The following is a 57,671-nucleotide window of genomic DNA, read 5'->3' as shown; positions in this document are numbered from 1 at the left end:
CATATGTCATCGGGTTCATATATGACAACCCTAATGCTTACTATGTCATTGATATGCAAAATGGTATTTTGTCAGCATGTCAGGATAAAGGCTACGAACTACTCATCCACCCTTGTGATGCCAAGTCAGAAGATATTTGTGAAGAACTCACCAAAATGGTTAAACATTCACGTCTATCGGGTCTAGTACTTACCCCTCCGATGTCTGAAGATCCCAAAATTCTTGCTGCGCTAGATGACATTGACGCAAATTACGTAAGAATTATTGCAGGTGAAAGTACTGACTCAGAAAACGGACTAACAGTACTTGTAAATGATAAACACGGTTCACTTGAGATAACTCAACATCTTATTGATATGGGGCATTCTGATATTGGTTTCTTGAGTGGAGATCAACACCATGAGTCAACTAAGGAGCGCCTTACTGGTTTTAAAGATGCATTATCTCTAAACCATTTATCTGTTGTTAATGACTGGGTATTAGATGGGCAATACTCATTTGAATCTGGCGTTGAAGGTGCCAACAAGTTAATTAACTTATCTAAACGACCTACAGCACTTGTAGCGTGTAATGATGAGATTGCAGCAGGAGCCTTATTTGCTGCAAGATTAGCAGGACTAGATATACCAAAAGATCTTTCAATTGTTGGCTTTGAGGATAGTCCATTCTCACGCCAAACTTGGCCAAAACTGACAACAGTGCATCAACCGAATGTCAAAATTGCTAGAGATGCTACGGAATTGCTGATCGCTAACAGTAAGGAAACAGTTGAGAAAAAGTCATTGATATTTACCCCAGAGCCAGTTATCAGGGATTCTTCAACAACTCGATAATTTTATGTTCTAGGGCCTGTTGATCTTTGCTGGTTAAGTTTTGTTCGAAATAAAAGCGTTTTAATCAAGGCGAATGAATTGATGCCTAGCTATCTAAGCACCTTTTATTCACAAAGATGCATTCAACAAAGAGTAAAACGCTTTTAGTCGAACCCTTCGGGCAGCGTTTATTGGTCATTTTTACTGCGTTATCGACTTTTTATGTAGAATAACTACACCACAAAGTCTCTGCCTTGTACAAATGACCAACAATTCGCTGCAAAAACAACCTCGAAAGATCAACAGGCCCTAATTATAAAGACGAAAAAGCCTCTTAACAATTATCTGTAAGAGGCTTTTTATTTATTGATGACAGCAAACAGTAAGAATTAAACCGCTTCTTCGTTTTCTTCACCAGTACGAATTCGAATCACACGTTCAACATCAGTGACAAAAATCTTACCATCACCAATTTTGCCAGTTCGAGCAGTATCTACGATAACTTCAATCGCTTGATCTAATTGCTCATCTTGAATAACAAGTTCAATTTTAACTTTAGGAAGAAAGTCGACCATATATTCCGCACCGCGATAAAGTTCAGTATGTCCTTTTTGACGGCCAAAACCTTTAACTTCTGACACAGTCATGCCAGTGATACCTATTTCCGCAAGTGACTCTCGCACATCATCAAGTTTAAATGGTTTAATAATGGCTTCTACTTTTTTCATCAACTCACTCCTAATCACTTGGGAAAATATAGATTTAAATTTTCATTCTCGAATTTAGATCTATTTATTAATAGTTTGGATACTTGAACTATCTTACTTTAAGCCTGAATAATTTGCTCATTATTTTATAAAGTAGGTATTAATCAGTTTAAAACTAGCAGAGTTAGCAAAAGCTTCTATACTTTTTCGACTACTCAGATAATGAACCTTAAAAATCAAGGATGATTTTTATGAATACCCAGTTAAAGGGATTTAACCTAATTGAAGTTATGGTCGCTGTTTCCATTGCTTCAATTATTTCGACCATGGCAGCTCCATCACTTAATAATCTGATTAACCATGCTCGCAGTAAAAGCAATATCAGATCTATACAACAACTTATCCAGTTGGCCCGTAATCATGCCATTAGCCTAAGTGCTCGGGTAACTGTTTGTCCTATAGAAAATAACCAATGTAATAACAACTGGCAACAAGGCTTCACTATATTCATTGATGGTGGAGAGTCAAATATCATCAATACTGGCGACCACATTTTACATATTGCCCCAGCCTTTAATCCAAACGATATCGTTTACTACAATCGAAAAGCCATAAGATTTCAACCGGATGGGCTTGCATCTGGTACCAATGGAACCTTTAGATATTGCCCAGAAATTTATAATAGCCCTTTTTCAAAAGCTGTCATTGTAAATCAATCTGGCCGAATAAGGTTTTCACGCAAAAATAAAATAGAATGTAAACAAAACTAGTAGATTCGTATGTGTTTCTAGTGAACTTTAGGCTTACAAAAACACTGATTTCAAAGTCATATTGGCTTATACTTAATTAAGTATTGCAGAGGAAAATATGCATGAATCAAATGAAAAACGGATTTAATAACGGATTCACTTTAGTTGAACTAATGGTCACACTCGTAGTTGCAGGAGTTTTAGTAGGTGTTGCTGTACCTACATTATCCAGTCTTTATGAAAGTAGCAGAAGCAGCTCAGCCACAAGCTCTATCGAGTCAGCCTTAGTGTTTGCAAGAAATCAAGCGGTAAGCTTTGGCAGAAGAGTGACTGTTTGCCCGGGAGATGGCAGTGGTTGCTCAACAGATTGGATTGGTGGTATTGCCATCTTTATTGATGATGATCAAAATGGTGTTAAAGATAATAACACTGATGTATTGCGCTATATCGATGGCTTTAATAGCGATGACTTTATAAAAACATCATCATCAGCAATGATAACTTTTAATTCCGATGGTTTAGTTAGCGGCTCTAACGCTCAAACAATTACCTATTGTCCCGGAACAACCGACAGTGCCTACTCAAAACAAGTCTCTTTAAGCGCCTCTGGCAGAGTTCAGATTATTTCTGACAATGTAAACTGTACTTAAACTCTTCTGAGTTAATCAACAGTACATTACTTATCGTTATCAAAGGACATAAGTAACACAAAAAACACATAATAAAAAAGAGTTTATGGTTAACCATAAACTCTTTTTTATTTAATGAAGAATTTACTTAATTCCCCCAGCACTCCGTAGGAGTCTTAACACCGTCTGAAGTTATTTGGATAACAGGGCAAGCAGTATCACGTGTAGCTTGAGTGCCTATCGCTGTCGCCTTTAATGTATATTTACTACCGTCACCAATTGAAAAAGCATCAACCTCATAAAAACCATTATCGACAATATATGGATCATCATCCATTCCTAGTTGTTTCATATTCTTAGTAAATGTCTTGTGATCTAAATAAAATTGCTCTTGTCTATTCGCCAAATTCATTAAGCCGGAAAGTGCATCGGCGCGAGCGCCTTTTGCAGCAAATTGTGTATAACTTGGATAGGCAATAGCTGCTAGTATTCCAACCACAGTGATGGTTATCATCAATTCAATTAGTGTAAATCCATTGTTTCTATTGATACTATTCATTTATATCTCGTTTTAGTTTTCATTTTGATGATAGTAAATTCTGTTAACACCTAAGCCACCACCAATACACTTATCATCACCTTCAGCGCAGCCGTCATCACCAAGTACATCATTTTTAATCATATCATTTGCTGCATCACCAATGCCTATTAAGTACATGTAACTATCTGAGTCACCATTGTGTGGAACAACAAGCGTCGGTGTATCAGGAACCTGCTCACCCATTACAAAGTAGTCTTCAGAATAGCTGTAAGTTCTCGCACCTTTGTGGAGGTCAAATCCATAAAGCCTCCCCTGCCCTGGCACTAAACAAGCATTCTCACTAGCACCAGTTTCAGGCACATAAGAAGTAAAAAATACTCTCCCTGATACTATGGTCGCTGCTGACAGTGACTTCTCCCCTTCATCACTAAAATTGTAATACCAACCACGTTTAGTACCAAAAGTAATTAACTCAGTATCTGATGCCGGTGATTCAGATGTGACATTATACAAATCAGTTATATCAAGAGCATCCGGTGTCGTATTACCCGCAGCTGAACTATATGATTTAGTAACGATATTTCTATCTTGAAGAGTAAAAAACTTATCAGCTCTTTGTTTATCTAATGGATGTGGTCTATGGCCACTTCCAATTACAACAGCATCGTAAGGTATGCTCTGATATGTCATTGTCGTTGTTGTTGTACCACCTTCTGTATGGGTGTGCTCAGCAACATTACTGAATGTAGTTTGTGCAACGACAGGTTCAGAGAAAAAGCGAATATCAGTTGTTGTTGTTCCGCCACCGAGACTTGCAAACTTGAAAGCACTCCAAGGCTTTGAGGAGTCTGTCGATAGACCGGGTAAATCCAACCGCCAAACATTTGCACCTGTATCAGTTGCATAAATGCGATCTGTGAGTTGATCATTATTCGAATCTAATATAGCGACCTTATTTGGTATGCTATCCGAAAGCCCAGGCATAGATGTATCGCTACCAGCTAAACCAAAGCTATGAACTTTAGTGCCTTTATCAGCATCAATGATATAGACACCTACCCCCGTTGTATCAGAACTACCGACACTAGAACCATCTTTTGTTGTTGGGTTATAACCTGCACCTATAATTAATACTGGATTAGCATCTGCAGATGTCGTTGCCCCTGCTGGCCAATCAGGTACTTTTGTGATGACAGGCTCAGACCATGACTCTCCTTGTATTGAAAAATCACTGGTTTGCGAAATCCATTTCAGAGAAGGCGCATCAGGGTCAGTAATATCCAGCGCATAATAAGATGTGCCACCACGCCTCATACCCACGTATAACCAAGCTTTTGATACTTTATCGCTTGAATCTCTTTCAATATAAGCAACAGGCGAGCCATCCATGCCATAAATGGAGTGAACCCCGGTTTGAGGGTTATCTCTTAATCCTTTAATGTTTTTTAACAATTCAACCGGCATAAATGCCCAAGACTCTGAAACACTACTTGTTTCACCAGATACTTCATCTTTGAACATGTGCAGAAAACCATGATTGGTGCCCATGATGATTCGATTATCAGGGGAGGACTCATTGCCATAATTAATAACCAATGGTCTTGAGTGCAGTGGGTCACCCATTATATCTTGACGTAAATATAACGGTGCAGTCGAACTATTATCATCATTGTCTTCATTATCAACATTGATGCCTTTAGCCCAATCAAAGCTATCACTGATATCACTTTCATCTACTCCCATATATGAAGCTAATTTGGCATCTGTAGACAAAAAACCGTTAAGTTTGGCATTTGAAGGGGTAAAACTAATCAAATCTCCACTTGAACCATTATTAAGTAAAACGTTACGTGAATTTATAGATGAGCTGTAAGCACTTCTCATAACAGCTGCAACGCCACCATCCGAAACATGATAGCCCTTATAACTGGTAGAATTACATTCGGCAGTAGATGTCCAAAATGAACATGCCTCTTCAGCTATTGCACCATTGCTATCAAAGGCATCATTACCATCTTTATCTACAACATTACCATCTGCAGTTACTTTAAACTTTTTCAAATTACCAGACCAACGAGGTCCTTTATCAGGTAAAAACATCGCGAAGTAAGCAGCATCACCAGTTTGTGTCTTATCTAATACAACTGAAGGCGAAGTAAAGCTGGAGTCAGTTCCTTGAATGGCTGTTACAGCTTGTAAAAGTGATGCTTTTAATGCTTCTGCTGAATTAGCCTTGTAATACTCACCACCTGCATTTTCAGCGGTTTTCCTCAATAAAGTTTCTGCAGCATCAGCGCCAGAACTGAACCCAATGGTATAAGTAGAAACGGTTTGATCTAATGGCGCATTAGGGTTTACATCATTTTTATACATCCAATTTGCTAAAGGAGCCAATAAGTTAGTTGTAGTATCCCCACTCCATACTACATCGACACCTAGTGTTAAATCGACTCCAGGCAATTGGCCGATAGCAGTATCAGCACTAACATCATTGTTTGGAATACCATCAGTCACGTATATAATTGATGCATTCGATTGACAGTCTTTGCCTTCAAAGGGAGAAATATAATCGGTCCCATCTTCAGACTCAATATTATCATCATAGCTAGGGTTAGAAGTAGAACCATCAGTTTTATGACCAAACTTAACGGGTTTGCCATAAAGGTAACTATATGCTTCAAATAATGTTTCACACAGTGGTGTGTAGTTACCGTTAATGGAGTCAGAATCTTTAATTGAAGTAATTATACTGTTTTTGTTATCAATCGAAGCTTCTTTCATTCCAGAAATGATTCGACCACCATCTCTGGATGTATTGTTGTTCTTATTAAAAATAGCTAGACCAAAATCAATCCCAGGAGTCGAAACAATCAACTCCTCCAAAATTCTTTTGGCAACATCCATACGTGTGTATGAATCGCCATTTGACTTGCCATTTGGTTTGCTAGCATTATGAAACCAAGTCACATATTCTTGAGTATAAATGTGAATAGGATCTCCTAATCCAAACTCTGTTAACTTAGCTTTTTCTATGTCAGAATCATAGGGTGATGCTAGACCATCTACAGGATAACCAGATACTCCACCTGCGTTTGAAGTATCTTGCTCATAAATATCTTCATAACAATCCACTGTAGAAATACTACTTCCGTCGGTCAGAGGGAATTTTGACCAAGTAGATTCTTGATACTCCCTAAAATAACCAGTATAAAGGCCATACTCATTTAAAAATGCTTTAGAACTGGCGCAACCATTCAGACTACTTAAAAAGTATTGATTACTGCTTGCCTCAGGCACCACTGCACCATCATTAGAAAAGTATAGTTTTGTGCTATTGCCTATCGTTGTTTGGTCGTGGAATCTTGGAGCAGTAAATGAGTTATCTCCCATACTGCCAGATGTATCAAGAATCAATAAAACCTGTGGATTATCATTACTTCGAGCAGAAGACTCTAGTACATATAATTCTGTGTCATCGGCGAAACTATTAGCAATTAAACCTAATCCAATAAAAGCTAATGCAATTGTCGTTATTTTAGTAATCATGTTTAACTCCCGGTGAGCACTTCTTGCTCAATGCCAGTTGTAACGGTTAGTTGACCGACACCAGCTCTACCAAATGTAGCAGAACTCGAAACTTCTAAACGTCTGCAGCTAATCAAATTTGCAGCGTTGGCTTTTTCCGTTCGCTGGCAATTCACATCAATCCCTGGATTATCTGCAGGCATCAATTTAATATTTTGTGTTCCATCCATTTCTGCGGCAACTCCATCTGCTGTTCTTGTACTAAAACTATGGGTAACATTATCATTAACAACTAAATTAAGTCCGCCTTGAGCTTTTGAAAGTGCGGATATTCTATCTCCACCAGCACCGGCCATTCTTAAAGATTGGCTTGAATTAACAGCAAGTGCGACACCAATAATCGTCATGACAATGAGAACAATCAAGGAAAAAAATAACACCATTCCATGTTGTTTCTTAATTGGATTAATCATTGAAATACCTAATTTCTAATTTCTAATCAGTACAGGGTTGTCAAGTACTACAGTCGTTGACATCACTTTTCTTCTATATTTATCGTTTGTTGCTGCAATCGTTTTATCACCAAGTTGATAAACTATTTCATTTTCATAACTGTCATCTTCTTGAATAGAGCGTACAAGTACATAGATTTTAATAGCCACTAAACGTTGAAATCCTTGATTGTCCCACATCATGGTAGAAACTTGACCAGCAGGCATAAAAGAGTCAGGGGTAGAGTCACCATCATCATCGAATCCGTATAAAAACCTCATATTTTCAATACCTTCAACAAGTTGATCTTCATTATTCATTCCATTAGAAATATTCAATGTTTTTCTACTTAGAACAGGAATACCGCTATCGTCTTTAATAAAATAAACATGGTGCTGGTACTCCCATACTCGACTATTCAACGTCGATGGAGCCGCACTACTGCCATTAAAAAATTCGAGTTCATTAGATGTTACAGAGGCATAATAGCGATTTGAATCTTGAACTGTAGCTTCTGGCCCTACAAGCCTTTTAATTTGAATAACATCAGTGCCACTATTCGGAGAAATTGCAGAATCGCAGTTTAATGTAATCAAACTGCTGCCCTGTTCATATCCCCATAAACGTCTAAAATGTGCAGGTACATTAATTGGAAAAGTTGCATTATTGAACCCATCACCAACACAATCACTGGTTGCCGCAGTTGCCGAAACGGATGTATTGGTGCCTAGTAATAAATCTGTTCCAGTAATATCACCAAAAAAACCTAATTGACTGATGTCACGCTCCATTATCGCAAGTGCAATACGCCCATTTTCTTGTAATTGAGTGAATTGACTGGTTGTAGTGACATTACTTGAAGACATACTGAACATTGAGAATAAACCAGCAGAAATAAACAAGCTAATGAGCATAGCGATCATTAGTTCTACCAGAGACATACCTTGTTGTTTATATAAAGTGTTCATTAAAAAACCTAAAGAATTGCTGTTTCGATTTCGAAAATTCGTTTTTTATTATTTTTATCGCCACAGTTGATGACATAATCAGAATAACCTGTTTCAGTTCCTGAAGATTTGCGTATCCCAGTCCAACTCATTACTACAACGACTTTACTTGGCTCAACATAAATACATCCGTTTGGAGCTGGTAAACCACCAACATTGTTCCCACCATCATTTTCAGCTTCACCAATAAAAGCTGATTGCCATTCATAAACGTCCCAAAGCTGTAACTCAGCTGGTGTGCAAATTGCTGCACCCGAGCATGCTTTGGAGGGCGCAGTTAAAGAAGCGCCGGTGTAGGTAATACCTGTGGCTGAGCCATATGAATCTAACACCGATGGATTTAATCGCATGCGGTTTATAATATCGTTGGCGTAGTAAGAAGCTTGAGTTTGCTGAAATGATTCAAAGCTACCGCGCTTAGAAACGATATGCAGGTTAAAAATGCCAATTAACCCAACAGTCAAAATGACTAAAGAAACCAAAACTTCAATCAAGGAAAATCCATTCCTTTTTGCTGACATAAGTGTCAAACCTCCATTAACTGTCACTTTTATGACACGATATTTAAAAATATTTGTTTTAAATCCTAAACTTAGATACAAAATACTATAATCACTCGAAATAGTCGAGCAAGATGTAATCAGATAGTTAACCATTGTATACTAAATATTAGATGAAGATTAAATTTGATAATCTTTAAAGTATAGTTCAATAAATAGCCCATTAGTTGCAGACATAAAAAAACCGCAAACCCAGAGGGTTTACGGCTTTAGTAACGATATGAAATTTAGATAAAAAGTTGCAGGATTACCTTAACTCAGCCGGCACGGCGAACACGGTATCTTCTTTACGCCCTTCAACTTCAGTTATCACTGAAGGCTCGAATTTAGCAATAGCATCGACCACCTGTTGCACGAGTACTTCTGGTGCAGATGCTCCAGCAGTTACTGCAACTTTGGCGACACCACTAAACCAAGCTTCATCAACATCAGCTGCTGTGTCAACTAGGTATGCTTTTGTTCCAGTTTTTTCTGCTAACTCTCGCAGTCGATTCGAGTTAGAGCTATTTTTAGAGCCGACAACAATAAACAAGTCTGCGTCCGATGACATAGTTCTTACTGCATCTTGGCGGTTTTGTGTCGCGTAACAAATATCATCTTTACGCGGCCCTTCAATTGACGGGAACTTAGCTTTTAATGCTTCTATAATATCTAATGTGTCATCAACTGATAGTGTTGTTTGAGTAACAAAGCACAAGTTATCAGGATTATTGACCGTTAAGGCTTCAACGCTTTCTGGTGACTCAACAAGATAAACCCCACCATCAGCATTATCATATTGCCCCATGGTTCCTTCTACTTCAGGATGCCCTTCATGACCAATAAGAATACATTCAATACCTTTACGACTTGCTCGAGTCACTTGAAGATGAACCTTAGTGACTAAAGGACAAGTGGCATCAAACACTTTTAAACCGCGAGTCTTTGCTTCTTTGCGAACAGCTTGAGAAACACCGTGAGCACTGAAAATAACAATACAGTTATCAGGTACTTCATCAAGTTCATCGACAAATATTGCACCGCGCTCTTTGAGGTTTTCAACCACGTAACGATTATGAACAACTTCATGTCGAACATAAATTGGGGGCTCAAATAATTCTAAAGCTCGCTCAACAATGCTTATTGCGCGATCAACACCTGCACAAAAACCTCTTGGGTTGGCAAGTAAGATATTCAGCTCAGGAGACGTTGGGTCAACTTTAAACATCTTAAAGTACCTCTACCACATCAAGTTCAAAAGTGACTTTTTGGCCTGCTAATGGATGATTTAAGTCAACAGTTATAGAGTCACCGGCAATTTCTCTGACCATACCTGGAATTTCACTACCGCCAGGTCCGCCAAAACTAACTATCACACCTGGTTCAAGTTCCATATCTGCAGGGAAGCGACTTCTATCCATATGGTGTATAGCATCAGGATTTGATTCACCAAATGCATCTATTGGCTCAAGCGTAAAATTGTGCTTATCGCCAAGTTGTAAAGCGATGATTTCAGCTTCAAAAGCTGGGCTTAAACTACCATCACCGACATTAAACCTTGCAGGTTTGCCTGACGACTTAGTGCTGTCTGCAGTTGAGCCGTCTTCGAGAACGATATTCATATGGCACAGAATTGAACGAGATGGTGCTTGTTGCTCTGACAAAGTAATTCTCCCTAACTCTCTTTTGCAGGTTCTTCTGGTTTAAACGATTCCCAAATAATCAGTACCGCGCCGATAAAAATACCAGCATCAGCGATATTAAATGCTGGGTAATGACTGGTATTCCAATAGAAATCAATAAAGTCGACTACGTAACCATGGATTAATCGATCAACTAAATTACCAATCGCACCACCAATTATCAGAGTATATGCTAAGTTTGAACGCCAAAGAGACGCTGACTGCTTACGAAGCCATACGGTAAGTAAAATACTAAAGCCAACAGCTATAATGGTAAATAACCAACGTTGCCAGCCTCCAGCTTCACTTAAAAAACTAAATGCAGCGCCGTAATTACGCACATAGGTAAAATTAAAGAACGGTAAAAGCTGTATTGATTCATATAGCTCAAAATTTGCTAACACCCATTGCTTAGATAGCTGATCAGCAAAAAATACTAATACAGCTACCCAATACCAACGAATGCCACTTTCTTTCCAAGTCGATGGCATTATCAGTCCTTAAGCAAAGTCACGATGTTCGCCATCGCCTTCAATGTTAGTTACACAACGACCACAAAGTGTTGAATGTGACTCGATGGTGCCAACATCATCACTGTAGTGCCAGCAACGCTCACACTTCTGAGCACTACTTTTAGAGACCATTAACTTAAGCGAGTTAAGTTCAGTTTCAATCGCATCAGCTGGTGCACTATCAAGTGCTTCAACATCAGTTTTAGAGGTTAGCAATACAAAGCGTAACTCATCTGCAACTTTAGCTAACTGTGAAGCTAAGTCTGCATCTGCAAATAATGTCACTTCAGCTTCTAAAGAGCCGCCAATACGCTTATCACGACGAGCTTGCTCAAGAACTTTATTCACTTCATTACGTACAGTCAGTAATTGCTGCCAGTAATCATCACTTAAATCATCTTCTAATGTGACAGACTCAAGACCTTGGTACCATTCTTCAGTGAATACAAACTCAGTGCGTTCACCTGGTAACAATTTCCAGATTTCATCAGCTGTAAAGCTTAAAACTGGCGCAATCCAGCGAACCATAGCTTCAGCAATATGGTATAGCGCAGATTGACAACTACGACGAGCATGACCATCTTGCTTCGCAGTGTATTGACGATCTTTAATGATATCTAAGTAGAAGCTTCCTAACTCAACTGAACAGAACTGCATTAATTTCTGTGTCACTGAATGGAAGTTATATTGTTCGTACGCTTCAATAATTTCACTTTGAAGTGCGGCTGCACGGCGCACAACCCAGCGATCAAGTGACACCATATCTTCAGTGGCAATCATGTCAGTTTCTGGATTAAAGCCATTTAAATTGGCTAATAAGAAACGGGCAGTATTACGAATACGACGATATGAATCAGCGCTACGATTTAAGATTTCGTCTGAAACTGTCATTTCACCACTGTAATCGGTGGCTGCAACCCATAAACGTAAAATGTCAGCACCTAGCTTATTAATCACTTGTAGTGGTGCTATCACATTACCAACAGACTTTGACATCTTGCGGCCTTTACCATCAACGGTAAAACCATGAGTTAATACTTGCTTGTATGGCGCTTTACCATTCATCGCAGTAGAAATCATTAATGATGACATAAACCAACCACGATGCTGATCGCTACCTTCTAGGTATAAATCAATTTCATGACCGTTAAATTCTGGACGTGAAGCAACTACAGAAGAGAAAGTAGAACCTGAGTCATACCAAACGTCTAACGTATCTGTCACTTTGCGATATTGATCTGCTTCATCACCAATCAACTCACTGATTTCAAGATCCCACCAAGCTTGGATGCCTTCTTGTTCAATGCGATGTGCAACACGTTCCATAATAGCCACGCTATCTGGATGCAACTCATCCGTTTCACGATTAACTAATAATGTGATAGGTACGCCCCAAGTACGTTGGCGTGAAATACACCAATCAGGACGGTTCTCAACCATTTTCTCAATACGGCTTTGACCCCAATCTGGGATCCATTGAGTTTGCTCAATTTCGCCTAATGCTTGCTGACGTAAGCCATGGTTATCCATTGAGATAAACCATTGCGGCGTCGCACGGAAAATAATTGGTGTTTTATGGCGCCAGCAATGTGGGTAACTATGACGGTAAGCTACGTGGTGCAATAGCTGACCTTTTTCTTCTAACAGTTCAACCACACTCTTGTTAGCTTTAAATACGTGCTGACCTGCAAAAAATTCAGTATCAGCTTTGTATACGCCGTTATCACCAACAGGGTTAGCCACTTCTAAACCATACTTTTGACCGACAATGTAATCGTCTTGACCATGGCCAGGAGCAGTATGAACAACACCAGTACCTGCTTCAGTTGTTACGTGGTCACCTAAAATAGCTGGCACATCAAATGCCGATAAAGGATGGTTAAAACGAAACAGCTCAAGTTCAGCACCTTTTGCAGTGCCGATAACGTTATGACTTTCAGCCTCAAATCGAGTCATACATGACTCAACTAACACTTCTGCTAAAATCAGCGTTTTAGTTTCGCCATTTTTAACAAATTCAACCAAGCTATAGTCAAGCTCAGGGCTTAGACATAGTGCGCGGTTAGCAGGAATTGTCCATGGGGTTGTAGTCCAAATAACAGCTGCAACTGTAGAGCTATAACCATCAACACCAAACTTAGATGCAACAGCTGCTGAATCAACCGCATTGAAAGCAACATCGATAGCCGGAGAAGTTTTATCTTCATACTCCACTTCTGCTTCAGCTAGTGCTGAACCACAGTCAGTACACCAATGCACAGGCTTAACACCTTTGTGTAAATGGCCGCTATCAATCACTTTAGATAATGAACGAACGATATTCGCTTCAGTGCTGTAATCCATCGTTAAATATGGATTATGCCAATCACCTAGAACACCTAAACGGATAAAGTCATCACGCTGGCCGTCTACTTGCTTGGCCGCATATTTACGACATTCAGCACGAAACTCAGCAGCTGATATTTTTTGACCTGGTTTGCCAACTTTCTTCTCAACCATTAATTCAATAGGTAAGCCGTGACAATCCCAGCCTGGAACGTATGGCGCATCAAAGCCTGCCATCGTTTTAGACTTGATAATAATGTCTTTAAGAATTTTATTTACTGAGTGACCGATATGGATATTGCCATTCGCATAAGGAGGGCCATCATGCAAAATGAAAGGTTTGCGTCCAATACGACTATCACGAATTTTTTGATAAAGTTCGTTTTGAGTCCAACGGTTTAACATTTCTGGCTCACGATTAGCCAGATTACCGCGCATCGGAAAATCTGTTTCCGGCAAATTCAACGTAGATTTATAGTCGGTCATTGATCCTATACCATTAATTGGGTTGATTTATTTCAACCTGCATCATTGCCAAACAAAGCTTTTGCTTCATTTGCATCATTCAAAATTTGTTTTTTTAGTGCTTCCAATGATTCGAACGGATGTTCGTCACGGATTTTTGCTACTAGCTCGACTTCAACACGCTTACTATATAAGTCGCCATCGAAATCAAATAAGTGCACTTCTAACTGACAGACTTGCCCATCCACTGTTGGTCTAAAGCCAACGTTGGCAACGCCTTCATATATATCACTATCATCCCAATACATTTTCACGGCGAAAACACCACGAACTGGTGAAACCTTACGTTTCAAGGCGATATTAGCAGTCGGAAACCCTATGGTCCTACCAAGCTTTTGCCCATGTGCAACACGACCAGTTAATACAAAAGGATGACCTAATAATCTTCTTGCTTGCTCCAAGTGACCTAAAGCAAGTTGCTCTCTTACAGCTGTAGAGCTTACTCTCGTAGAACCTAAAATAAAGCTTTGGGTACTGACAACAGTAAAGCCAAATTTTTTACCCGCTTCTACAAGCATCTCAAAAGTGCCGGTTCTGTTTTTGCCGAAGCAAAAATCGTCCCCAACGACTAAATATTTAACACCGAGCTTTTTAACCAGCAAATCCTCAATAAACTGCTCTGCAGGTTGATTAGCAAAATGACTGTTAAAATTAACACAAAGTAGCCTGTCAATATTGAGTTCATCGAGTAAACTGATTTTATCTCGTAATAAACTGATTCTTGCTGGCGCATCCTGTTGACGAAATAACTCTTGAGGTTGAGGTTCAAACGTCATTACCACAGCTGGTAGCTGAAAATGCTTTGCTTTATTAACTAAGTTATTAAGCACTTGCGCATGACCACGGTGCACGCCATCAAAGTTACCAATAGTGAGCACGCACCCATGATGCGAAGGTAAAATATTGTGTATACCGCGGATTAGTTCCATTACGCCAATTAACTGCTACTGTAAATCGGCTGATTATATACTAGATAGATTTGATAATCAGCATTCATGATTGACGTTTCATCTTCCAAGGCCTGAGTCCCATGATCACTAAGCTTAATAAATAGACACCTGCACCTGAAGCTATCAATTTAAGCAGGGTTAACACTTTTAGCATCATCGACATTTCTAACCATAATGATTGCACAGGTAAGGTCGTAATAAGTAGCGCAGCCATAAGTGCTGTTGCAATAACAACCTTCAAGAAAAAGACTAAAGTCCCGCGACTAAATCGATATACACCAGCGATATGTAAGCCTCGATACAACAAAGCCGCGTTAAGTAAAGCTGACATTGAAGTTGCTATAGCGAGTCCTACATAGCCAAAAGGAATAGCGAAAATAATATTGAATATCATATTACTTACCATCGCTATGATGCCGTATTTAACTGGAGTTTTAGTATCTTGACGAGAAAAATAACCCGGAGCTAATACTTTTATCATCATAAAACTCAATAAACCGCAGCCATAAGCAACCAAGCTATAAGATGCCATTTCTACATCAGTGACTGAAAAAGCGCCCCGCATAAATAGCACCATTAACATCGGCTGGGCTAAAATGATTAATCCGAGCATCGCAGGTACACCCAGTAATAAAATTGCGCGAACGCCCCAATCCATAGTGTCACTAAAACCAGTACCTTTATCATCCACATGCTTTTTCGATAAAGCAGGTAATATGACCGTTGCGATTGCGATACCAAATAAACCTAATGGAAATTCAAGTAACCGATCAGAGTAATACAACCAACTGATGGAACCTGTCATTAAAAATGAAGCGATAAAAGTATCAAACAACAAATTAATTTGAGACACCGACACCCCAAATAACGCAGGGATCATTAAGGTTCTTATTTTGACTACACCAGGGTGATTCCACCCCCAAGATGGCTTTACTAAAGAATTTTCACGAAGTAGGAATGGGAGTTGAAATAAAAACTGCACTAACCCACCAGTAAATACGCCCCAAGCTAACGCAAGCTCAGGTTGCTCCATGGTAGGAGCAAAATAAAGTGCGGCAACAATAATAGTGATATTTAAAAAAACAGGCGTAAAAGCAGAAACGGCAAACTTACCACGGGTATTAAGTATCGAACCTGCAAGCGCAGTAAACGTGATAAACCACAAGTATGGGAAAGTGATTTTGAGCATTAAAGATGCAAGTTCAAATTTTTCAGCGTTAGGACCATCATTTAACCAATCATAAAACCAACCACCAGCAAACAATGCGGCTAATATTGGCGAAGCAACCACACCTAGTAACGTCACAACACTAACGATCCCACCCAATGTTCCTGCTACTTTTGCTAGAAGTTCTCGTGTTTCTTCAGGGGTGTTTTTTTGTTGGTATTCAGTCAGAACTGGCACAAATGCCTGTGCAAAAGCTCCTTCAGCAAAAAGGCGACGCAAAAAGTTGGGGATTTTGTTGGCAAAAATAAACACATCGGCACTACTACCGGCACCCATCAGGTTGGCTATAACCACATCTCTTATCAGGCCTAATACTCTTGATACCAATGTCATCACACTGACAATTGCACCTGATTTTAATAACTTTTTACTCAAACACCCCTCCATAGCAGTTTGCTAACGAATGATTAAACGTGGATATATCTCAATTTTTCAATTCTAATGCTGTTTATGCGATACAAGAACTGGTAGAATGCGCCACATCTTACACGAGTTGGGTTGAAGATAACCGAGCAAGGTAGTTTTATTTGTCTTTTTGACGATATTTCTGCCATATTCATTGACAAAATGAATAAAAGCAGGCATATTCCTCGCCCTCAAAGTATTAATCCCAGTTTTAGGAGTTGCACCTTGGCTAATAGCAAGTCTGCAAAGAAGCGCGCGCTTCAATCTGAAAAACGTCGTCAGCATAATGCTAGTCGTCGTTCAATGTTACGTACATACGTTAAACGTGTTATCGCTGCTATCCAAAGCGGTGACCACAAAGCGGCTACAGAAGCATTCGCAGAAGCACAACCAATTGTTGACCGTATGGCGACTAAAGGCCTTATTCACAAGAATAAAGCTGCTCGTCAAAAGGCACGTCTAAACACAAGAATCAAAGCAATCGCTGCTTAATTTTGTGATTTAGTCTTTAAAAAACCGACTTAGGTCGGTTTTTTTATATCTGAAATTCACCATCCCTACCCATAAAACACCACTCTGCAAGCTTATCGGTAAAATTTGGCCATAAAAAAACGCCTTAACTAAACTTTACCTCAAGTAAAGATAGTTAAGACGCCTTTAGTTTGAGCAACTTTGCCACTAATGGCAGTATAAGTTGTCCAATACTTTAATTAACTCACGTACTTCTTCACTTTTCAGTGAATAGAAAACAGTTTGGGCTTCTTTACGTGTACAAACGAGATTGTCTTTTCTTAGCCAAGCTAAATGCTGCGATAATGCAGATTGGCTTAGACCTAGTTTTTTGTTCATCTCACCAACGCACATTTCACCTTCATTAAGCAAATGACACAAAATAAACAGACGACGTTCATTTGCTAGTGCTTTCAGCATTACTACAGCATGATCTGCACGCTGTTGCATTAATTCAATATTCATCACGCGCTTGGTTCTCCTCAATCATCTCCATGGCTAATATAGCCTTCCCTAAAAAATAGGGCAGCGACATGAAGCACACTTTTTGGTAGATTGTTTTTAAAAATGAGACTTAGCTAATAAAAATGAAGGAAACTCATGAAAAACTACAATAAGACTCTCTGCGCGGCGATGATTTTGACAGCATTATCAGGCTGCCAAAGTAACCAAAGTGATACAAAAGTAACAAACACCACCAATATTGAAGACACAAAAAACAACCGAATTAGTCAGCAATTAGCCACAAAAGCTTTAGCTTCTTCATTAGGTTATGACATCGTTGAGTCGTTAACAGTTGAAGTGGGCCCAAGACTAGCTGGCTCAGAAAAAGATATCATTGCAGTTAACTGGGCTATGGATAAATTGAAATCATTAAATTTCGATAAAGTCTATAAAGAGTCAGTACAAGTACCTGCCTGGTCCCGTGGTCATGCGAAAGCGTCTATTATCGCTCCTTTTGAACAACCTTTGGTTATCTCAGCACTTGGTGGCAGCGTTGCTACACCAACTGATGGCCTGCAAGCTCAAATTGTCCGCTTTGATACTCTAGCCGACTTACAAGCTGCAGATCCGGCTACAGTAAAAGGCAAAATTGCTTTTATTGACCATAAAACAGAGAGACATATTAGCGGTAAAGGTTACGGAAAGTCCGTAGGTGGACGCTCAAGAGGTGCTGTAGCTGCTGCTGAAAAGGGCGCTGTGGCTGTGGTTATACGCTCAATTGGCACTGATCACGACCGCATGGCACACACAGGAATGATGCGTTATAAAGATGGGGTTGCTAAAATTCCCGCTGCAGCACTTTCTGCACCTGATGCTGACATGATCAACTCCATGTTAAAGCGTGATGACAATATCACCTTATCACTTAATCTAAGCTCAAAAAACTTAGGTGTCGCGACTTCTTACAATGTTATTGCAGAGGTAACAGGAAGTAGTAAACCTGAAGAAGTGGTATTAATTGGTGCACACCTTGATTCATGGGATGAAGGAACAGGTGCGATTGATGATGGCGCTGGAGTCGCTATTGTTACCGCAGCAGCAAAACTTATTCAAGATTTGCCAGAAAAGCCTGCAAGAACAATTAGGGTGGTTTTATATGCAGCTGAAGAAGTTGGCCTTGTTGGCGGAAAAGCCTACGTGAAGCAACATGCTGATGAGTTAACTAATCACTATATTGCTGCTGAGTCAGATTTCGGCGCTGGTGAGATTTATCAAATCGACTTTAACGTTAACCCTGCGGTATTCGAACAAGTTCAGCTTGAGCACAGCGCAATGACAATTAATGGGGTTAAGCTTGGCAACAACAAAGCCACTGGTGGCCCTGATGTGTCTATGATGCCTTCTCTAGGCGTCCCTGTTGCATCATTGAGACAAGACGGAACTGATTATTTCGATTATCACCACACGCCAAATGACACACTTGATAAGATTGACCCTAAGTCACTAGCGCAAAATGTCGCAGCCTATGCGCAATTTGCATATATCATGGCGCAATCTGAATTAGATTTGCGACCGCTGGCGAAAAAAGAACAAAAGAAATAATTAGCGACTTTTTAAAACAAAAATTAAAAACAAAAAGCAGCTAATTAGCTGCTTTTTTTATGGTTAACTATACTAAGAAATAACTGTATTAAGTTCTTTCTTCACGCAAAAATACTGGAGCTGCTGGAGTCGATAATGCTTCATTAAAGTAATAACCATCAGCATCAAACTTTTGAACTCCAGCTAAAGTTTTAATATCTTTATCAATCAGATACCTTGCCATTAAACCGCGTGCTTTTTTGGCATAAAAACTAATAACTTTATATTGACCGTTCTTACAGTCTTTAAACACAGGGGTAATTAAGCTAGCTTGTAATAACTTTGGCTTAACTGCTTTAAAGTATTCATTCGATGCTAAATTAACAATGAGGTCATCTGTTTGCTCTTTAACAGCAGCATTGATTTCATTAGTGATGACCTCCCCCCAAAATGCATATAAATTTTTACCTTTAGGGTTTTCTAAACTGGTTCCCATCTCCAATCGATAAGCCTGCATCAAATCTAGCGGCTTCAGTAAACCATATAAACCAGAAAGGATTCGAAGGTGTTGTTGCGCTTTAATAATCTGCGCCTCGCTCATAGAATCTGCATCAAGACCAGTATAAACGTCACCTCTAAAAGCAAACATTGCCTGTTTCGCATTTTCAAGGGTAAAGTCAGGCTGCCATTCACTAAACCTAGCCGCATTTAAACCTGCTATTTTATCACTCACTTTCATTAATGAAGCGATATCAACAGGCGTTAACTCACGGCAAACTTCAATCAATTGCTGACTGTGATCTAATAAAGTTGGCTGAGTAAATGACGTGGTTTTAGCCGTGTTTTCGAAATCTAATGTTTTTGCAGGAGAAACTAATACTAACATCGTTAACTATCCTATTAAGCCATACAGTATTTAACTTTAATGCTCTCTATGATACTGGGCTGAATAAAAAAAACCATGCAATAAATGCATGGTTTTTTAGATTGTCCTAATGGAGTTTAGTATTCACTCAATCAGTAGACGCTAAATGATAGAGTTTACTACTTATCAGATTCAACTGGTTTATTTTTCCAGATACCATCTTCAAGTTGATCAGCAAGTTCAGGGAATTTATCAGTATCAAAAACAGGCTCTTCACCAGCATTAACCTGTTGACGGTAATCATTAATTACTCGTACAGCTAAGCCAGATAATAATAGTAAAGCAATCATGTTTACTAAGGCCATTAAGCCCATTGATACATCTGCAAGATTCCAAACGATGTTAATTTTTGCAATCGCACCAAACATCACCATACCAAGTACAGCTAGGCGGAATAACGGTAGAGCGCCTTTCTTATTGCCAGAAAGGAACATTACGTTGGTTTCTGCATAAGAGTAGTTAGCAATAATAGAGGTAAAACAGAATAATAAAATTGCAAAAGCAATGAATGCTCCGCCCCAATCACCAACATGAGATGACAACGCATTGATTGTCATTTCAATACCATCACCACTTCCAGCAGCATCACCTGATAATAAGATAATTGCAGCGGTAGCCGTACAAATAACGATAGTGTCAAAGAACACACCCATCATTTGCATATAACCTTGAGATGCTGGGTGGTTAGGGTTTGGAGAGGCACTCGCAGCAATGTTTGCTGCACTACCCATACCCGCTTCATTCGAGAATAAGCCACGCGCAATACCTGCCTGCATAGCTTGAGCAATACTGTATGCAACAGCGCCACCAGCGGCTTCTTGCCAACCGAATGCACTCTTAATTACAAGCATAAACACTGCAGGTAATTGCTCAACATTCATTAAGACAACTACGAATGCAATTGCAATGTATGCCAGTGCCATAATCGGTACGATAACTTCAGATACTTTAGCAACCTTCTTAAGGCCACCAACAATAACAACACCGCTTAATATTGCGATAGCAATACCAACATAAACAGGGTCAAAACCAAATACTGCGGTCATTGCACCGGTAATCGTATTCGCTTGAACTGCGTTGAAAACAAGACCGAAACAGATAATCAGTAAGATTGAGAATAAAATTCCCATCCAGCGCTGACCTAAGCCTTTTTCCATATAGTAAGAAGGGCCACCACGATACTGTCCGTCAGAATCTTTAACTTTATAAACTTGCGCTAAAGTCGATTCAATCATGGCAGTTGCCATACCAAGTACAGCAATTGCCCACATCCAGAAAACAGCGCCAGGTCCAGCCATACCAATAGCAACAGCAACACCTGCCATGTTACCCGCACCTACACGGGCTGCCATACTGGTACAAAACACTTGGAAAGAAGATAGACCATGACGGCCAGGACGACGGCTAATCGCAAGGATTTTAATGCCGTGTGTAAAGTGAGCTATTTGAATGAAGCCTAGACGGACAGTGAAAAATAAACCTGCACCAACTAGCCCGTAAACTAACAATTTACCCCAGAGTAAATCGTTCATGAAATTCACAATCGTTTCTAACATTGCCATTGCTTTAATTATTCCTTGGAATAACTTTATTTTGCAGAAAGTCAGCCTGTATTGAATTACCCCAATGGCTTATAGCTTCAGACAAAATAAAATTATCGTATTATTTTAATAAAAACACTCAAGCTCAAAATCTGCAGTCCTTTAAAGACTGTCATTTTAGATTGAGTTTCAGTGAGCGAAAATATTAGTTATTTATTATTTAGGATTTGATCGAGTTAACTTTACTTTTTTTAAGCACGAATGCCTAGCAAACTTTCTCAATTCATCATCTCTGATTTTTTCGGAGCAAAAAACTAGCATAGATGATCTGTAGCGTCAGGTGATTTTTATCACACTTTTCTAATTAGCAGGCTTTAGCCTCATCTCAAATAACAAACTTACGCTTTGTATCGCAAAAGAATTAACACTAATTCAACCTTCGCCCATTTTTTTAATAAAACAAATTAATAAAAAGTTAGACAAAGACCACATTATTGCAACGATTTTGAGAATACAGTGTTCACATTAAAGGTTAAATGAATTTTTACTTTGAACATTGAGGTCAATATGACACACGCAAATGAAATCACGTCGCTAAAGAAATTTGTTAGAGCGACAAACTTTCTCGCCACTTCTCAAATCTACTTAAAACAGAACGTATTATTTAAAAGGAATTTAAAACACGAAGACATTAAGCCTAGATTGCTTGGACATTGGGGAACATGCCCGGGAATTAACTTTGTTTATGCCAACGTCAACCGTCTTATCGTTAAACATCAAAGAGATTTCATTTACCTAGTTGGTCCAGGCCATGGTTTCCCCGCAGTGCAAGCAAACCTATTTGTTGAAGGGTCATTAAGCCACTTCTATCCAGAAACAATTCCTTATAATGAAGCCGGTATCGAAGATATCTGTAAAAAGTTCTCAGCTGCATACGGTTACCCTTCCCACGCGAACCCTGAAGCACCTGGCCAAATTCTTGAAGGTGGTGAATTAGGTTACTCATTATCTGTTGCCTGGGGCGCAGTTCTAGATAACCCTAATTTGATTGCAGCTTGTTTAGTGGGAGACGGCGAATCAGAAACTGGACCACTCGCTGCTTCTTGGTATGCAAACCGCCTTGTTGACCCAGCTACCAATGGCGCTGTATTACCTATTGTCCACATTAATGGATATAAGATTTCAGGCCCGACTCGCATGGGACGTATGGATCATGAAGAACTTGACTTAGAGTTCCGTGGGCTAGGCTACCACCCGATTATTGTCGATGATGAGCTCGAAGAAGACGTATTCATCCAAATGTCGAATGCTATGGACTTGTCCTATGAGATGATCAACGACATTCAAACCCGTGCTCGTAACGGTGAAGATGTCTGTAAGCCACGCTGGCCGGTTATTTTAATGCGCACAGCGAAAGGTTGGACAGGTACTGCAGAGCATGGCGGTAAAAAATTAGAAGGTAACTGCGAATCACACCAAGTAATCGTTAATAAATGTGCAACTGACCCTAGCCATTTAAGCGCATTAAACGACTGGTTAGACAGTTATAAGTTTAACGAGTTGTGTGAAATCAACGCTGAAGGTCAAATTACTTTCGATAAAGATATCCAATCACTGATCCCTCCTAAACATTTGTGTTGTGGTCGTCAGCATTTAAGTTACGGTGGTGAGGTCGTTCGTGCCCTTGCCCAACCGGATCTAAAAAAACTTAGCTATGGCCCTGAAACTCCTCGTGGTACTCGTGGCGTTTCAATGTATAAGATGGGCGAATGGATGCGCGATGCGTTTAAGTTAAACCGCGACCAACGTAATTTACGTATTTTCAGCCCAGATGAAACATACTCTAACCAGTTACAAGCCGTCTTTGAAGAAACTGACCGCGCTTGGCAATGGCCAATTAAAAGTTGGGATCAAGACATGGCGCGAGATGGCCGGGTGATTGAGTTACTCTCTGAAAACTTACTCTTTGGTATGATGCATGGTTATACAGTAACCGGACGTCATGCAATGTTCCCAACCTATGAAGCCTTCTCTCAAGTTGTTTCTTCAATGGCTGACCAATACTGTAAATATGTATACGCAAGCCAAGGAGTACATTTCCGTAAACCTGTCCCTTCTTGTAATGTGGTGTTGTCTTCTTTATTAGAGCGCCAAGATCATAATGGTTACTCTCATCAAAACCCATCTTTCTTAGGGGCGATGCTCGAGAAGCATCCAGATATCATTTCTGCTTATTTACCAGCAGACGGAAACACCACCCTAACCTACACCGAACGTGCTTATGAAGACCGCGATAAATTAAATATTCTTGTTGCAGGTAAAAAAGATTTGCCTCAATGGTTGTCACTTGATGAATCACGTAAGCAAACTGAAGATGGTGTTATGGTGTGGGATTTCGCTTCTGATGAGAACCCTGATGTCGTGCTTGCAGGTTGTGGTGATTATGTCACCCAAGAATGTATGGCTTCATTGGTACTTATCCGCGAGTTACTTCCAAGAGTCCGCATTCGCTTCGTCAGCGTGACTGAGTTAAATAGTAATGGTTTAGGTAGTAGAGACTTCCAAGCGAAACCTTGGATGATGGACGAAATCTTTACCGAAGATAAAGGCGTAGTATTTAACTACCATGGTTACCCTAATACCATTAAGAAGTTGGTATTTGACTATAAAGGTAGCCGCCGATTCAGAATCAAAGGTTATGAAGAGGAAGGCTCTACCACAACACCATTTGATATGGGCGTACGTAATGGTACTTCTCGCTACCATTTAGTTATCGACATGGCTTACAAGTTATTCCAACAAGGAGTCATCGATGAAACCCAACATGTGGCTATCACGACAGATATGCTGCAACGATTAGTTGAGCATCGTAATTACATCAAGGCAAATGGCGTAGACCCTCAAGAAATCGAAAACTGGGTATGGACTCGTTAATTAAGTTAAACATTCCAAATAGTTAGTGTTACAAAAAGCGCCTCTTGGCGCTTTTTTTTTAAATTTATCATTACGATTAAAAACGACTAAAACTAAAGCCCGGGTAACACATTACCATTGTCGATTTATTCGGACTGGCCATTCAAAAAACCTGCATCAAAACAACACCCGGAAACGTTATCGCAATATATAATTAAATAAAATCCAACATTAATCTTTCTTACTATGGAAAACCCTTGAATTTACGACGATAATTAGCTCGCTGGCAAAAGCATAATAGGAACACCACATAAGCGTCAGCGACACTTGTAATAAACAATCTATTTACATGTGTTTTGGTGGAGTAAAATAACAATGGACTTATACATGATGAAGAACACATTAAAAGTAGTATTACTCACCTCAATGTTACCTTTTGCGGCTGTAGCTGAACAAGAGTTAACACCGTGGTACGTAGGTGGTGGCTTAGGTATCAATAACTATGAACCTAACTGCGATCAAAAAACAATGAAAGTGTGCGGTGAAGATGACCCATATGCGTGGGATGTTTTCGGTGGTTACTTATTTAATGATTACTTTGGTGTTGAGCTTGGCTATCGAGATTTAGGTCGAGCTGAATGGACTGACTATAGCAATAAACGTAACGATGTCGGCGCTAGAGGCATGACGTTAGGTTTAGCTGCATTTTTACCTATTAGTGAAAAGTGGAGTTTCTCAGCTGAAGCTGGTGCAATGAACTACCTTATCTCTAATAAGAAAAACTATAATACTGAGTATTATAGTGATAGTGGTATCGCCCCTTACGTTGGCGTTGGGTTTGGTTATAACTTTACTCAAAACCTGAAACTACAAGCTAAATATCGTCGTTATGAAAACTTAGATGATGATAAATACAATACACTCGATATGGAAAGTAACTATTGGGGTCTTGAATTAAGCTACCGTTTTGGCGTAGACAAACCAGCGCCAGTTGTTGCTCCTGTTGTAGCCGCTCCTATCGATTCAGATAACGATGGTGTGCCAGACGATAAAGACATGTGTCCTGATACGCCTTCTACTCATAAAGTAGATGCTAAGGGTTGTACTATATATGAAGACAAACCAATTTCTTCACGTCTAGAAGGTCTATTATTCGATAATGACTCAGCTGAATTAAAACCTGAATCGAATAAGCGTATGGATCAAGCAGCAAAATACTTAAAAGATAATCCACACACTTCAGTTGTTATTGAGGGCCATGCTTCTCATGTAGGTAACGCTGACTACAACATGGATTTATCTGAGCGCCGTGCACAAACCGTTGTTGATACCCTTGTTGAAAAATATGGTATCGATGCTTCACGTTTGAAAGCGGTTGGTTTTGGTGAAGACCGTCCTATTATCGAAGGCACTTCAGCAGAAGCTAACAAGCAAAACCGTCGTATCGAAGCTGTAGTAAGTGGTGCAGAAAAAAGACCTGTACTAAAATAATAACTTAACAGTAAACGTTCATAATAAAAGTCGCTGCTTGCAGCGACTTTTTATTTTAAAACTTTCATTTGAAATTTAACAAACAGAATATTGAAATCCTTATGACCACAAGGTTGTTATCGGTAACAATATTTTAACAAGCTGGCAAAATTGTTAAACAGCTAATAAATTAGATATTAAATAACAAGTTTTACCCTTTAATCGTTCATAAAGGCGTTTTTTATGTAATTTTTTTACAAATTGTGTTGGAAAATACAGTAAAATCGCTTCTAATAACTGCATTGAACAAAATAACTTTGTTACTTGAGAGGGAAATTTCCATGGCGAACACGTTAGCTCAACTAAAAGCACTGACAACCATCGTTGCAGACACCGGCGACATCGAAGCAATTAAACGTTACCAACCTGAAGATGCAACTACTAACCCTTCTCTGATCCTAAAAGCGGCACAAATTCCAGAGTATGCCCCGCTTATTGATGACGCAATTGCTTGGGCAAAAGGTCAGTCAAATGATTCGGCACAACAAGTTGAAGATGCTGGCGATAAATTAGCGGTCAATATTGGCGTAGAGATTTTAAAAATTGTTCCTGGTCGTATTTCAACTGAAGTTGATGCACGTCTTTCATTTGACAAAGCGGGCTCTATCGAAAAAGCTCATAAGCTTATTAAGCTTTATAAAGAAGCAGGGATCGACAAGTCACGTATCTTAATTAAATTGGCTTCAACTTGGGAAGGCATTTGCGCAGCAAAACAACTTGAGCAAGAAGGCATTAACTGTAACCTGACCTTATTGTTTAGTTTTGCTCAAGCTAGAGCCTGTGCTGAAGCTGGCGTATACCTTATATCTCCATTTGTTGGCCGTATTTTAGACTGGTATAAAAAAGATACTGGTCAAGAGTACACAGCTGAAACAGATCCAGGTGTTGTATCAGTCACTGCAATTTACGACTATTACAAACGCCATGGCTATAACACTGTAGTGATGGGAGCAAGCTTCCGTAATACCGGTGAAATTATTGAGCTTGCAGGTTGTGATCGCCTAACGATTGGTCCAGCTCTTTTAGAAGAATTGGCTAACAGCGATGCAGTAATTGCACAAAAGCTTAAGCCAGCAACATCTGTTGAAGCTACTCCTACCCCACTGACTGAAGCTGAATTCCGCTGGGAATACAATCAAGATCCTATGGCAGTAGATAAACTTGCTGAAGGTATTCGTAACTTTGCCATTGACCAAGGAAAGCTAGAGGTCATGCTAAACGAGAAACTTGGTTAATCCGATATTCAATGGAGTGATATGCATGACACATTTAACCCAGAGTAGTACCTGGCAGCAGTTATCTCAAAATGCAGCAGCGTTACCACACATGCGTGAATTATTTGCTCAAAACCCTGCAAGGTTTGAGCAACTGAGTGTAAAAGACTGCGGTTTATTATTAGATTACTCTAAAAACCGCGTTGATGATGAAACCTTAAGCCTATTATTTAAGTTAGCTAAAGAAGCCGACTTACCTAATAAGATTTCAGCCATGTTTAATGGCGATATTATAAACAATACTGAAGGTCGAGCAGTTTTACATACAGCTCTTCGTAGTAAGCCAGAACAAGTCATTATGGCTGAAGGCAGTAATATCGTCCCAGAGGTACAACAAACATTAGCTAAAATGACGCAGTTTGTTGAATCTGTCCAACTTGGCGAATGGAAAGGTTATACCGGTAAAACGATAACTGACGTTGTTAGTATTGGTATTGGCGGTTCTTTCTTAGGGCCTAAAATTGTTTCTCAGGCACTTCGTCCGTACTGGGTTAAAGGTCTTAATTGTCACTTTGTGGCCAATGTTGATGCCAGTTCAATTTGCGAGAAGCTCAAGAATTTAAACGCTGAAACAACATTATTTGTCATGTCGTCTAAGTCTTTTGGTACCCAAGAAACATTAACGAATACCTTGAGCGCTAAAGATTGGTTTCTAGCAAACGGCGGTTCTCAATCCGATGTTGCTAAGCATTTCGTCGCTGTCACATCAAACGTTGCTAAAGCCACTGACTTTGGTATTGATGCCAAAAACATTTTCCCGATGTGGGATTGGGTTGGCGGTCGCTATTCATTATGGTCAGCAATCGGATTACCGATCGCACTTCTTGTTGGTATGGATAACTTCAAGCAACTGCTTGACGGTGCCCACCAGATGGATAACCACTTTGCCAATACGCCACTTGAACAAAACATGCCCGTCATTACGGGGATGCTGTCAGTGCTGTATGGTAACTTCCATAATGCTCAATCTCATGTGGTGTTAACTTACGATCATTACCTTCGAGGCCTGCCTGCTTATTTTCAGCAGCTCGATATGGAAAGTAACGGTAAATCAGTCATGTTAGATGGCACAGAAGTCGATTTCAGTACCGGACCAGTAATATGGGGCGGTGAAGGCACAAATGGCCAGCATGCTTACCACCAGCTTTTGCATCAAGGTACTGCACTCATTCCAGCTGACTTTATTATGCCAATACAGAGTCATAATCCATTAGGTGAACACCACAATCAACTGGCATCCAATTGCTTTGGTCAAACTCAAGCACTAATGCAAGGTCGAACTTTTGATGAAGCGCTAGCTGAGCTATCAGGTCAAAATTTATCTGATACCGAAAAAGCACTCATTTCTAAACATAAAGTGATGAGTGGTAATAAGCCAAGCAACACTATTTTAATGGACAAGCTGACTCCAACGACATTAGGTTCACTTATTGCACTTTATGAGCACAGGACCTTTGTTCAGGGCGCTATATGGCAGATAAACTCATTTGACCAATGGGGTGTAGAACTCGGAAAATTATTGGGGAATGATGTTCTCGATAGGATAGGTGCAGAAAATGACGCTTCCGAGCTAGATTGTTCCAGTAATGCGTTAATTAATTTATATCGACAAGGTCAGATATAAACACTAAAAAAGCCAGCGCAAGCTGGCTTTTTTGTATGAGGTTCATCCAACTCCTTAGCACAAGTCACTATATTATCCAGTCAAGCTTCATTAAATCGTCAGCACACCTTAACAATAATGAAACATAACTATTGCACTATAGCGAAGAAATATGATACTTATTTGCATAGAGACATCATAATAACAAGGGAGGTTTACCATGGATCGATTAGACTATGGTGGTGCGCTAGACCAAGTTGTTGAAAGACCAACTCGCTCAAAAAGCTCGAACAAAAAACGTAAGTGGCGGGAAATAGAGGCGTTAAAGGATAAACAGCGTCTACTTAAAGAACTTCAAGACATCGATACTAGTTTTGATTTTGATTTTGAAACAATGCCACTTTAGGTGTTAATGACTAATTGAATAGTTATTCAAAATAAAAAAGAGCGCCATAGGCGCTCTTTTTGTATCTAAAATATTAAATCACTTTTTATCTACCTGTGAGATATGCAGTTTTAGGTCTTCAAATATCGTCTCATCACTATCACTGAATAGTGGGTCTTCCACTAATTGCTTATCACATTGCGATTTAATCGTCTGCCAGTCATCCTGATCCAGTTGTTTAGCAAATAAAGGAAATAACTCGCTCTCTTCATATTGCATATGCTTTTGCTGAATATCTACATAAGCTTGTAAATCACTCACCAATTTCTCTCTCGAAATGACAACATCTGATAAGATCAAATTTAGGCTATACATTAAGGCACCGGAATACTCAGCCAGTCGACTATGCTCTTCATGTAATTGTGTATCACAAGGCGTGGAAAACTTTTTTACAAAGTAATCGTAGGTAATGTCTTCTAAAGGGTGGTGACTATGCTCGGCATAAACTTGCATGTACTCAACCACATCTCTGATCAGGGCAAAATTCACCGCTTCGCCTTCCGCAAGCTTAGTATTTTTCTTCGCTAATACATTAAGCAAGATAGCAATATGCTTATGATCATTCATAAGCCTTTTCAGTATCATCTTATCCATTATCACCATTCCTTCATGTATAAAGATTAAGCAAACATTGAATATATCCAATCTACACTAGTCGAATTAATGATGTTATGACGAAGATCATAAAATCCAAAATTACAAAAAAAGCTATTTAAAACAACATTAAATAAATTACAAACAATAAAAAAGCACCCTAAGATGCTTTAAAATTGATGCTGGAACTAACTAGGTCTAAGCTAGAGTTTTAAATAAATGTGCTTTTAGCTGTTCAAAGTCTGCAGTCAGTTCAGCCGATAAAATTGGCTTATTCACTACGGCCTCAAGCTCGGCAGGTAACGGCAAGTTTATGTTTAATTGCGCATCCACCACTTCTTTGAATTTAGCAGGATGGGCGGTACCTAAAAATATTCCAGTTTCACCTTCTTCAAGCTCATCAGATAACGCCTGAGCCGCAATAGCAGCATGGGGCTCAGATTGATAACCCAACTGATAAAGCTCACTTAAAGCCTTTGAGGTTTGCACTTCAGTTAAGGCTAACCCTGTGATTGAAGATAAAGGCCAGCCCATCGCTTCACAAATAGCTTCAACACGAGGCCAATTTGACGGTTCAGACACATCCATTGCATTAGACATGGTTGCCACAGTTGCATTTGGCGCCCAATCACCTGCCGTTAAATAACGAGGTACAGTGTCATTTGAATTTGTTGCTGCAATAAAGCGCTTAACTGGTAGGCCCATTGCTTTAGCAAACAAACCTGCAGTTAAATTACCAAAATTGCCACTGGGTACTGAGATAACAATCTCATCGTCACTATTTTGTTTCGCTTGAGCTACCGCTTCAAAGTAATAACAGATTTGTGCCAATAAGCGACTTATATTAATGGAGTTAGCCGAGTTTAAATGCAAACCGTCACGTACATCACTATCATCAAAAGCTTGCTTAACGAGTGTTTGGCAGTCATCAAAATCTGAAGTAACCGCAACGGTGTGAATGTTCTTACCTAAAGTGGTGAACATTTTTTCCTGCAGTTCACTAATCTTTCCTTTTGGGTACATCACAACCACTTGAACCGCATCTAAACCGTAAAAAGCATCTGCCACTGCAGCGCCAGTATCGCCAGAGGTAGCAGTTAAAATTGTGAGCTTCTTATCGCCTGCAAGTAAATTGACACACTGCGCCATAAAACGTGCGCCGAAATCTTTAAAGGCTAATGTTGGGCCATGGAACAACTCTAAACAGGCACGCTTTTCATCAGCTTTAACTAATGGGGCATCAAAGGTAAAAGCATTATCAACAAGTTTATCGACATTAGCTTGGCCTATCTCACTTGCTAACCAGGCACCTAAAATACGTTTACTTCGTGATGCAAAAGGAAGCGCCAATAGTTCATCCATATTTTCAAGTACTGGGATCGACTTAGGAAAAAATAGACCTCTATCTTTGCCTAACCCTAATTGCACTGCTTCGCTGAAACTCACCACTTGTGAAGGGTGCTTTAAATTATATAATTTCATTTTTAACGCCTTAATCAAAAATAATTCAGAGTTAAACCCGACGAGTACCAGACTCATCCAGCTTACAGACATGGGCAAAACCACCAGTCTGAGATAAATAATGTTGCTCTAACCACGCTTGAGCAGCTTGTGCTGTTTCAAGTGAATCAGTAACAGAAAATAACGTAGGACCACTGCCAGAAATACCAGTAGTTAGCATTCCCAGCTTTTCAAGCTCACTTCGTGCATTGCTGTAACCAGGTATTGCATCAGCGCGATATGGCTCAGCCATCACATCTTTCAGTACCGATATAGCAAGGTCAGCATCTTGCTGGTAGCTTGCATGAACAAAAGCACTTAAATGACGGGCAAAATCAATGGCCACAGATTTATCATATTGACTGGGTAATAATTCGCGCATTTTCGCCGTTGAAAGTGAAATACCTGGATAAGCCACAACCCAATACCATTGCTTAAAACTTGGGATAGTCGCGCAAACTTTTTTAGGCGTATTTAGCATTAACTGCATTCCACCTAAATAGCACGGCGCAACATTATCAAAGTGCACACTGCCCGAGATCATTCCCTCAAACTCACCCATTAATAACAATAAAGCTTGTTCATCAAAAGGTCGCTCAAAGTGTTCATTAAGTGCATATAATGCTGCAACAACAGAGCTTGCGCTTGAACCTAAGCCACTTCCTACTGGAAGATTCTTCTCTAATCCAATCGCGACACCTTCTGAGCTGTTTAGCTTTTCTAGAAAAAACTCTGCGCATTGGTAAACAATATTTTGTTTACCGTCATCAGGCAATTTGTGCGCCCAAGGCCCCGATTGAGAGTAATGCACGCCAGTTGCTGCCGCTTCTATCATCACTCTGTCACCTAATAAACTGCCATCAATTGGCGCAAGTGCAGCGCCAAGCAAATCGTAGCCAACTCCGACATTTCCCATCGAAGCAGGTGCATACACTGTTATGCTCATAACCCTACCTCACGAGTCCAATTTAATGTTCTTAACACATCAGCAAATGCTCCAGCAGCTGTCACATCTGTCCCCGCGCCATAACCTCTTAGCACGAATGGAATTGGCTGATAGTAACGACTGTAGAATGCCAGCGCATTCTCGCCGCCTTTAACACTATATAAAGGATCGCTTGCATCCACTTCGGCGATACGTACATAACATTTTCCCGATTCAATTTGCCCCACGTATCGAAGCACTTTTCCTTCAGCCTTGGCAGCTTCAACTCTGGCGCCGACTTCTGCATCAAGTTTAGGAAGGTTATTCATAAAGGTATCGATATCACCTGAATCATCAAACGAACTAGGTAACACAGATTCTACATTGATATCTTCAAGTTCTAATTCCATGCCCACTTCACGAGCTAAAATTAACACTTTACGTGCGACATCCATCCCACTTAAATCCTCACGAGGATCGGGTTCTGTGAAACATTTATCCCGTGCGATTGAAGTTGCTTCAGATAGGCTCATTCCCTCATCTAGCATGCCAAATATATATGAGAGCGAACCCGATAAAATACCGTTAAAACGTTGTAATTTATCGCCTGCAAATAACAGTTTCTTCAGGTTATCTATTACAGGAAGTCCAGCTCCGACTGTCGTTTCATACAAAAACTGACGGCGTTGTAAAAGCGCTGTAGTACGCAGTTTCTGATAATATTGATAATCACGAGTATTCGCTTTCTTATTAGGGGTGACAACATGGAAACCTGCATTCATCGCATCGACATATCTGTCTGAAACTAGCTCACTTGAAGTACAGTCCACTAACACAGGGTTAAGCAATTGCTGCTCTTTGCCCCAATTAAAGAGTTCAGATAAATCATATTGCGTATCACAATCGGCCAGTAATGATTGCCAATTAGCTAAATCAACTCCATCACTGTTTAACAGCATTTTACGTGAGTTAGCAACGCCACACACTCTCATGGTGATATGTTGCTCTTTTAACATTGCAGATTGCTGTTTGATTTGCTCCAACAGCCCTGCGCCAACATTGCCGGCTCCAACTAAGAACACATCCAAATATTGTTGGACATCGAAGAAGGCTTGATGACAGGCACTAATAGCATGTTTGGTTTTACGCTGCTGAATAACGGTTGAAATAGAACGTTCTGATGAACCTTGAGCAATAGCAACAATATTAACGCTTGCTTTAGCAAGTGCGCTGAAGAACTTCGCAGCAGCACCTTTATGGGTTTTCATTCCATCGCCAATTAACGACACAATGGCTAAATCTTGCCTTAATTCAATTGGCTCTAGTAATTCCGATTGGATCTCTAATTCAAATTCTAATTCAAGTGCCTGTTTAGCTTTTTCTGCTTCATCAGTGTTAACACAAAAGCTGATGCTGTACTCAGAAGAACTTTGCGTTATTAAGGAAACAGAGATGCCACTTCTAGATATGGCTTCAAGGGTACGGCTGGCCATTCCCACCATGCCTTTCATGCCAGGACCTGAAATATTAAACATGGTTTGATTATCAAGGTTAGAAATCGCTTTGACCTGTAAACCTGTTTTATCTACTTCATTAGATACCAAAGTCCCTGGAGCTGAGGGGTTAAAACTATTTTTGATGTAGCAAGGAATATGATATTGAGCAATGGGGGCGATTGTTTTTGGATGCAGGACTTTAGCACCAAAATATGACAACTCCATCGCTTCTTGGTAACTCAGCTGCTCTAACAGTTTTGCATCTGCTACCACCCGAGGATCGGTATTATAAACACCATCTACGTCAGTCCAAATTTCACAACTAGAAGCATCCAGACAAGCAGCTAGCACAGCAGCAGAGTAGTCAGAGCCATTACGGCCTAGAGTTACGGTTTTACCTTGTTCATTTGCTGCAGTAAAACCTGGCATGATCCACACTCGCGCTTCATCTAATGCAAGAGCCGCAAACCTAGGCTTACTGACACTAATATCAACGACAGACTCTAATGCTTTTCCGTGAGCCAAGAACAACTGAGTGGGATCAAACTGCGCAGCTGAAAGTGATTTAGCTAACATCACTTGCTCCATTAGCGCTGCAGATAAACGCTCACCAGACACGACCACCTGTGCTTGCACGTGATCTGGACACTCATTGAGCAATTTAATCCCGGTAAGCTTGTCATTCCAATCAAGCAATTGTGAAGCCAGTTTGCTTTCTAACAGGCTTTTTTGTTGTTGTGAAATTAACTGCTCAGCAGCTTCCTCAAACAAGCCATTGAACACATTTTCAATATGATTCAATACAGCAGAGTATTCTTCACCCTTCTGAGCTAAATCAACAAGGTCAAGTAATCCATTTGTGACAGTTGCTGGCGCTGATAACACTGTTGCAATTGATTCCGACTTGGCAGATTCCTCAATGATATCTGCCGCCATCAGAAAGCGCTGCCAATTGGCTAACGAGGTCCCACCAAATTTCATTACTTTCATTTTCTACTCCCTATACTCGCTAGCGCTAAGTTAAATTTAAATTCGAAATATTTTTTAAAGTCTGAAAACAAAAAGCCCGCTTCTTTTTGGGAAGCGGGCTTGTTGTAAAAATTCTTTAGGGTGTACTCAGCCCGCCCCCACAATGTTAATTGTGGTGGTTGTAATAATGGTAGCTACAACGTGGAACTGGATTTTCATCATGACACTCGACTAATTTTTATGTATTTGTTTTGAATTAATAATAGAATTGCTTTTTTACATGTCTGTTGTCAACCCCTTGGCATAGCTTTATTTCAAAGCACATATTCCACATCAATCTAAATTAGCCCTTAAATAGCTTAAACCTCATATTTTATACAATATGGGCAGGCTTTATAGAGTAAAATTGAGATTTACGTTAACGTAAAGGGTAGACGAAGCACCAAATAAAGTACCAAAAAAACAATAGATTAAACCTTTCACTGGCTAAATTTAATACACTAATAGTATAAACATAAGCTTTAGGGCTAAAAAAACTATCAAGCTTTGTTAATCAGTATTCTTAACTTCATTACTTTTTTATTCCTAGATGAAATTGATTCATCTAACTGAATTTCCAAAACATGTGATTGAATAAGCAAAAGCTGATACAAATCATTTCCCCTAATAACAAAAAGTATTATCATGCCGCCACATTATGAATTGGAGTCGTTATGAAAATCACAAAACATTCAGCAGTGACTATTCACTACCGTTTAAAAGACCAAGATGGACAGCTAATCGAAAGTTCATTTGAAGCTGAGCCTATGGTTTATCTTCATGGCACTGAAGGCTTAATCCCTGGTTTAGAAACCGAGCTTGAAGGTAAAGTAGCTGGTGATAAGTTTGATACCAACATTCCTACTGAATTTGCATACGGCGAATACCACGAAGGCCTTAAACAGGAAGTTCCTCTAGAAGCTTTCGGCGATATTGAAGATATTGTTCCTGGTATGCGTTTTATTGCTGAAACTGAAATGGGTCAACGTCCAGTTCAAGTGACTGAAGTAAAAGATACCGTAGTCGTAGTTGATGGTAACCATCCTTTAGCAGGTCAAGCCTTAAACTTCAGTGTTGAAGTTATGGACGTTCGCGAAGCGACTGCTGAGGAAGTAGCACACGGCCATGTACATGCAGCAGGCGGGTGTGGTCACGACCATGCTCACGAGCATGAACAATGTGATACTGAAAAGCCAGGTTGTGACGGAAACGGCGGCTGTGGCTGTCATTAAGCGATAAGTATAATTAAGCACATTTGCTTAATTCAATAACTTAGCGATTTAATACTAAACCTAAAGTTTGAAATCAAAGATACGTTAGCCAATTTTTTGGGTAACGTATTTTTTTTGCGTTATTATTCATATTAGTTGATTAGTATTTACAAGCGTAAATATGCATTAACTAACACAAGTAAAAGAGACCAATTAAGCCAGCACTCTGAATTATTCAGGAGTGTACTCGTAGTAAGCCATAGCTGAGGTTATAGACTTAACCTGAAGAGACTTACTTATGATTAATCACAAGCGACGGAGTGCTTATGTTAATTAAACCGATTTATGAGATTTTGCCTTTCACTTACATGGTTATAGGTGCAGGTAGCGTTGCCTTGCTCAAAGAGCCATACGCCATCATTGCTTCACTGCTGGTATTTTTTTACGGTGCGCACATTTGGAATCAGCGTTCAAAAAACCGCAGAACAGACCGCAAAAGAAAACGAATTTCAGGCATACTGCCCGAGTCAATTTATGGTTACCTGCCATTTATATACATCATGTCAGCCGGTTTAATATTTCGCTTTCTTTCTAGAGACTCAGGTGTCGTTATTGCAATTTGTCTATTCACCTATGGGACTTATATCTTAATAAGAAGAATAAGCTATCGACACCATAAAATCCCCAGCGTTCAGGCAAGAGCTAAATTCAACTGATTTAAGATGAATGGCTTGTCACTAACTATACTAATCCAACAATAACTGTTGGATTTTTTGTTTCTGCTCTGGCTGCATATTTTTTAAATAATTTGAACAACGAGTAATAGTGGCAATACTCACTTGATAATCAGCCGAGATTTGTCGTTGGCTTAGATCGCCCTCTAGTAATAACTGAAACACTTTCAATCGCCCAGCTACAGCACTTCGTTCTTCTTCAGTTAACAGTAACTGAAACAAAATACCCAATTCATCAGAATTTGGATAGCTTAGTACTTTTTCGACAACAGAATCCCAATCGGCTCGCATAACACTCTCTTTTAGTAATGCCTCAACAGTACAAAGTGTACCAATTTTTCTTATCCAGCAAAAAGTAAATCTGCATTTAATTTTATTTTCGCATTTTTCTCAATTTTCGTTACAAATACACGCAAACAAGTCTCGCACTCAGATCAAAATTATGTGTAAAATGTGACTTACACCACCTGTCATATAATTAGAAAATAAGAGAAAACTTATGAAAAGCACAATTTTTGCAATCGCTGTGAGCGCGCTACTTATCCCATCAGTTAATGCACATAACTTTGAGGATGCTGATGATGCAATTGATTACCGTAAATCAGGATTTAGTCTGATCCGTTATCAATTTGGTGATATGGGCGCAATGTTAAAAGGTAAAAAGGATTTTGACTTAACTGTGTTTCAAACTCGCGCTGCAAACCTTGACGCACTATCAAAGATACCTCATGAAGGTTTCATTGATGGTTCAGACAAAGGTGATACAGAAGCACTTGCAAAGGTTTGGAGCAACAAAGCTGATTTTGATAGCAAGATGACCACATTCCAAGAGAATGCTGCTAAGTTAAATATTGCTGCTCAAACTGGTGACAAAAAACAAATTAAGCAAGCATTTGGCAATACAGGTAAAAGCTGTAAAGGTTGCCACGATATGTACAAGAAAGACTAACCTTCTTTCAATAGAATGATAGTGATTCAATAGATGATTAATCACAAGCAATAAAAAGCCCACGCGAGTGGGCTTTTTATTGCTTGTCAGGTACAACACATAAATGCGTTAGGCCCCATGACAACAAGTTTCATTCTAAAAATTGTTACAATAACCAAGCTTACTTTATTGCTGTTAGAGATACGCTACAATGGGTGCGATTAACCAATAGCCAATCACTAAACCAATCAAAGCAACTATCACAATAGCTAAAAGTGACGAGGTCATTTTAGGCTCTTTTGATAACTTTTTGTACTCTTCATCGGTAAGTTTTTTATTACCCGAAACCATAGCCGTCACTAAGTTGTTCCCCTTAATTGCATAAAGCAAAATGACAGATACATGCAATATAATACAGCCTAAAATCACATTAAAATTGACTTTATGTAGCCAAGTAAACCATGCACCTACATCTGAAGACACCATTGAATATAAAGGGCCTTCAGTAAAAATATCATCACTAGAAAATAAACCGCTAAATAACTGTAAGCTTAAAACCGTTAGCATAAACAAAACCATATAGCCTCCAAGAGGGTTATGGCCAACAACGGTCGATTCTTGCTTACCCGTGAGATAGTTCAGTACTTTTTTAGGGCCGGCAACAAAATCTGTAAAGCGTGAGGTTTCACTGCCAACAACACCCCATAAAAGTCTTGAAATAATCAACACCATAAAGCTATAGGCACATATTTGATGCCACTCCATTTCACCGCTATCAGCAGTCCACCACAGTGAAAATAGCAACCCAACTGTGAGCCAATGAAATAAACGAGTGGGTATATCCCATACCTTAATTTTTTTTTGTTCTATACTCATATTATTCGCCGTAAAATCTATTAAAAGTAATAATTAATAGATTGTACTCAATATCGATTATAAAGGCACCCAACTACCTCTGATAGGGTAGAAACGTAAAGATAAGTAATGAATGTGTGCAAAAATCGCAGTTTTTAACAAGCGAATACTCTTTATACAAGACTGTAGTTATACAAGACTAGAGTAAAAAGGAATTGAGCAAGATTTTAGAAAGAAAATTCAAGAAAAATGAAGCGTGTTGGGACTGAAGCAACAGGTTATTTTGTAAACAAGATTAACTGAAATTTAAGATTCACTGACTGTGTTATCCATTCCAATATGAGCTTAATAAATCGAGATTACAAGTAAATTTGGAGACTTTTTTGTCCATTTTGTCTAAGCGATCAAATAAGAATCAAACAGACTAAAATAGCCATAAAATGTGATTTAGATCACGATTTTTGTCTGTAAGCTTGGTAACCTGAATTCAAGCAAACAACAGAAGGTTCGAAATATGCTGAAAATCACTAGCAAGCAACTTGAAGTCACTGCACCAATTCTTGAACGCATCGAAGGACAGTTTGAAAAGTTAACACGACACGATATTCAATTAATAAACCCACACGTTATCATTACTCAGGAAAAGCAAAACTTTAAGATTGAGTCTTCAGTAGGCTTGCCAAGTGGAGAATTATTTGCCCAGGCGAAAAACGAGAACCTTTACGCAGCAATTACTGCAATGGGTAAAAAGCTGGAGAAACAGCTAAATCGCCTGACCCATAAACCCCTAGCTCAACGTCACGTTTCGCCAACAGCTGAAACAAATGATGACTTCGAGTATGACTATAAGGAGGAAACAGCGGCTTGACGATTTATTTAATATTTAACCAAGAGCGCACCCTCGGGTGCGCTTTTTAATGCTTCAAATTTGTCAGTTTAGCTTTCAAAAGTTTCTCAACCTACGCCATACAACAGATTATGAGCAATCTTCAGCATAATTCGATTGACACATCCCCCTCAGCCCTTTAGTTTTAATGTGATGAAAACATTTACCTATAACGATTTTATTTTCTTTTTTATGCAGCCCCCATATTGAGGCGGATTTTTTGTGTAAAAACGAAAATGAAATATGAAGCCTCCCACTTGGGGGGCTTTTTATTATTAATTTTTAAATCCTATCTGTTAAACAGGTATGTCAGCTAAGTAGTCGTCATTGAGGCAAATATGAACAAAGCGCCAGAGTTAAACCAAACCCGCAAACAGATCACCGCCTTAGATAAAGAACTACTGTCTTTATTATCTAAACGACGTGACTTAAGTTTAGATGTGGCTCGCAGCAAAGAAGTCGATGTCAGACCTATACGTGACACCCAAAGAGAAAAAGAATTATTAGCAAGACTGGTTGAACAAGGCCGTGAACACGGTTTAGATGCACATTTTGTTATTTCACTGTATCAAAGCATTATTGAAGACTCGGTACTCAACCAGCAAGCCTATTTACATGGCAGAGCAAACCCTGAAATACAGCAGCAACAATCCACAATAGCCTATTTAGGTGCCCGTGGTTCATATTCATACTTAGCAGCCAGTCGTTTCTGCCAACGTCGTCAAGTTGAAATGGTTGACTTAGGCTGCCAAAGTTTTGATGAAATCATCAAATCAGTTGAACTTGGCCATGCGGATCTCGGATTCTTACCCATTGAAAATACATCTTCTGGTTCAATCAATGAAGTTTACGATGTACTTCAACACACCTCGCTATCAATTGTAGGCGAAACGACCATTGAAGTTGGTCATTGTTTACTGACAAAGAATGGCGCGAGTGTAGACAAGGTAACAACAGTATTTGCGCATCCACAACCTATTAGTCAATGTAGCCATTGGCTATCACAGCACCCTAACCTGACGCTCGCGTATTGTTCAAGCAGTGCAGAAGCCATGCAAAAAGTCATTGATGCTGATGATGACAGTGTCGCTGCCATCGGCAGTGCTGAAGGCGGTGCTTTATATCAATTAAATGCTGCAGAAACAGGCTTAGCCAACCAAAAAATTAATCAAAGTCGCTTTATTGTTGTAGCAAGAAAAGCAGTAGCAGTACCTTCTCAGTTACCAGCTAAAACCACGCTAATTATGGCGACAGGTCAAAAGCCTGGTGCTCTGGTAGAAACATTACTTGTTTTAAAAGCCCATAATATCAATATGAGCAAACTTGAATCTCGTCCTATTCCTGGCACACCTTGGGAAGAGATGTTTTATTTAGACGTAGATGCTAATTTGGCTACAAATGAACTCCAACAGGCATTAAAAGAGCTTGAACGACTAACTCGCTTTATAAAAGTATTAGGCTGTTACCCTTGTGAAACGGTCAAACCTACTCAGCTGAACAACAGCCAACTGCTCATTGAACCTATTAGCTCAAAAGAAGTGGTAGCAGCTCCTTCACAAGATGAAGATGCACCAAAGTATTCAAAGCTATACCGTCAGCAACACACTCAAATTGAAGTTAATCAATTTAACGTGGGCGGAGAAGACTTCGCAGCAATGCAGCAATTAACACTACCAATGGCCGCTGATGTTTTTGCAGGCAAAGTTAAACAGATTAAAGAAGCTGGCTTTCAAGCAGTGTTATTGAATAATCCAACATCAGCTAATTTAAACGCTGCAGAGTTAAAAGATTATTGTCATTTAATCGCACAAGCAGGTTTGACGAGCTCGGTGCAGGTTGATTCAGTCAATGACTTTAATGAAACAGTCAAAGTCACAGACATGGTTTATCTTGCTGGTAAAGAGATGTACAACGATGAGTTACTGACCTTAGCGGGTTCCGTTACAACGCCTGTTTTATTAGAGCGAAATACCATGGCCAGTACTGCCGATTGGCTAGCCGCAGCCAATAAAATCTTATCTCAAGGTAACCAACAATTGATTCTAATTGAAGCCGGGATTAGAAGCTTTAATAGCCCAGAGCAACTTGTACTTGATCTTGCTGGATTAATTGAAGTGGTTACTGAAAGTCATTTACCTGTCTTAGGTAATATTAGCTATGCAGTAGAAGATAAATTAATAAAACAACAATCCAATGCCATAAAACAACTTGGCGCAAGCGGTGTGATCATTAATGAGAAACAGCTGAGTTGTAATGACACTCAAGCCGAACTACTGCATCAATTACATCAGTAATACTCTTGCCCTTTCAGTAAGGGTTAGTTCATTAAACTAGCCCTTTTAATGGTTCATTAGTAAGGCGTATTTGAAGGCCATGTTTAAAAAGTGGTATCCAAAAGCTTAAAATAAAAAACCGAACTGATTAGTTCGGTTTTTTGTTATTTAAATTAGCGCTTTGATTTACTTAAAAGCCACTAAAGTCACTCATTAGTATCAATACATACTGACACTGTCATTTAAACCTAGCCAACCTTTAAAAATGCGGTAGCTGAACCAGAGTAATGCAAACATGAATACTGGTACGCTTAACCAAAGCTGAGGAATAAAATAGCCAATAATCAGTAAAGGGATTAACCCAGTAATACTGTTCCGTTGCCAACGTAAATGCGAAGACAATAAAGAACGCGAAGCAATGTTGGTTTGTGAGATATTAATGATCAAGCTAAAAAATACAGGTAAAAAAAATAAAGGAAATGCACTCATTAACGCATATAAAAAATGCCCGAGTGATAAATCTTCTGCGGTATAAACCTCAGTTTCTGTCATCAGATTTCACTCCTATTACGTTAAAATTAAGGGAGTTACTATTCGCAACCCCCTTATAACAATAATCCTAGATTTGCCATTACGCAATCTTTTGCCCGTTTATCATGAAAAATTATTTAATTGGTTTTCATATCATTGACAGACTGCAGCATTGCTCTACTTTCGTGTTGAAATTGCGGCGCAAAATCACCGAACCATTTAGCAACATCTCTAAATTGCGCTACAAACGCATCACGATTACCGGTTTTTAATAAGTCCAATGCATCACGGTAATTATCAAGGTAGTCACTAATAGCGACTTGGCTGCCTTCTTGTGCAAATATGATATCGGCATAAAGCTCAGGATCTTGAGCAAACAAACGCCCTACCATGGCTAACTCAAGGCGGTAAATTGGTGAACTGAATTGTAATAAGCTTTCAATATCCGCTTCTTCTTTACATAGGTTCACACCATAAACAAAGCTTGAAAAATGTCGCATAGCTTGCACTAACTGCATCGCTTTATCGTGACGTTCTGCATCTTCATTAACGATACGAGCGCCCCAAATGGTAATTTGCTCTAAGAACCATTGGTATTTTTCAGTATCACGGCCGTCACACACCACTACCACCTGTTTTGCCAAGCTACCAACGTCAGGACCGAACATAGGATGTAATCCCACAACAGGGCCACTGTGCGCTTCTAGCATTGCATTAAGAGGTTCTGACTTAATAGAAGTTAAGTCCGCTAAAATGCAATGCTCAGGTAAATTGTTTAACTTGCTCCGAATGAGTTCGCAAGTCACATTGATAGGCACGGTAACAATCACCATTCCAGCACCATCAAATAGTTCATCAGCTCTGTGCCAATCGTCTTTATCTAAGCTTTTTACTTGATAACCTGAAAGCGTCAGCATTTGGCTGAATAAACCACCTAATTGCCCTTCTCCACCCACAATAACAATATGGCCAAGGTCAGTTTTAACTTGTTTAAAGCCTACATCCTTTTCATTCAAGTAGGATTCACGCATCAAGCGTCTTAAAATATCTTCGATTAACTGAGGTGAAATATCCATTTCGCTGGCTTCTTTGCGACGCTTTGCCAACATTGAAGCTTCACGCTGAGGAGCATAAATAGGTACTCCTGCAGCATGCTTGACCGTACCGACTTGCGCAACAAGATCGAGACGCTTACGGAGTAAATTTAATAATTGTTGGTCAACGCCATCAATGAGGTCTCGTAAGTTTTCTAAATCTAATGTGGTTTTTTCATTCATAGCTTATATCCATCTATCGCACGTCTTACTTTTTAATCAGCAAAGCGATTCGGTAATACTGTTTTTAATAAATCTGCATTACGACGCAGTAGTGACTCTGTTGTTGCCCAATTGATACATGAGTCGGTAACAGAAACACCGTAAGCAAGTTCAGGTAAAGGCTTATCAGAAGATTGATTACCTTCATTTAAATGACTTTCCAGCATGACACCGATCACTGAACGATTGCCATTTTTAATTTGCTGGAATACATCCTCGCAAACTATGGTCTGTCTTGTATAGTCTTTCGATGAATTACCATGACTACAATCAATGATTAATCGAGCATTCAACTTGGCATTGTGTAATTGTTCTTCACAAGTTGCGACACTTTCTGCGTCATAGTTTGGCGTTTTACCACCACGTAAAATCACGTGACCGTCTGGGTTACCTGCAGTTTGCAATAATGATACTTGCCCTTGTTGGTTAATCCCCATAAAGCGATGACTGCTGGCAGCTGACTTTAATGCGTTAATTGCTACATCTAGTTTGCCATCAGTACCATTTTTGAATCCCACCGGCATTGATAAACCCGATGCCATTTCACGGTGAGTTTGTGATTCTGTTGTACGTGCACCAATAGCTGACCAAGTCACTAGTTCTGACATGTATTGTGGACTGATAGGATCAAGTGCTTCTGTTGCCACAGGTAACTCAAGCTCTGCTAGCCAAATCATTAACTCACGCGCCATTCTCAAGCCTTTTTCAACATCAAAAGACTCATTCATATCAGGATCATTAATAAGTCCTTTCCAACCTACCGTGGTGCGTGGCTTTTCGAAGTAAACTCGCATTAAAATGTAAAACTCGTCACTTAATTCATCATGAAGTTTCTTAAGTTTCAACGCATATTCTTTAGCTGCATCAATATCATGAATAGAGCAAGGACCCGTTACGATTAATACGCGGTTATCTCGCTTGTGAACAATGTCAGCCACGGTTTGGCGTGCATCTAAAATATACTGATAAGCATGATCAGATAACGGTAACTCTTTTTTTAACTCAGCTGGGGTCACCAACACTTTTTCAGAACTAATATGGACGTTATTAATCGTATCTTGCTGCATGCTCATTACTCACTTCTTATCGGTTTACCGCTAATAATCACTTTTAAAACATTACGCTCAAATACTAGCGTAACGCTACACCATTACAAACTTGAGCTAACTATGCCTTTTTCAATCAGTGTTAGCAACCAATAAATTTTATTTTCTTCAAATAAACAAAAACCCGCCATATAGGCGGGTTGTTGTGCGAACACTGCATCTAATTTTTCAAGCGGGTAACTATTACTTAGTTGCCAACTTCTCACGGATACGTGCAGATTTACCTGAACGCTCACGTAGGTAGTAAAGCTTAGCACGACGAACACGACCGCGACGCTTAACTTCGATGCTAGCTACTAGTGGACTGTGAGTTTGGAAACCACGCTCAACACCTTCGCCATTAGAGATTTTACGTACAGTGAATGCAGAGTGAAGACCACGGTTACGCTTAGCGATTACCACACCTTCAAACGCCTGTAGACGCTCTTTTTCACCTTCTTTAACACGTACTTGAACTACTACTGTATCACCAGCACCAAATTCAGGTACGTCAGTTTTCATTTGCTCATCGTTGAGCATTTTAATGATATTGTTCATAACTTACTCCGTTCTAGGATTAACTGAGCTTCGACTAAACAGGCTTGTCCATATTTTTAACAAACTCTGCTAAAAGAGTCTTTTGTTCGCCAGTCAGAGCTAGATTTTCAAATAATTCTGGTCGTCTCAAAAAAGTCCTACCAAGACTTTGTTGCAACCGCCAGAGTCTAATTTTTTCGTGGTCACCGCTTAGTAACACTGCTGGTACACCGACACCATCTAAGTTTTCAGGGCGAGTATAGTGTGGGCAATCCAATAAGCCATCAGAGAAAGAGTCTTGCTCTGCTGACGCTTGCTTTCCTAATACACCAGGTACTAGTCTTGCAACTGAATCGATTAAGGTCATCGCTGGTAGTTCTCCGCCCGAAAGCACATAATCACCAATTGACCACTCTTCATCGACTTCAGATTGGATAATACGTTCGTCAACACCTTCGTATCGACCACATACCAATACCAAACTAGATGATTTACTTAACTCACTAACGCCTTGCTGATCCAGCTTGCGTCCTTGAGGTGATAAATAAATCACTTTCGCACCGTCACCTGCCGCAGCTTTCGCTGCATGAATAGCATCGCGTAACGGTTGCACCATCATCAACATTCCTGGACCACCACCGTAAGGACGGTCATCAACAGTATTATGTCGATCATGTGTGAAATCTCGAGGATTCCACGTTTGCAACTCTAACAGGCCGTTTTTAACGGCTCGACCCGTCACTCCAAAGTCTGTAACAGCACGAAACATCTCAGGAAACAGGGTTACAACCCCTAACCACATATGTTGTACCTCGACTTAAAAGTCTGGATCCCAATCCACTAATATCTGTTTACTTTGCACGTTCACCTCAAGGACGAACTGCTCAGGGACAAAGGGGATCATACGTTCCGCTTTGCCGAATGCATCTTTTACGTTAGCTTTAACAAGAAGTACGTCATTAGATCCTGTTTCCACGATCTGTTCAACTTCACCCATGTTATAGCCTTTAGTATTGGTCACAGTACAACCAATCAAGTCTCGCCAGTAGAATTCATCTTCTGACAAGTCTTTAATTTGGTCAGCCTGAATGGCAATCTCACAATTTGTAAGTTGTTGCGCATCCTCTCGTGTATCTACACCTTCAAGACAAGCAACAAGTGCTTTACCTTGAAAACGCCACTGAGTGACTTTTACTTCACGCCATTCACCCTGTTCTTTAATGAACCAAGGAGAATAATCAAAAATACCTTCAACAGAATCGGTATAAGAAGTGATTTTCATCCAACCTTTAATACCATGACTAGAGCCAATTTTGCCTAGTACGATTGGTTGTTGGTTACTACTCATCTATTTATACCTTAACGCTATTAAGCAACAGCTTTACGAGCGTCTTTGATCAATTTCGCTACGCGTTCTGAAGTTGCTGCACCAGTACCAACCCAGTGATCAACACGATCAAGATCTAAACGTAGAGTTTCTTCTTGGCCTTTAGCTAAAGGATTGAAAAAACCAACACGTTCGATGAAACGACCGTCACGAGCATTGCGGCTATCAGCAACAACGATATTGTAAAATGGACGCTTTTTTGCGCCGCCACGAGCTAAACGAATGGTAACCATGCGTTTTATTCCTCTAATGATTTGCTAGTAAGCAAAAATAAAAACTGGGACTCCGTGTTCGCGAAGGGCCCCAGAGAAAGCCGCAAGATTTTACCTGATTTTTCAACTATTGCAACCAAATCCGTTGTTTTAAAAACCAAAGGGTTTATGGTCACATAGTTAAGAATCAGTCTTACGGACTGAAGTTGATAAATTTTTTGAAGTTTTAAAGCGTATTAACGCCCTGGAAATTTCATTCCAGGCGGCATCATTCCGCCCATGCTACGCATCATTTTCTTCATGCCACCTTTACCTGACATTTTTTTCATCATTTTTTGCATTTGGGTAAACTGTTTCAATAAACGGTTAACGTCTTGAATTTGTGTACCTGAACCTAATGCAATACGACGCTTACGCGACCCTTTAATAATGTCAGGACGTTGGCGTTCGCCAGGCGTCATTGAGTTGATGATAGCTTCCATTTGATTGGTCATCTTGCCATCTTGAACTTGAGCTAAGGCCTCTGGCGGAAGCTGGCCTACACCAGGTAACTTTTCAATCATGCCCATCATGCCGCCCATGTTTTTCATTTGCTGCAGTTGTTCACGAAAATCTTCAAGATCAAATCCACCACCAGACTTCACCTTTGAAGCAAGCTTCATGGCTTTATCTTTATCAACACCACGTTCTACTTCTTCAATCAGTGACAATACGTCACCCATACCAAGAATACGTGAAGCGATACGTTCAGGGTGGAAAGGTTCTAGTGCGTCGGTTTTTTCACCAACACCTAAGAACTTAATTGGTTTGCCTGTGATGTTGCGTATTGATAACGCAGCACCACCACGCGCATCACCGTCAACCTTAGTTAAAATCACACCAGTTAAAGGTAAAGCTTCGTTAAATGATTTTGCTGTATTTGCTGCATCTTGACCTGTCATAGCATCAACAACAAATAAAGTTTCAACAGGCGTAACTGCCGCATGAAGATCTTTAATCTCATCCATCATGGCTTCATCAACATGCAAGCGACCTGCAGTATCGACAATAACAACATCAATGAATTTTAATTTAGCGTGTGCAATAGCAGCTGTCGCGATATCAATTGGCTTTTGGCTAACATCGGATGGGAAAAACTCAACTTCCACTTCTTCTGCCAAGGTTTCCAATTGCTTAATCGCAGCAGGACGATAAACATCGGCACTCACGACTAAGACAGATTTTTTCTCACGCTCACGTAAAAATTTAGCCAGTTTTGCAACACTGGTGGTTTTACCCGCACCTTGCAAACCTGCCATCATTAATACTGCAGGAGGTTGGCTCGCTAAATCTAATGCTTCATTAGCTTCGCCCATCGCTTTTTCAAGTTCATTTTGGACAATCTTAATGAATGCTTGTCCTGGACTTAAACTTTTAGAGACTTCTTGACCGACTGCACGTTCTTTTACGCTGTTTACAAATTGGCGTACAACGGGCAAAGCAACATCAGCCTCAAGTAGTGCCATGCGCACTTCACGTAAGGTTTCTTTAATGTTGTCTTCGGTTAAGCGACCACGACCACTAATATTCTTGAGGGTTCGTGACAGTCTGTCGGTTAGATTCTCAAACATGCTCTGCTGTTTACCTTAAACGATTCGATAATTGCCGCCTATTATACCCAAACTGTTTCAAGATGCGAGATTAGCCTGAAGCCTGTCTATTGATGTAGGTCATTATTCGTAAATTATTTGGAGTTAAATGGTGGAAACTGTTAAATTTTGAGTCTTGGGTCACTGCCCTAATGGGTAGGGTTCATGTTAATCTAAGATAAATATAGATGTGCTGATTTTATTTTTAAAAACAACCTGCACTCATAACTTGATAGGTTTATTCCAGATGGTCATTTTTTCAGCTTCGGCTATGTTGTTTTATTGCATTGCACTTGTTCTAGTAACGAGTCGATTGTTCCATGCAGAAGGTCCAAATCGTAAATTGGTGGCAATTTTTGCCTCAATCGCTGTTGTGCTTCACGGCATTGCACTTTCGCAAACAATTTTTACCGTAGATGGACAGAATTTTAGTCTAACTAATGTTATATCATTGGTTAACTGGATTATCGCATTCAGCTTTACCATTATCATGCATCGCTTAAAAGTGATTGTCGTGGTCCCTGTGGTTTATGCTTGCTCAGTTATCTCTGTAGCAGTCTTGTGGTTAATCCCGCCTCAGTACATCATCCATTTTGATATCCATCCTGAGATTTTAGCGCATATTGTGCTTTCTCTTATGGCTTACAGTGCATTAATGATTGCCGCGCTTTATGCAATTCAATTGTTATTAATTCAAAATAAGCTTAAAAACAAGAAAACCATGATGAGCCCAGGCATGCCGCCTTTAATGACAGTTGAAAAACAGCTTTTTCATTTAGTCACTATCGGAATGATCTTACTGACGCTTTCGTTAATCACGGGATTTGTGTTTTTAGACGACATGTTTGAAGACGGTAAAGGCCATAAGGCTATTTTATCAATCTTAGCTTGGTTAGTTTATGGCTCTATGCTTTGGCAAAACTATGCCATTGGTTGCCGTGTTCGCACAGCCGTTATCTACACACTATCAGGTGCAACATTATTATCTTTAGCTTATTTTGGCGCTCGAATAGTGACTGAAATCATTTTAAGATAAACTACAACTCTGGCAGGTTAGCCTCTCCCAGACTTGACACTCATGACGAATGATTGATACTCATCATTCGTCTTTTTTTTACTGTAATTTTTACTAAGTCTACTGGAGCCCTTTTGGACGCCATTTCTACCAGCACACTTCTTCTCTCTCTTTTGGTGTTAATCCTGATCTCTGCCTACTTTTCAGGTTCAGAGACAGCGATGATGACGTTAAATCGCTACCGTCTTCGCCACCTCGCTGCTAGTGGTCACAAAGGTGCACAACGTGCTTTAAAAATGCTTGAAAGACCAGATAGATTGATTGGCTTAATTTTAATTGGCAATAACTTAGTCAATATTTTAGCCTCAGCCATTGCCACCATCATTGGTATGCGCTTATTTGGCGATATGGGCGTCGCAATTGCAACGGGCGTGCTGACATTAGTGGTGTTAATTTTTGCAGAGGTCACCCCAAAAACTGTTGCAGCGCTACACCCAGAACGCATCGCTTTCCCATCTAGCTTCTTACTTCGCGGTCTACTTTCAGTGTTATGGCCACTAGTAAAAGTCATTAACCTGATTACATCAGGCTTTTTACGTTTATTAGGCATTAAAAATATCAGTGTCAATGATGCATTGAGCCAAGAAGAGCTGCGCACTGTGGTTCATGAGGCAGGCGCACTTATTCCCCAGCGACATCAAGAGATGTTGATATCAATTCTCGATTTAGAAAAGGTCACCGTTGAAGATATTATGATCCCGCGATCAGACATCTATGCAATTAACGTCAATGACGAGTTCAAGCTAATCAATAAGCAAGTCACTCAAAGCCCGCATACTCGCGTATTAGTTTATCGTGATAATATTGATGATGCCGTCGGCTTTATCCATCTCCGTGATGCACTTAGGCTTCGCTCGAAAGAAGAATTCAGTAAGTCTTCGTTACTACGTGCAGTAAAAGAGCTGTACTTTATTCCCGAAGGCACACCGCTTACCGTGCAATTATCTAATTTTCAGCAAAATAAAGAGCGTTTTGGCTTAGTGGTTGATGAGTATGGAGATATTCAAGGTTTAGTGACTTTAGAAGATATTCTTGAAGAAATTGTTGGTGACTTTACTACCTCAATGATAACCACTGCTAGCGAAGATATTGATGTGCAACAAGATGGAAGTTTCGTCATCGATGCCACTATTAACATTCGTGATTTGAATAAAGAAATGAAGTGGAGCTTTTCAATCGATGGTCCCAAAACACTTAACGGGCTTATCATCGAATACCTAGAAGACATTCCAGATGCGGGCACACACTTAAGCATTGACCATTATCAAATCGAAGTGATTGAAGTTTCGGATAACATGATTAAAACAGTAAAAGTCATTCCAGGCTCAATAGAAGATGAAGTGGACGAAGCTGCTGAGTAGATTTAACAAGTAAAAAAATCATATTAAAAAGGCGCTAAATGCGCCTTTTTATTTTCTACCTGCTAACACTATGGCAATTAAACTAAGCAGCTTGTCTTCTTTTAGCTTCTAATGCCCTTCTTTTATCCCGTGCGATTGGAGTGATTTCCTGTTCTAAGTTCTTATTCAGCCCCAACATAAAATACAGTTCAGCCATTAAAAAGAATGGGCCTATTAACAGTTGATTCAAATCATCAATAAATGCAGGTTTAGCTTTTTCATATTTATGACCAATAAATTGAATCACCCAACCAATAAAAAACACCCCAACACCAATCATCCAAGCATTATTCATCGAGGCAACTATAGATGAAGTCATTAGTACTGGGATAATAAAAATAGTCAGCCCAATTGCTAAGCCTTTATGTAGCAGAAAATAATAAATCAGAGTACCAACAGCAAAAATAGTCGCGATATTAATCTTAAAACCATCTTCAGCTAGCAATACAAAATTTACCGGGATCAAGTTAAGTAACAAGAAAACAGACCATATAATTAATGGCACGCCTACAAAGTGAGTTTTAATATTTTTTGGGTTTAGATGCACACTTTTATAAGTGGCGAGTTGTTCCACAGCCGTTTTCATCTTTGAGTCCTTATTATTTTTATGCTGTAACTTTATAATGTAACACCCTATTAACTTACCTTACTTCAAGTGTGGAGCTCAAGCTCTAGAAAAAATAGACCCTTCATTCGATTACATCATCAAAAAGTAGATGCCCAGCCTTTTGAGTTATACAAACAAAAAAAGGCGCCGCAGCGCCTTAAAATTAAGATATACCCTAACGCTATGATTCGATAATGACAGTCGATACAGCATAGTGCTGCTCATCAGCAATAGTAATATGAGCAGTGCTTGCCCCAAGTTCAGCCATTCTTGCCAAAGCGCCGTCAGTAAAACTCACTTGAGGAGCGCCATTTTCACTATTAGTGATATGGATATGTTGAAAAGAGACGCCACGCCCTATCCCTGTCCCCAATGCTTTAGCGGCTGCTTCTTTTGCCGAGAAACGCTTAGCAAGGTACCGATGTGGAATTTTTGAGTCCTGATAAATCTCAAGCTCAGCAGGCGTTAATACTCGCTTTGCAAGTTTATCTCCCAAGCGTGAATGTTGCTGCTCAATACGAGCAATTTCAACAATATCAGTCCCTAATCCCTTAATGGCCATTACTCGCCTCTACGCCCTTCTTGCATAAGTTGCTTCATGTCTTTTACCGCAACAGCTAAACCATCAATGGCTGCTCTTGCAATAACGGCATGGCCAATGTTTAATTCATATAATTCAGGTATTGCTGCTATTGGTTTAACATTATGGTAGTGCAAACCATGCCCTGCATTGACAATTAAACCTTTGTTATGAGCATACTTGGCCATCTCAGTAATACGAGCTAGCTCTTGAGCTTGTTCTGCATCAGTTTTCGCATCGGCATAACAACCCGTGTGGATCTCAATGTATGGCGCTCCTGAAGCCACTGCAGCATCTATTTGAGCTTTATCAGCATCAATGAACAAAGACACTTTAATGCCTTGAGCAGCCAATCGATTTACTGCTGAAGTAATCTTATCCAGTTGCCCTGCAACATCTAACCCACCTTCAGTGGTCAACTCCTCACGTTTTTCAGGAACTAAACATGCATAAGCTGGTTTGACATCACACGCAATTGAAATCATTTCTTCTGTAACAGCAAACTCGAAATTCATTCTGGTCTTTAACGTTTTAGCGAGTAAATAGACATCACGATCGACAATGTGTCTGCGGTCCTCACGTAAATGAATAGTAATGCCATCGGCACCAGCGTGTTCTGCTACTGCGGCGGCATGAACGGGATCAGGATACTCTGTGCCACGAGCTTGTCGTAAAGTGGCAATATGATCGATGTTAATTCCTAATAAAATTCCACTCACTGCGAGCTCCTTTGCTACTGTTATTTTAATGTTTGATAATAATGTATTATCAAAGCTAACCTATCTGTATATAAACACTTTATAAAGGGATCTCTTAGTAAAATCACTTTTAAAATGCTCTTTATTTCAGTTTTGGTAACCGTTATTTCTTAATAAATAACTTTCTACTTAAAAGTGGCTTACCGCCTAATAAAGGGGCTAATAATAACCTCATCAAGCCCTTCGCTTGCACTAAATTATGTTCTGCAAGTTGTTTGGTTTTTAGGTTAATCAGCATTTCACCAGATAATAAATGGCGGGTATTGGTCACATTGACCGAAGCTTGCTTAGCTACCGGCAGAAAACCTTCATCAGCGATAATTCGATAGCTCATCTCTGAGGTAATGCTTTCACCTTCAGTGTCATATTCAAGCGACGGCAACGCGCCAAGCTCATTCAGTAATTCCATTTCAAAATATCGCAAATGTTGCGAGTCAAATTTACTTGCTAACGCCATTAAACTTCGATGGTAATGTAAAAACAGTCCTTCAGCATGCTGACCTGAACCAAGCACTCTCACCAAAAGCTCATTTAAGTACATTGCAGAATATAAACTGTCAGACTTTAACGGCAAAGCGGGGGCTGCTGGTTCAATTTGAGTAATAAATTTAAGTGAAGTATCTGCTGAATCTGACTTATTATTGAATTGAAATATCAGCGGCTGAAAAGGCTGAATGATGCTTTTAATGGATTTTTTACCACTACCAACCCTGACTAATGCATCAAGGCGACCCACACCATCGACTAACAGATTAACAATCACACTGGATTCTCTGTAAGGACGATGGTGGAGGATATAGCCGCGTAGCATCGAGGTGACAACTAGCAGCTAGGGTAATAATGCGATACTAACATGCTGTTAGTCTTCGCCGTAACCTAAGCTGCGCAGCGCACGTTCGTCATCCGCCCAGCCCGATTTTACTTTTACCCACACTTCTAAGAAAACTTTGTTGTCGAATAAAGTTTCCATATCAAGACGGGCTTGAGTAGCAATGGTTCTAATACGCTCACCTTTGTTACCGATGACCATACGCTTTTGACCTGTGCGTTCGACTAAGATCAAGGCATTAATTTGATACACGCCATTATCCATCATCTTGAACTGTTCAATTTCAACAGTGGCGTCGTAAGGTAGCTCATCGCCTAAGAAACGCATCAGTTTTTCGCGCACAATTTCAGACGCCATAAAACGCTGTGAGCGATCTGTTACGTAATCTTCAGGGAAATAAAATTGCCCTTCAGGTAATGACTCTTGAGCTAAATCTAAAATACGTTGAACGTTAGTGCCCTTTGTCGCTGATATAGGTAAAATTTCATCAAAGGTAAACTTTTCTGAAAGCTCAGCAAGATAAGGGAATAGCGCTTCTTTATCTTTAATATTATCGACTTTGTTAATAGCTAAAACAGTTTTACGCTTACCACTGCCTTGTTGCAGTTTATTAAGCACCATTTCATCATCTTCAGTCCATGTCATACCATCAACAACAAACACAACCATTGATACATCGGCTAACGAACTGGCTGCTGCACGGTTCATTAAACGGTTAATGGCACGTTTCTCATCGATATGAAGACCCGGAGTATCAATAAAGATGATTTGTTTAGCTTCATCTGTATGAATACCCATAATACGGTGACGCGTTGTCTGAGGCTTTTTAGAAGTAATACTGACCTTTTGCCCAAGTAACTTGTTTAATAATGTCGATTTACCGACATTTGGGCGGCCGACAATGGCAACCATGCCACAAAAGGTCACTTCGTATTTAGCTTCAGCAGCGGGTGCAGCACCATTCATCCTTGCCAATAATTCATCCAAGCTTGGCTCTGCTGGTGAGCCTTCTGGCAAGTCTGTTTTTTTGGTCATTTATTAATTAGCTCCAATACCTGAGCGGCAGCAAGCTGCTCAGCTTTTCTTCTAGAAGTACTGACACCTGTCACTACTTTATCAATTTCTGTAATTCGACATTCAACGGTGAATGTCTGATTATGCGCATCGCCTTTAACATCAACAACTTGATATTCAGGCAAAGGCTTTTTGTAACCTTGTAAGTATTCCTGAAGAATCGTTTTAGGATCCTTTTGGTTAATACCAGGCTTAATCTCTGCTAAACGTTGCTTGTACCAAGTCAGTAAAAGAGTACGACAAGTTTCAATATCAGCATCAAGATATATGGCGCCAATAATGGCCTCCACGGCATCAGCTAAAATAGACTCTCGTCTAAAACCGCCACTCTTAAGCTCACCTGGGCCTAAATAAAGGTAATCCCCTAATTTAAACTCTTTTGCAATCACGGTAAGCGTTTCACCTTTAACCAAAGTAGAACGCATTCGGCTTAAATCACCTTCAGTCACTTTTGGAAACTGGTGATATAAAGCATCAGAAATGATGATTGATAATATCGAATCACCTAAAAACTCAAGACGTTCATTATGCTTTGAAGCCGCACTTCGGTGTGTTAATGCCTGAGTCAGTAAATCTACATTAGTAAACTCATAACCAAGTGTTCTGCACAAACGAGGTAAATTCTTAATTGGTTCCATTACTTAATTGCACCTACTCTGTCAAAACGCACACCGGTTGGCACCCAAGTTGGTAACCAGCTACTTGCTGGTCGCTCAAACTCAAAACTAATCCAAATAGCAACCGCTTTACCCACTAAGTTTTCTTCTGGTACAAAACCCCAAAAGCGACTATCAGTACTATTGTCGCGGTTATCGCCAATGGCAAAATATTCACCTTCAGGAACAATAAACTCACCCACAGCGGTGCCTGCTTGCTCATAAAAATGATTACTAAAATCTGGTCGAGATGGGTTAATCAAAATGTCGTGTTCAATATCACCAAGTTGTTCAGTGTAACGAGATAAAGGTATACCCTCTTGAGAGAACTCACCGCGATTAACGCTGCTTAATTTCACTGCTTTCGCTGGCGGGCAATTTGCACCATCGTCACATTTTGGTTCAATCAAAAACTGTTTATTTTGATAAACAATTCGGTCACCTGGCAAACCGATAACTCTTTTAATATAGTCTATTTGTGGGTTTTCTGGGTACTTGAATACAAACACATCGCCGCGTTCAGGCTCACCTGTTTCAACTAATTTACTGCGCCAAACTGGATCCCGAAGTCCATAGCTAAACTTCTCAACTAAAATAAAATCGCCTACCAATAATGTTGGCTTCATTGACCCTGAAGGTATTTGAAATGGCTCATAAATAAATGAGCGTAAAATTAATACAAAAGCAATTACTGGAAAGATTGAGTGAGCAAATTCAACAACTGCAGATTCACGAGTGATACTTTCTTTTGCTTCATCAGATAAATCTGGTTGCTTCGCTTCTGCCAAGGCCAGCTTTTCGCGACGTTTAGGTGCGAATGCGATGACATCAACTAGCCAGATAAGGCCACTCACTAAGGTTACGATGACTAAAATAAGAGAAAAATGGGCTGCCATTGGGTATTAAGCTCCTGCCTTTTACACTTTAAATTGGTTCAGTGATAACACTGATAAAGGGTGAGTATCCTATGTAAGCCATAGTGAATCACCCTTTGTAATGTTACAAAGTATACAAAAACACTTCGTTTGAAAAATTAACTTTTACTCATAAAACATTCAAAAACGCTTATTAAGGGAATTAATAATCGCTTTCAAAAATAACGCCGCAAACTGCGGCGTTATCATCACTCTCAATATCAAGCCACTTGCGGCTAAATATTTAAGATATTAGTCATTCAGCTTAAGCACCGCTAAGAATGCTTCTTGTGGAACTTCTACGTTACCCACTTGCTTCATGCGCTTTTTACCATCTTTTTGTTTCTGCAGTAATTTTTTCTTACGAGAAACATCACCGCCATAACATTTCGCTGTTACGTCTTTACGCATTGCTTTAATGTTTGAGCGAGCAATAATCTGACTTCCGACAGCGGCTTGAATGGCAATATCAAACATTTGTCTTGGAATAAGTTCTTTCATCTTATCAACAAGCGCTAAACCGCGATGACGGATGTTAGAACGGTGAATAACCATTGCTAAAGCATCGACGCGATCGCCATTAATTAAGATATCTAAACGAACCATGTCAGCAGCTTCAAAGCGAACAAAGTTATACTCTAATGATGCATAGCCACGACTGGTAGATTTAAGACGGTCAAAGAAATCCATCACAACTTCTGCCATTGGCAGTTCGTAAGTCACAGATACTTGATTACCGTGATAAACCATATTGGTCTGAACGCCACGTTTTTCAACACATAAGGTAATTACGTTACCTAGGTATTCTTTTGGCACCAACATATTCGCTTCAACAATAGGCTCACGAATCTCTAAGATATTGTTGATCGCAGGTAAACCTGATGGGTTATCGACGTACAGCACTTCGCCACTAGTCATTTCAACTTCGTAAACTACAGTAGGTGCTGTGGTAATCAAATCAAGATTGTATTCACGCTCTAAACGTTCTTGAATAATTTCCATGTGCAGTAAGCCAAGGTAACCAATACGGAAACCAAAACCTAGCGCAGACGATGATTCTGGCTCGAAGAATAATGAAGCATCATTCAAACTCAGTTTATTCAAGGCTTCACGGAAGTTTTCAAATTCATCGGTAGAAATTGGGAATACACCCGCATAAACCTGCGGCGTCACCTTTTTAAAACCAGGTAACGGCTCTTCTGCACCATTTTTTGCGTGTGTGAGCGTATCACCAACAGGTGCGCCATGGATCTCTTTAATACCAGAGATAACAAAACC

Annotated in this window: 54 protein-coding genes and 1 other annotated feature (1 of these 55 running past the window's edge); of the genes, 17 read left to right on the top strand and 37 right to left on the bottom strand. The window is 39.7% G+C overall.

The genetic code is table 11. The features are described 5' to 3' along the window. Nucleotides 1–833 carry the 3' portion of a LacI family DNA-binding transcriptional regulator gene (locus tag FNZ24_RS08830; protein ID WP_153914114.1) on the top strand. 178 nt of this gene lie to the left of the window's left edge, so the window shows 833 of its 1,011 coding nt (coding positions 179–1,011); its start codon lies off the left edge, out of view; it ends in the stop codon at nucleotides 831–833. Between the two features lie 368 nt (nucleotides 834–1,201). Here the strand turns inward: FNZ24_RS08830 and FNZ24_RS08825 are convergent, their stop codons facing one another. Further along, complete coding sequence (locus tag FNZ24_RS08825) at nucleotides 1,202–1,540, bottom strand: P-II family nitrogen regulator (RefSeq protein WP_144210077.1); 339 nt, start codon at nucleotides 1,538–1,540, stop codon at nucleotides 1,202–1,204. 230 nt (nucleotides 1,541–1,770) lie between these two features. Here FNZ24_RS08825 and FNZ24_RS08820 point away from each other — a divergent pair, with 230 nt between their 5' ends. Further along, on the top strand, nucleotides 1,771–2,289 hold the full coding sequence (locus FNZ24_RS08820) for a GspH/FimT family pseudopilin (RefSeq protein ID WP_153914113.1): 519 nt from the start codon (nucleotides 1,771–1,773) through the stop codon (nucleotides 2,287–2,289). Between the two features lie 101 nt (nucleotides 2,290–2,390). Continuing rightward, the gene (locus tag FNZ24_RS08815; RefSeq protein ID WP_153914112.1) at nucleotides 2,391–2,918 is read left to right on the top strand and encodes a GspH/FimT family pseudopilin; all 528 of its coding nucleotides are present in this window, start codon (nucleotides 2,391–2,393) and stop codon (nucleotides 2,916–2,918) included. A gap of 127 nt (nucleotides 2,919–3,045) precedes the next feature. Here FNZ24_RS08815 and FNZ24_RS08810 read toward each other — a convergent pair whose 3' ends face one another. The 11 genes from FNZ24_RS08810 to murJ form a co-directional block, all read right to left on the bottom strand. Then, nucleotides 3,046–3,456 carry a type IV pilin protein gene (locus FNZ24_RS08810; RefSeq protein ID WP_102519286.1) on the bottom strand — a complete coding sequence of 137 codons (411 nt, stop codon included), beginning with the start codon at nucleotides 3,454–3,456 and terminating at the stop codon, nucleotides 3,046–3,048. Nucleotides 3,457–3,468: 12 nt separating this feature from the next. Then, nucleotides 3,469–6,984 carry a pilus assembly protein gene (locus tag FNZ24_RS08805; RefSeq protein WP_153914111.1) on the bottom strand — a complete coding sequence of 1,172 codons (3,516 nt, stop codon included), beginning with the start codon at nucleotides 6,982–6,984 and terminating at the stop codon, nucleotides 3,469–3,471. A gap of 2 nt (nucleotides 6,985–6,986) precedes the next feature. Next, nucleotides 6,987–7,424: a pilus assembly PilX family protein gene (locus FNZ24_RS08800; protein WP_153914130.1), complete on the bottom strand. Its 438-nt coding sequence runs from the start codon at nucleotides 7,422–7,424 to the stop codon at nucleotides 6,987–6,989. 27 nt (nucleotides 7,425–7,451) lie between these two features. Next, complete coding sequence (locus FNZ24_RS08795) at nucleotides 7,452–8,423, bottom strand: PilW family protein (RefSeq protein WP_153914110.1); 972 nt, start codon at nucleotides 8,421–8,423, stop codon at nucleotides 7,452–7,454. A gap of 8 nt (nucleotides 8,424–8,431) precedes the next feature. Then, complete coding sequence (pilV, locus tag FNZ24_RS08790) at nucleotides 8,432–8,983, bottom strand: type IV pilus modification protein PilV (RefSeq protein WP_153914109.1); 552 nt, start codon at nucleotides 8,981–8,983, stop codon at nucleotides 8,432–8,434. 286 nt (nucleotides 8,984–9,269) lie between these two features. Then, nucleotides 9,270–10,199, bottom strand: coding sequence for a 4-hydroxy-3-methylbut-2-enyl diphosphate reductase (gene ispH, locus FNZ24_RS08785; RefSeq protein WP_194945024.1), 930 nt, complete (start codon nucleotides 10,197–10,199; stop codon nucleotides 9,270–9,272). 31 nt (nucleotides 10,200–10,230) lie between these two features. Next, complete coding sequence (gene fkpB, locus FNZ24_RS08780) at nucleotides 10,231–10,665, bottom strand: FKBP-type peptidyl-prolyl cis-trans isomerase (RefSeq protein WP_267463726.1); 435 nt, start codon at nucleotides 10,663–10,665, stop codon at nucleotides 10,231–10,233. An 11-nt stretch (nucleotides 10,666–10,676) separates the two neighbouring features. Further along, on the bottom strand, nucleotides 10,677–11,174 hold the full coding sequence (gene lspA, locus FNZ24_RS08775; protein WP_153914107.1) for a signal peptidase II: 498 nt from the start codon (nucleotides 11,172–11,174) through the stop codon (nucleotides 10,677–10,679). 9 nt (nucleotides 11,175–11,183) lie between these two features. After that, entirely contained in the window at nucleotides 11,184–14,006 is a 2,823-nt protein-coding gene (ileS, locus tag FNZ24_RS08770; RefSeq protein WP_153914106.1) for an isoleucine--tRNA ligase, read from the bottom strand. Nucleotides 14,007–14,038: 32 nt separating this feature from the next. Further along, nucleotides 14,039–14,974, bottom strand: a complete 936-nt coding sequence (gene ribF / locus FNZ24_RS08765; RefSeq protein WP_153914105.1) for a bifunctional riboflavin kinase/FAD synthetase — start codon at nucleotides 14,972–14,974, stop codon at nucleotides 14,039–14,041. 64 nt (nucleotides 14,975–15,038) lie between these two features. After that, entirely contained in the window at nucleotides 15,039–16,598 is a 1,560-nt protein-coding gene (gene murJ / locus FNZ24_RS08760; protein WP_153914104.1) for a murein biosynthesis integral membrane protein MurJ, read from the bottom strand. A 255-nt stretch (nucleotides 16,599–16,853) separates the two neighbouring features. Between murJ and rpsT the strand changes: the two genes are divergently transcribed. Beyond that, a complete protein-coding gene (gene rpsT, locus FNZ24_RS08755; RefSeq protein WP_102529664.1) occupies nucleotides 16,854–17,120 on the top strand; it encodes a 30S ribosomal protein S20 in 267 nt (88 codons plus the stop codon). A gap of 186 nt (nucleotides 17,121–17,306) precedes the next feature. Here the strand turns inward: rpsT and FNZ24_RS08750 are convergent, their stop codons facing one another. Then, nucleotides 17,307–17,603 carry an ArsR/SmtB family transcription factor gene (locus FNZ24_RS08750; protein WP_102529665.1) on the bottom strand — a complete coding sequence of 99 codons (297 nt, stop codon included), beginning with the start codon at nucleotides 17,601–17,603 and terminating at the stop codon, nucleotides 17,307–17,309. A gap of 135 nt (nucleotides 17,604–17,738) precedes the next feature. Between FNZ24_RS08750 and FNZ24_RS08745 the strand changes: the two genes are divergently transcribed. Then, nucleotides 17,739–19,184 (top strand): M20/M25/M40 family metallo-hydrolase, encoded by a 1,446-nt coding sequence (locus FNZ24_RS08745; RefSeq protein ID WP_153914103.1) that lies wholly within the window; start codon nucleotides 17,739–17,741, stop codon nucleotides 19,182–19,184. Nucleotides 19,185–19,272: 88 nt separating this feature from the next. Here the strand turns inward: FNZ24_RS08745 and yaaA are convergent, their stop codons facing one another. Both yaaA and FNZ24_RS08735 read right to left on the bottom strand, forming a co-directional pair. Further along, complete coding sequence (gene yaaA / locus FNZ24_RS08740) at nucleotides 19,273–20,049, bottom strand: peroxide stress protein YaaA (RefSeq protein ID WP_153914102.1); 777 nt, start codon at nucleotides 20,047–20,049, stop codon at nucleotides 19,273–19,275. A 158-nt stretch (nucleotides 20,050–20,207) separates the two neighbouring features. After that, on the bottom strand, nucleotides 20,208–21,644 hold the full coding sequence (locus FNZ24_RS08735; protein WP_153914128.1) for an alanine/glycine:cation symporter family protein: 1,437 nt from the start codon (nucleotides 21,642–21,644) through the stop codon (nucleotides 20,208–20,210). Between the two features lie 552 nt (nucleotides 21,645–22,196). Between FNZ24_RS08735 and FNZ24_RS08730 the strand changes: the two genes are divergently transcribed. The 5 genes from FNZ24_RS08730 (at nucleotide 22,197) to FNZ24_RS08710 (ending at nucleotide 29,355) form a co-directional block, all read left to right on the top strand. Further along, nucleotides 22,197–24,563: a phosphoketolase family protein gene (locus FNZ24_RS08730; protein WP_153914101.1), complete on the top strand. Its 2,367-nt coding sequence runs from the start codon at nucleotides 22,197–22,199 to the stop codon at nucleotides 24,561–24,563. 366 nt (nucleotides 24,564–24,929) lie between these two features. Further along, nucleotides 24,930–26,033, top strand: a complete 1,104-nt coding sequence (locus FNZ24_RS08725; RefSeq protein ID WP_153914100.1) for an OmpA family protein — start codon at nucleotides 24,930–24,932, stop codon at nucleotides 26,031–26,033. Nucleotides 26,034–26,353: 320 nt separating this feature from the next. Beyond that, entirely contained in the window at nucleotides 26,354–27,307 is a 954-nt protein-coding gene (tal, locus tag FNZ24_RS08720; RefSeq protein ID WP_153914099.1) for a transaldolase, read from the top strand. A gap of 25 nt (nucleotides 27,308–27,332) precedes the next feature. Further along, nucleotides 27,333–28,970: a glucose-6-phosphate isomerase gene (gene pgi, locus FNZ24_RS08715; RefSeq protein ID WP_153914098.1), complete on the top strand. Its 1,638-nt coding sequence runs from the start codon at nucleotides 27,333–27,335 to the stop codon at nucleotides 28,968–28,970. 199 nt (nucleotides 28,971–29,169) lie between these two features. Beyond that, on the top strand, nucleotides 29,170–29,355 hold the full coding sequence (locus FNZ24_RS08710) for a DUF3545 family protein (RefSeq protein ID WP_055025622.1): 186 nt from the start codon (nucleotides 29,170–29,172) through the stop codon (nucleotides 29,353–29,355). Between the two features lie 78 nt (nucleotides 29,356–29,433). Here the strand turns inward: FNZ24_RS08710 and FNZ24_RS08705 are convergent, their stop codons facing one another. From FNZ24_RS08705 to thrA, 4 genes are all read right to left on the bottom strand, one after another. Further along, the gene (locus FNZ24_RS08705; protein WP_228768424.1) at nucleotides 29,434–29,988 is read right to left on the bottom strand and encodes a hemerythrin domain-containing protein; all 555 of its coding nucleotides are present in this window, start codon (nucleotides 29,986–29,988) and stop codon (nucleotides 29,434–29,436) included. 198 nt (nucleotides 29,989–30,186) lie between these two features. Continuing rightward, nucleotides 30,187–31,470, bottom strand: a complete 1,284-nt coding sequence (gene thrC, locus FNZ24_RS08700) for a threonine synthase (RefSeq protein WP_153914097.1) — start codon at nucleotides 31,468–31,470, stop codon at nucleotides 30,187–30,189. 31 nt (nucleotides 31,471–31,501) lie between these two features. After that, nucleotides 31,502–32,434 (bottom strand): homoserine kinase, encoded by a 933-nt coding sequence (thrB, locus tag FNZ24_RS08695; protein WP_153914096.1) that lies wholly within the window; start codon nucleotides 32,432–32,434, stop codon nucleotides 31,502–31,504. Continuing rightward, nucleotides 32,431–34,899 (bottom strand): bifunctional aspartate kinase/homoserine dehydrogenase I, encoded by a 2,469-nt coding sequence (thrA, locus tag FNZ24_RS08690; protein WP_153914095.1) that lies wholly within the window; start codon nucleotides 34,897–34,899, stop codon nucleotides 32,431–32,433. The genes thrB and thrA overlap by 4 nt, the downstream gene beginning before the upstream one ends. A 692-nt stretch (nucleotides 34,900–35,591) precedes the next feature. Here thrA and slyD point away from each other — a divergent pair. Further along, on the top strand, nucleotides 35,592–36,149 hold the full coding sequence (gene slyD, locus FNZ24_RS08685; RefSeq protein ID WP_153914094.1) for a peptidylprolyl isomerase: 558 nt from the start codon (nucleotides 35,592–35,594) through the stop codon (nucleotides 36,147–36,149). Nucleotides 36,150–36,454: 305 nt separating this feature from the next. Then, nucleotides 36,455–36,844, top strand: coding sequence for a hypothetical protein (locus tag FNZ24_RS08680; RefSeq protein WP_153914093.1), 390 nt, complete (start codon nucleotides 36,455–36,457; stop codon nucleotides 36,842–36,844). Nucleotides 36,845–36,874: 30 nt separating this feature from the next. On the opposite strand, the gene trpR is transcribed toward FNZ24_RS08680, so the two are convergent. Further along, nucleotides 36,875–37,153, bottom strand: coding sequence for a trp operon repressor (gene trpR / locus FNZ24_RS08675; protein WP_153914092.1), 279 nt, complete (start codon nucleotides 37,151–37,153; stop codon nucleotides 36,875–36,877). A 208-nt stretch (nucleotides 37,154–37,361) separates the two neighbouring features. On the opposite strand from trpR, the gene FNZ24_RS08670 reads away from it, so the two are divergent. Then, nucleotides 37,362–37,811, top strand: a complete 450-nt coding sequence (locus tag FNZ24_RS08670; protein WP_153914091.1) for a c-type cytochrome — start codon at nucleotides 37,362–37,364, stop codon at nucleotides 37,809–37,811. 174 nt (nucleotides 37,812–37,985) lie between these two features. Here the strand turns inward: FNZ24_RS08670 and FNZ24_RS08665 are convergent, their stop codons facing one another. Beyond that, nucleotides 37,986–38,666, bottom strand: coding sequence for a cytochrome b/b6 domain-containing protein (locus tag FNZ24_RS08665; RefSeq protein WP_153914090.1), 681 nt, complete (start codon nucleotides 38,664–38,666; stop codon nucleotides 37,986–37,988). Between the two features lie 493 nt (nucleotides 38,667–39,159). On the opposite strand from FNZ24_RS08665, the gene hpf reads away from it, so the two are divergent. Further along, a complete protein-coding gene (gene hpf / locus FNZ24_RS08660; RefSeq protein WP_153914089.1) occupies nucleotides 39,160–39,513 on the top strand; it encodes a ribosome hibernation-promoting factor, HPF/YfiA family in 354 nt (117 codons plus the stop codon). A gap of 178 nt (nucleotides 39,514–39,691) precedes the next feature. Then, nucleotides 39,692–39,805, top strand: a sequence feature (Phe leader region). A 64-nt stretch (nucleotides 39,806–39,869) separates the two neighbouring features. After that, a complete protein-coding gene (locus tag FNZ24_RS08655) occupies nucleotides 39,870–41,825 on the top strand; it encodes a chorismate mutase (protein WP_153914088.1) in 1,956 nt (651 codons plus the stop codon). A gap of 198 nt (nucleotides 41,826–42,023) precedes the next feature. On the opposite strand, the gene FNZ24_RS08650 is transcribed toward FNZ24_RS08655, so the two are convergent. From FNZ24_RS08650 to ffh, 8 genes are all read right to left on the bottom strand, one after another. After that, nucleotides 42,024–42,356, bottom strand: a complete 333-nt coding sequence (locus FNZ24_RS08650; RefSeq protein WP_153914087.1) for a hypothetical protein — start codon at nucleotides 42,354–42,356, stop codon at nucleotides 42,024–42,026. 116 nt (nucleotides 42,357–42,472) lie between these two features. Continuing rightward, complete coding sequence (gene tyrA, locus FNZ24_RS08645; RefSeq protein ID WP_153914086.1) at nucleotides 42,473–43,612, bottom strand: bifunctional chorismate mutase/prephenate dehydrogenase; 1,140 nt, start codon at nucleotides 43,610–43,612, stop codon at nucleotides 42,473–42,475. Between the two features lie 32 nt (nucleotides 43,613–43,644). Continuing rightward, nucleotides 43,645–44,718, bottom strand: a complete 1,074-nt coding sequence (locus FNZ24_RS08640) for a 3-deoxy-7-phosphoheptulonate synthase (protein WP_153914126.1) — start codon at nucleotides 44,716–44,718, stop codon at nucleotides 43,645–43,647. 222 nt (nucleotides 44,719–44,940) lie between these two features. Continuing rightward, the gene (gene rplS, locus FNZ24_RS08635; protein ID WP_055025610.1) at nucleotides 44,941–45,294 is read right to left on the bottom strand and encodes a 50S ribosomal protein L19; all 354 of its coding nucleotides are present in this window, start codon (nucleotides 45,292–45,294) and stop codon (nucleotides 44,941–44,943) included. A 34-nt stretch (nucleotides 45,295–45,328) separates the two neighbouring features. Beyond that, nucleotides 45,329–46,075 (bottom strand): tRNA (guanosine(37)-N1)-methyltransferase TrmD, encoded by a 747-nt coding sequence (trmD, locus tag FNZ24_RS08630; protein WP_153914085.1) that lies wholly within the window; start codon nucleotides 46,073–46,075, stop codon nucleotides 45,329–45,331. 15 nt (nucleotides 46,076–46,090) lie between these two features. Further along, a complete protein-coding gene (gene rimM, locus FNZ24_RS08625; protein ID WP_153914084.1) occupies nucleotides 46,091–46,621 on the bottom strand; it encodes a ribosome maturation factor RimM in 531 nt (176 codons plus the stop codon). A 20-nt stretch (nucleotides 46,622–46,641) separates the two neighbouring features. Next, the gene (rpsP, locus tag FNZ24_RS08620) at nucleotides 46,642–46,893 is read right to left on the bottom strand and encodes a 30S ribosomal protein S16 (protein WP_153914083.1); all 252 of its coding nucleotides are present in this window, start codon (nucleotides 46,891–46,893) and stop codon (nucleotides 46,642–46,644) included. Nucleotides 46,894–47,108: 215 nt separating this feature from the next. Further along, on the bottom strand, nucleotides 47,109–48,482 hold the full coding sequence (gene ffh, locus FNZ24_RS08615; protein WP_153914082.1) for a signal recognition particle protein: 1,374 nt from the start codon (nucleotides 48,480–48,482) through the stop codon (nucleotides 47,109–47,111). Nucleotides 48,483–48,747: 265 nt separating this feature from the next. Here ffh and FNZ24_RS08610 point away from each other — a divergent pair, with 265 nt between their 5' ends. Both FNZ24_RS08610 and FNZ24_RS08605 read left to right on the top strand, forming a co-directional pair. Next, nucleotides 48,748–49,536, top strand: a complete 789-nt coding sequence (locus FNZ24_RS08610; RefSeq protein WP_153914081.1) for a cytochrome C assembly family protein — start codon at nucleotides 48,748–48,750, stop codon at nucleotides 49,534–49,536. A gap of 113 nt (nucleotides 49,537–49,649) precedes the next feature. Beyond that, nucleotides 49,650–50,936, top strand: coding sequence for an HlyC/CorC family transporter (locus tag FNZ24_RS08605; protein WP_153914080.1), 1,287 nt, complete (start codon nucleotides 49,650–49,652; stop codon nucleotides 50,934–50,936). 82 nt (nucleotides 50,937–51,018) lie between these two features. Here the strand turns inward: FNZ24_RS08605 and FNZ24_RS08600 are convergent, their stop codons facing one another. The 8 genes from FNZ24_RS08600 to lepA all read right to left on the bottom strand — a co-directional run. Then, nucleotides 51,019–51,561, bottom strand: coding sequence for a DUF962 domain-containing protein (locus tag FNZ24_RS08600; RefSeq protein ID WP_153914079.1), 543 nt, complete (start codon nucleotides 51,559–51,561; stop codon nucleotides 51,019–51,021). A 202-nt stretch (nucleotides 51,562–51,763) separates the two neighbouring features. Then, a complete protein-coding gene (gene acpS, locus FNZ24_RS08595) occupies nucleotides 51,764–52,144 on the bottom strand; it encodes a holo-ACP synthase (protein WP_153914078.1) in 381 nt (126 codons plus the stop codon). Beyond that, nucleotides 52,144–52,881 (bottom strand): pyridoxine 5'-phosphate synthase, encoded by a 738-nt coding sequence (pdxJ, locus tag FNZ24_RS08590; protein WP_153914077.1) that lies wholly within the window; start codon nucleotides 52,879–52,881, stop codon nucleotides 52,144–52,146. The genes acpS and pdxJ overlap by 1 nt, the downstream gene beginning before the upstream one ends. A gap of 142 nt (nucleotides 52,882–53,023) precedes the next feature. Next, nucleotides 53,024–53,731: a DNA repair protein RecO gene (gene recO / locus FNZ24_RS08585; protein ID WP_153914076.1), complete on the bottom strand. Its 708-nt coding sequence runs from the start codon at nucleotides 53,729–53,731 to the stop codon at nucleotides 53,024–53,026. Nucleotides 53,732–53,779: 48 nt separating this feature from the next. Beyond that, nucleotides 53,780–54,784 (bottom strand): GTPase Era, encoded by a 1,005-nt coding sequence (era, locus tag FNZ24_RS08580; protein WP_153914075.1) that lies wholly within the window; start codon nucleotides 54,782–54,784, stop codon nucleotides 53,780–53,782. Then, nucleotides 54,781–55,461 carry a ribonuclease III gene (rnc, locus tag FNZ24_RS08575; protein WP_153914074.1) on the bottom strand — a complete coding sequence of 227 codons (681 nt, stop codon included), beginning with the start codon at nucleotides 55,459–55,461 and terminating at the stop codon, nucleotides 54,781–54,783. The genes era and rnc overlap by 4 nt, the downstream gene beginning before the upstream one ends. Further along, nucleotides 55,461–56,375, bottom strand: coding sequence for a signal peptidase I (gene lepB / locus FNZ24_RS08570; protein ID WP_153914073.1), 915 nt, complete (start codon nucleotides 56,373–56,375; stop codon nucleotides 55,461–55,463). Before lepB ends, rnc begins: the two co-directional genes overlap by 1 nt. 270 nt (nucleotides 56,376–56,645) lie before the next feature. Next, on the bottom strand, nucleotides 56,646–57,671 hold a 1,026-nt coding region (lepA, locus tag FNZ24_RS08565; RefSeq protein WP_153914072.1), incomplete at its 5' end, for a translation elongation factor 4.

The organism is Shewanella sp. TC10, assembly GCF_009663145.1.
Taxonomy (GTDB): domain Bacteria; phylum Pseudomonadota; class Gammaproteobacteria; order Enterobacterales; family Shewanellaceae; genus Shewanella.
This window is presented reverse-complemented; position numbering and strand designations above follow the sequence as displayed.

What these genes read in the sequence shown, in the direction of transcription:
- FNZ24_RS08825 (WP_144210077.1), bottom strand. Translation starts at nt 1,540, where the DNA reads ATGAAAAAAGTAGAAGCCATTATTAAACCATTTAAACTTGATGATGTG.
- FNZ24_RS08820 (WP_153914113.1), top strand. Translation starts at nt 1,771, where the DNA reads ATGAATACCCAGTTAAAGGGATTTAACCTAATTGAAGTTATGGTCGCT.
- FNZ24_RS08815 (WP_153914112.1), top strand. Translation starts at nt 2,391, where the DNA reads ATGAATCAAATGAAAAACGGATTTAATAACGGATTCACTTTAGTTGAA.
- FNZ24_RS08810 (WP_102519286.1), bottom strand. Translation starts at nt 3,456, where the DNA reads ATGAATAGTATCAATAGAAACAATGGATTTACACTAATTGAATTGATG.
- FNZ24_RS08805 (WP_153914111.1), bottom strand. Translation starts at nt 6,984, where the DNA reads ATGATTACTAAAATAACGACAATTGCATTAGCTTTTATTGGATTAGGT.
- FNZ24_RS08795 (WP_153914110.1), bottom strand. Translation starts at nt 8,423, where the DNA reads ATGAACACTTTATATAAACAACAAGGTATGTCTCTGGTAGAACTAATG.
- pilV (WP_153914109.1), bottom strand. Translation starts at nt 8,983, where the DNA reads ATGTCAGCAAAAAGGAATGGATTTTCCTTGATTGAAGTTTTGGTTTCT.
- lspA (WP_153914107.1), bottom strand. Translation starts at nt 11,174, where the DNA reads ATGCCATCGACTTGGAAAGAAAGTGGCATTCGTTGGTATTGGGTAGCT.
- ileS (WP_153914106.1), bottom strand. Translation starts at nt 14,006, where the DNA reads ATGACCGACTATAAATCTACGTTGAATTTGCCGGAAACAGATTTTCCG.
- ribF (WP_153914105.1), bottom strand. Translation starts at nt 14,974, where the DNA reads ATGGAACTAATCCGCGGTATACACAATATTTTACCTTCGCATCATGGG.
- FNZ24_RS08750 (WP_102529665.1), bottom strand. Translation starts at nt 17,603, where the DNA reads ATGAATATTGAATTAATGCAACAGCGTGCAGATCATGCTGTAGTAATG.
- FNZ24_RS08745 (WP_153914103.1), top strand. Translation starts at nt 17,739, where the DNA reads ATGAAAAACTACAATAAGACTCTCTGCGCGGCGATGATTTTGACAGCA.
- yaaA (WP_153914102.1), bottom strand. Translation starts at nt 20,049, where the DNA reads ATGTTAGTATTAGTTTCTCCTGCAAAAACATTAGATTTCGAAAACACG.
- FNZ24_RS08735 (WP_153914128.1), bottom strand. Translation starts at nt 21,644, where the DNA reads ATGTTAGAAACGATTGTGAATTTCATGAACGATTTACTCTGGGGTAAA.
- FNZ24_RS08730 (WP_153914101.1), top strand. Translation starts at nt 22,197, where the DNA reads ATGACACACGCAAATGAAATCACGTCGCTAAAGAAATTTGTTAGAGCG.
- FNZ24_RS08725 (WP_153914100.1), top strand. Translation starts at nt 24,930, where the DNA reads ATGATGAAGAACACATTAAAAGTAGTATTACTCACCTCAATGTTACCT.
- tal (WP_153914099.1), top strand. Translation starts at nt 26,354, where the DNA reads ATGGCGAACACGTTAGCTCAACTAAAAGCACTGACAACCATCGTTGCA.
- pgi (WP_153914098.1), top strand. Translation starts at nt 27,333, where the DNA reads ATGACACATTTAACCCAGAGTAGTACCTGGCAGCAGTTATCTCAAAAT.
- FNZ24_RS08710 (WP_055025622.1), top strand. Translation starts at nt 29,170, where the DNA reads ATGGATCGATTAGACTATGGTGGTGCGCTAGACCAAGTTGTTGAAAGA.
- FNZ24_RS08705 (WP_228768424.1), bottom strand. Translation starts at nt 29,988, where the DNA reads ATGGATAAGATGATACTGAAAAGGCTTATGAATGATCATAAGCATATT.
- thrC (WP_153914097.1), bottom strand. Translation starts at nt 31,470, where the DNA reads ATGAAATTATATAATTTAAAGCACCCTTCACAAGTGGTGAGTTTCAGC.
- thrB (WP_153914096.1), bottom strand. Translation starts at nt 32,434, where the DNA reads ATGAGCATAACAGTGTATGCACCTGCTTCGATGGGAAATGTCGGAGTT.
- thrA (WP_153914095.1), bottom strand. Translation starts at nt 34,899, where the DNA reads ATGAAAGTAATGAAATTTGGTGGGACCTCGTTAGCCAATTGGCAGCGC.
- slyD (WP_153914094.1), top strand. Translation starts at nt 35,592, where the DNA reads ATGAAAATCACAAAACATTCAGCAGTGACTATTCACTACCGTTTAAAA.
- FNZ24_RS08680 (WP_153914093.1), top strand. Translation starts at nt 36,455, where the DNA reads ATGTTAATTAAACCGATTTATGAGATTTTGCCTTTCACTTACATGGTT.
- trpR (WP_153914092.1), bottom strand. Translation starts at nt 37,153, where the DNA reads ATGCGAGCCGATTGGGATTCTGTTGTCGAAAAAGTACTAAGCTATCCA.
- FNZ24_RS08670 (WP_153914091.1), top strand. Translation starts at nt 37,362, where the DNA reads ATGAAAAGCACAATTTTTGCAATCGCTGTGAGCGCGCTACTTATCCCA.
- FNZ24_RS08665 (WP_153914090.1), bottom strand. Translation starts at nt 38,666, where the DNA reads ATGAGTATAGAACAAAAAAAAATTAAGGTATGGGATATACCCACTCGT.
- hpf (WP_153914089.1), top strand. Translation starts at nt 39,160, where the DNA reads ATGCTGAAAATCACTAGCAAGCAACTTGAAGTCACTGCACCAATTCTT.
- FNZ24_RS08655 (WP_153914088.1), top strand. Translation starts at nt 39,870, where the DNA reads ATGAACAAAGCGCCAGAGTTAAACCAAACCCGCAAACAGATCACCGCC.
- FNZ24_RS08650 (WP_153914087.1), bottom strand. Translation starts at nt 42,356, where the DNA reads ATGACAGAAACTGAGGTTTATACCGCAGAAGATTTATCACTCGGGCAT.
- tyrA (WP_153914086.1), bottom strand. Translation starts at nt 43,612, where the DNA reads ATGAATGAAAAAACCACATTAGATTTAGAAAACTTACGAGACCTCATT.
- FNZ24_RS08640 (WP_153914126.1), bottom strand. Translation starts at nt 44,718, where the DNA reads ATGCAGCAAGATACGATTAATAACGTCCATATTAGTTCTGAAAAAGTG.
- rplS (WP_055025610.1), bottom strand. Translation starts at nt 45,294, where the DNA reads ATGAACAATATCATTAAAATGCTCAACGATGAGCAAATGAAAACTGAC.
- trmD (WP_153914085.1), bottom strand. Translation starts at nt 46,075, where the DNA reads ATGTGGTTAGGGGTTGTAACCCTGTTTCCTGAGATGTTTCGTGCTGTT.
- rimM (WP_153914084.1), bottom strand. Translation starts at nt 46,621, where the DNA reads ATGAGTAGTAACCAACAACCAATCGTACTAGGCAAAATTGGCTCTAGT.
- rpsP (WP_153914083.1), bottom strand. Translation starts at nt 46,893, where the DNA reads ATGGTTACCATTCGTTTAGCTCGTGGCGGCGCAAAAAAGCGTCCATTT.
- ffh (WP_153914082.1), bottom strand. Translation starts at nt 48,482, where the DNA reads ATGTTTGAGAATCTAACCGACAGACTGTCACGAACCCTCAAGAATATT.
- FNZ24_RS08610 (WP_153914081.1), top strand. Translation starts at nt 48,748, where the DNA reads ATGGTCATTTTTTCAGCTTCGGCTATGTTGTTTTATTGCATTGCACTT.
- FNZ24_RS08600 (WP_153914079.1), bottom strand. Translation starts at nt 51,561, where the DNA reads ATGAAAACGGCTGTGGAACAACTCGCCACTTATAAAAGTGTGCATCTA.
- acpS (WP_153914078.1), bottom strand. Translation starts at nt 52,144, where the DNA reads ATGGCCATTAAGGGATTAGGGACTGATATTGTTGAAATTGCTCGTATT.
- recO (WP_153914076.1), bottom strand. Translation starts at nt 53,731, where the DNA reads ATGCTACGCGGCTATATCCTCCACCATCGTCCTTACAGAGAATCCAGT.
- era (WP_153914075.1), bottom strand. Translation starts at nt 54,784, where the DNA reads ATGACCAAAAAAACAGACTTGCCAGAAGGCTCACCAGCAGAGCCAAGC.
- rnc (WP_153914074.1), bottom strand. Translation starts at nt 55,461, where the DNA reads ATGGAACCAATTAAGAATTTACCTCGTTTGTGCAGAACACTTGGTTAT.
- lepB (WP_153914073.1), bottom strand. Translation starts at nt 56,375, where the DNA reads ATGGCAGCCCATTTTTCTCTTATTTTAGTCATCGTAACCTTAGTGAGT.